Here is a 57121-nt window from a genome sequence, read left to right as displayed (position 1 = left end):
CCTCCAGGGCCGCCGCCCCGTGCACCCGCTTCCAGCCGGCCTCGTTCGGGGTCATCGGCAGCAGTGGCAGGAAGCGGACCGGATCGGCCGGCTCGTCCAGCTCCAGATCGGGCACCAGGCCGCCCGGTTCGGCGGTCAGCACCGAGGTGAACGGCGCACCCTCCCAGAGCGGGGAGCCGAGGTCCAGCGAGCCGCCCGGGGCCACCACCAGGCCCTCCACCTGCGGCGTCGCGGCGAAGGTGGCCAGTGCCCGGAGCACGCCGTCACGGCCCCCACGGACCGTCAGGACCAGTTCGGCGCGCGGGCCGCGGACCTGGTCGGCGACCGGTGAGGTCGGATCGGCCATCGGGGCCGCGGACATGCCGAGCGTCGCGTAACGGACCAGGCCCTCGGCGTCGGGGCCGAAGCGCAACACCTCGATCCGGTCCGTGCCGAGGAAGGTGACGGCGGCGCGGCCGCTCGGTTCGCCGAAGGCGGTCAGCAGCCGGGCCTCGACGGCGGCCAGCACCGCCTCCCGGGTGAGGCCGGAGGAATCGTGGCCGCCGGAGTGGCCGGACGTGCCCGAGGGATCGCCGAAGAGCGGGAAGTCGTGCGCCATGCCGGTGAGCGTAACCCGGGCCGCCCCCGGGGCGGCACGACCGCCGCCGGAACACCGCAGCGGCGATGGCCGGTCAGATGTTAGTGTGAGCGACTGGCCACCGGGGATCCTTCCACCGGGGCAGCGGCGCGAAGGAGGTGGTTGCGGTGGATACCAGCCGACCATGCAGTACCGGCAGCTCTACCCGGCCCGGACGCCCTCCCCGTACCCCCCGCCACGCAGGCTGAAACAGCACCCACGAGAGCTGTGATCGCCGCGCTCGCGGATCGCCGAGGCGGCGTCGGACCGGCCGGGAGAGCACCCCACCGGCGTCCGGCCGTTCCAGCGCGTGCCCCAGCAAGGCCGAGGACCGACCGCGGACGTCTTTCACACCGGTGTTCCTCCGCCGTCGCACCACGGCCTGCACCACCGCGCCGCCGTGCGGCGGCTCCTGCCCCAGGGAGCCTGCCATGTCGATGATCAACAGCCTGCGCGCCGCCGTCCGCACCAACCGCCGCCGTTCGGCGGCCGGCCTGTTCGACTCGATCCACCCCGGCGCGTCCACCTCCGCCGTGGTGGACTGCGCGGTGTACCAGCACGGCAAGCGCAGCGGCGACAGCTGCACCCCGCGCGAGGCCGTCCGCCGCGTCAAGGCCTCGCAGCAACTGTCGGACGATGCAGGATCGTTCAGCTGGATCGGGCTGCACGAGCCGACCGAGGCCGAGTTCGAGGGCATCGCCCAGCGCTTCGGCCTGCACCCGCTGGCGGTCGAGGACGCGGTGCACGCGCACCAGCGGCCCAAGGTCGAGCGGTACGACGACGTGCTGTTCGCCGTCTTCAAGACGATCCGCTACGTCGAGCACGACCAGCTGACCCCGACCAGCGAGGTGGTCGAGACCGGTGAGCTGATGGTCTTCGCCGGGCGGGACTTCGTGATCACCGTCCGGCACGGCGGGCACAGCTCGTTGCAGGAGCTGCGGCACCGGCTGGAGGCGGACGCCGACGGCACCGGGCTGCTGGCCAAGGGCCCGTCCGCGGTGCTGCACGCGATCGCCGACCAGGTGGTGGACAACTACCTGCTGGTCGCGGACCGGCTGCAGACCGACGTGGACGAGATCGAGTTCGACGTCTTCTCCAACCGCGGCGGCCGGGGCACCGACGTCGGCCGGGTGTACCAGCTCAAGCGCGAGGTGCTGGAGTTCAAGCGGGCGGTGGCGCCCCTGCTGCGGCCCATGCAGCAGCTCTCCGAGCCGCTGCAGCGGCTGGTCGACCCGGACATTCAGAAGTACTTCCGGGACGTCGCCGACCACCTCGCCCGGGTCACCGAGCAGGTGCACGGCTTCGACGAACTGCTGAACTCGCTGCTCCAGGCCAACCTGGCGCAGGTCTCGGTGGCGCAGAACGAGGACATGCGCAAGATCACCGCCTGGGCGGCGATCTTCGCCGTGCCCACCATGATCACCGGCGTCTACGGGATGAACTTCGACTACATGCCGGAGCTCCACCACAAGTACGGCTACCCGATGGTGCTCGGCAGCGTCGTCCTGATCTGCATCGGGATGTACCGCGGGTTCCGCCGCAACGGCTGGCTCTAGGCGCGTCCGAGGCCGCCTCGGCGCCCCCGCCGCTACCGGCGGCCGCCGCGGGCCACCAGGACCAGCCCCAGGAGGATCAGCAGCACGGCCGGGTAGGCCGCCACCGGCGGCCACTGGCCGAGCCAGAGCGCCGCGATCAGCGCGGCGCCCGGGGTCTCCAGCAGGATGGCGGTCGAGGTGACGGACGGGCCGAGGGTGCGCACCACCCGGTTGCTCAGCGAGTGGCCGAGCAGCTGGGCCGTGACCATGAGCAGCGCGATCTGCCACCAGACGCCGGCCGGCCAGCCGCCCATCGGCGTTCCGGCCACCAGGCAGATCGCCAGCAGCACCACCGCCGTGGTCGCGTAGCAGACCAGCGTGTACGCGGTGGTGCTGACCGTCTTGCGGACCTCGGCCCCGATCAGCATGTAGCCGGCCGCCGCGAGGCCGGCGCCGAGCGCCAGCGCGTCCCCCAGCAGCGCGCGCGGTGACAGCGACAGGTCGACCCCGGTGAGCACCAGCACGCCGGTGAACGCCACCGCCGTCCCGATCCAGACCGCCCGGGGCGCCCGGACGCCGAACAGCCGCATCAGCAGGATGGTCCAGAGCGGGGTGGTGGTGACCAGCGCGGTAGCCGAGGCCACCGAGGTCATCCGCAGGCTCGGCATCCAGAGCGCGAAGTGGACGGCCAGCAGCGCGCCGGCCGCCGCCGCCAGCAGCAACTGCCGACGGCCGATCCCGCGCAGCTCGGCGCGGTGGCGCAGCAGCGCGTACGGGCCCAGCACGCCGACCGACATGACGTTGCGCCAGAAGGCGATCGCCAGGGCGGGCGCTGCGGTGGCACTGATCAGCGGCGCCGACAGCGAGATGCCGGAGACCGAGACCGCGAGCAGCAGCAGGTCGATCCTGGGGAGCGGGCCCGCCGGGGCCGTGGGCTCGGCAGGGCGGGGTGCGGTGCTGGCGGACGCTGCGGTCGCGGGCCGGGCGGCGGGCACGGAGCTCCTCCGGTTCGTGGTGCTGCGGCCGGGCGGCCGGTGGTCGGCCTCCTAAGGTAAGGCCCGTGCGGCCGCCACGGAACTGTCGCCCGACGGGTGAGACATCCCGTGGACGCCGCAGGCCGTACGCTGTGCGCCATGGACCGCACGCCTGCCGCCGCCGCGAACGCCGACGACTTCCTCGACCGGGCCCTGCTGGAGGAGGCCGCGAAGAAGTCCGGCCTGCTCTGGGTCCGCGCGGACGGCGAGGAGCACAGCCGGGCGCTCTGGCACGCCTGGCACGACGGCGCGGTGGTCGTGGTCGGCGACGGTGGCGAGCAGCCGCTGCACGGGCTGACCGCCGGCTCCGGCGCGCTGGTGACCGTCCGCAGCAAGGACAAGGGCGGCCGGCTGACCGGCTGGCCGGCCCGGGTGCGCGTGCTGGAGCCGGGGAGCGAGGCCTGGCAGGGCGCCGTCGAGGAGCTCAAGGGCAAGCGGCTGAACGCGCCCGACACCGACACCGTCACCGACCGCTGGGCGAGGGAGTGCCGGGTGCTCCGCCTGGAGCCGGTCGCCGGGCTGACCGAGCGGCCGGGGGAGATGCCGGACGCCTCGCACGCAGCCGCACCGATGCCCACTCCGGCCACCACCCGGATGCCGATCCCGGCCGGCCTGCCCAAGCTGCTGTTCAAGCGCCGCCGGGGCTGAGCCTGCTGTTCGAGCGCCGCCGGGGCTGAGCCGCCCGCTTCTCGTCCGTCGGCCTCCGCCACCCGGCGGAGCGCGCGGGGCCGGTGGCTCGCCGGGCCGAGCCCGGGGAGCCCGGGTAGATTGGCCGCGGGGCGCTGCGTCGCGCCCCCGTGCGTCGAGCGAGTCGAGGGAGTCCATGGCAGGGCCAGGCAGCCGGGTCTTCATCTCGCACCTCTCCGGCATCGCCGTTTTCGACCCCAACGGCGACCAGGTCGGCCGGGTCCGCGACGTCGTCGTCACGCTCCGCCTGGGCGGGCGGCCGCCCCGGGTGCTCGGGCTGGTGGTCGAGGTGATCGGCCGGCGCCGGATCTTCCTGCCGATGACCAGGGTCACCAGCCTGGAGACCGGCCAGGTGCTCACCACCGGCGTCATCAACATGCGCCGGTTCGAGCAGCGACCCTCCGAGACCCTCGTCCTCGGCGAGCTGCTGGACCGCACCGTCACCTGGAGCAAGACCGGCCAGGAGGTCACCGTCCTGGACGTGGCCATGGTGCAGACCCGACTGCGCGAGTGGGAGATCGGCAAGGTCTTCGTGCAGGTCGGCCGGGTCGGCCGGCTGCGCAAGGGCCGGGGCGAGACGCTCACCCTGGACTGGCGGGACGTCACCGGTTTCGCCCTGCCGGAGGAGGGCCAGGGCGCCGCCAACCTGCTCGCCACCTTCGACCAGCTGCGCGCCGCCGACCTCGCCAACGTCATGCACCACCTCTCCGCCAAGCGCCGCGCGGAGGTCGCCGCCGCGCTGGACGACGAGCGGCTGGCCGACGTCCTGGAGGAGCTGCCCGAGGACGACCAGGTCGAGATCATCGGCAAGCTGAAGGACGAGCGGGCCGCCGACGTCCTGGAGGCGATGGACCCGGACGACGCCGCCGACCTGCTCTCCGAGCTGCCCGGCGACGAGGCCGAGCGGCTGCTCCAGCTGATGGAGCCGGACGAGGCCGAACCGGTCCGCCGGCTGCTCAAGTACGAGGAGAACACCGCCGGCGGTCTGATGACGACCGAGCCGATCGTGTTGGAGCCGGACGCCACGGTGGCCGAGGCGCTGGCCCGGGTGCGGATCTCCGACAACAAGCCGGCGCTGGCCGCGCAGGTCTTCGTCTGCCGCCCGCCGAACGAGACCCCGACCGGCAAGTACCTGGGCACCGTGCACTTCCAGCGGTTGCTGCGGGAGCCGCCGTACACCCTGGTCGGCTCGCTGGTCGACGACGACCTCGACCCGCTGCCGCCGAACACCCCGCTGCCGCTGATCACCAGCTACCTGGCGTCCTACAACATGGTCGCCGCCCCCGTCGTCGACGAGGCCGACCACCTGGTCGGCGCGGTCACCGTCGACGACGTGCTCGACCACCTGCTGCCCGACGACTGGCGCGAGGCCGCCCTGCACGGGCCCGCCGAGGAGAGTGAGACCGCCGGTGGACGCTGACCGCAAGGGCCGCCGCGACGACAGCCTCCGCCAGCGCCTGCACGGCGAACTCCGGGAGCTGCGGCAGCTGCGCGAGCTGCGCTCGCGCGAGGGCGTCCGCGAGCGGCGCTCCGAGGCGCCCTCGGCCGGCCCCGGGCGGTCCCGGCTCGACCAGCCGCGCACCACCCGGCCCGGCCTGATCACGCTGCCCACCTACGACCCGGAGGCCTTCGGCCAGCTCTCCGAGCGGATCGCGCGCTTCCTCGGCACCGGGCGGTTCATCGTCTGGATGACGGTGGTGGTCATCGTCTGGGTGGGGTGGAACACTCTGCTGCCGGACACCGTCCGCTTCGACGACTACCCGTTCATCTTCCTCACCCTGATGCTCTCGCTGCAGGCCTCGTACGCGGCGCCGCTGATCCTGCTCGCGCAGAACCGCCAGGACAACCGGGACCGCGTCAACATGGAGCAGGACCGCGCCCGCAGCGACCGGAACATCGCCGACACCGAGTACCTGACCCGCGAGGTGGCCGCACTGCGGCAGGGCCTCGGCGAGGTCGCCACCCGGGACTTCGTCCGCTCCGAACTCCAGTCGCTGCTCAAGGAGATCGACGACCGCCGGGAGTCCTCCGAGGTGCTGTGACCGGCAGCACGCTACCGACCGGTTAAGCGGTCGGTCCGGCGCCGTACCATCAAGGCATGGCCAACGAGACAGAGGTTGCGGCCGGCGTCACGGAGGAGTCCGTGCGCCAGGCGCTGGCGACCGTCAACGACCCGGAGATCAACCGCCCGATCACCGAGATCGGCATGGTGAAATCGGTCGAGATCGCCGGGGACGGCGCGGTGCGCGTCGCGGTCTACCTGACCGTCTCCGGCTGCCCGATGCGCGACACCATCGTCACCCGGGTCCGCGAGGCGGTCGGCCGGGTGCCGGGCGTGACCGGGGTCGAGGTGGAGCTCGACGTGATGAGCGACGAGCAGCGCAAGGAGCTCTCCCAGCTGCTGCGCGGCGGCGCCCCCGAGCGGGAGATCCCGTTCGCCAAGCCCGGCACGCTGACCCGCGTCTACGCGGTCGCCTCCGGCAAGGGCGGCGTCGGCAAGTCCTCGGTGACGGTGAACCTGGCGGCCGCGATGGCCGCGGACGGCCTGAAGGTGGCCGTGGTGGACGCCGACATCTACGGCCACAGCGTGCCGCGGATGCTGGGCGTCGAGGGCCGGCCCACCCAGGTCCAGGACATGATCATGCCGCCGCAGGCGAACGGCGTGAAGGTCATCTCGATCGGCATGTTCACCCCGGGCAACGCCCCGGTGGTCTGGCGCGGCCCGATGCTGCACCGCGCGCTGCAGCAGTTCCTGGCCGACGTCTGGTGGGGGGACCTGGACGTCCTGCTGCTGGACCTGCCGCCCGGCACCGGCGACATCGCGATCTCGGTGGCCCAGCTGGTCCCGAACGCGGAGATCCTGATCGTCACCACCCCGCAGATGGCCGCCGCCGAGGTCGCCGAGCGGGCCGGCACCATCGCGGTGCAGACCCACCAGAAGATCGTCGGCGTGATCGAGAACATGTCCGGCATGCCGTGCCCGCACTGCGACGAGATGATCGACGTGTTCGGCACCGGCGGCGGCCAGACCGTCGCGGACGCGCTCACCCGGACCGTCGGCGCCACCGTGCCGGTGCTCGGCTCGATCCCGATCGACGTCCGGCTGCGCGAGGGCGGCGACGACGGCCGCCCGGTCGTGCTCGCCGCCCCCGACTCCCCGGCCGGCGCCGCCCTGCGCGCCGTCGCCGGCAAGCTCGGCGGCCGCCAGCGCGGCCTCTCCGGCCTCTCCCTGGGGCTCACTCCGAAGAACAAGTTCTGAGGACGGCGGAAGGGGCCGGACGCGTTCGGCGTCCGGCCCCTTCCGGCTGTCCGGGGGCGGCCCGGCCGGTCCATGCGGCCGACGGGGACGGTCGGACACGCCCTACGGGCGGGTGTAGACGGTGAGGTCGGGGACGGTGGCGAAGCCGGTGCCGTAGGCGCTGACGCCGCGGCCGAAGGCGCCGAGCAGGACGCCCGGGGCCTCGCCGGCGAGCACCCAGCCGTACTCGGACTCGCGGTAGCGGAAGGGCTGCGGCAGCCCGTTCACCGGCAGGCTGAGGGTGGACCAGCCGGGGCCGGCCAGGTCGTCGGCGAGGTCCCAGGCGAGGGAGCTCTGCTGGTCCAGCCAGTCCTGGCGCAGCGCGCGGTCCAGCTGGCCCGGCCAGGTCGCGGCGAGCAGGCCGGAGCCGGCCAGCCAGGCCGCGGAGGAGGCGGAGGTCGCCTCGAGGGTGCCGGTGTTGTCGGCGCTGCGGCGGCTGTCCCGGCGGGCGACCGTGACGACCACGGCGAACTTCCGCGTGTCGCGCGGCTCGTACTGTCTGGCCGGCTCCTCGCCGTGGCCCAGCGTGCCGTAGTCGACGCTGCCGGGCGCCCCGGCCCGCGGGCCGCCGGCGCCGGCCTGCATCAGGTAGCGGCGGCCGGTCCAGCCGTCGTCGAGGCCGTACCAGGGGAAGTCCGCGGTCAGGTAGGGCACCAGCGGGTCCGCCGGACCGGCCTGGCCGCCGACCACCCGGCCACCGGCCGTCGCCGTCCCCACCGCATGACTCGTCGCGTCCATCCCCGGGCCTCCTCAACGCACGTATCCTGCCGCGGCGAGCTCCCATGGTGGCCTACCGCGGCGTTCCCGGCGGCGTCTTCGGTCCGGAACGGGCCGGAAGTGACTGACGGCACAGCGGGAACAATCAGCACAATAGCGGCGCACACGCCACCGCCCCGCTCAGCCGTGCGGCCGAGCGGGGCGGTGGTGTCGCCGCGGACTACGTCGCGTCGGGATCGAACGGGGGGCGCTCACCCGGGCCGAGCGGGGCACCGGCGCCGGCCGCCGCCGGGGCGGGGACGGTGGACTTGTCCATGCTGACCGTGCCGGCGCGGCCGTGGCCGTTCACCGCCGGGGCCGGCTTGTCGTCCAGCACCGAGCGGATGTCCAGGCCCTCGCGCATCTCCTTGAGGCCCAGCGGGTCCTCGTTGCCGCCCATGAGCTGCTTGCGGACGAAGGTCTTGGGGTGGAGGTCCTCGAACTCGAAGTCCTTGAACTCGGGGCCCAGCTCGCTGCGGATGTCCTCCTTCGCGTTGTCGGCGAAGGACCGGATCTTCCGGATGAAGCCCATGGTGTCCTGGATCAGCTTCGGCAGCTTGTCCGGACCGAAGATCACGATGGCCATGATGACCAGGGTCAGGATCTCCAGTGAGCCTACGTCGCTGAACAACTAAGCTCCCTAAGCTCGTCGGGCAACAGTTCCTACCAGCGTAATGGCCACCGACGGGTCCGCGGCCCACACTGTGATGAAGCCGTGGTGAAGACCCGCCGATGGCCGCCCCCTGGAAGGCCCGAGTGGCTACCGGTTCTCGTGGTGCAGCCCGGCGAGGCCGGAGCTGGGGGTGCGGTCCGGCAACGCGTACGGCGGGGTCGCCTCGCGGTTGGCCGACACCGGGCGGACCGAGAGGTCCACCGGGACCTTCGCGGTCATCGGGACCGGGCCGCCGCCGCTGCGGCCGGTGTCGCCGACCGGGCTCACCGAGGTGCCGTGCTGGTCCTCGCTCTGCGTGGTGAGGCCGCCCACCCCGCCGAGCGTCACCGCGGCCACCGAGAAGGCCCCGGCGGCGGCGAAGACGAGCCGGCGGCCGCGCGGCGGCGCCGGCCGCAGCACCGCCGGACCGGTGGAGGCCGCCGCGGCCTGGGGCCGCACCGACTGCTCCGGGCGGACCGGCTGCTCGGGGCGGGCGGCGCGCCGCCCCATCAGCGGACGCAGCACGGACCCGCCGCGCCCGAAGGCACGCGGGTCGACCCCCGGCACCGGCGCGTCGGCGCCGAGCGCACCGCCGCCGAAGGAGGCGCCGGCGCCGCGACCGAAGGAGCCGCCGTTCAGCCGGCTGCCGCCGAGCGTGCCGCCGCCGGCCTCCGGCCGGGGGGAGCCCCAGGCGGCCGGGAGGCCGCCCCCGGGCAGGTCGTCGTCGTCCCGGCGGGGCCGCTCGGCAGCCCCCGGCCGGTCGTCCTCCTCCAGGGCGCCGACGGCCATCAGCCGGGCCATCAGCGCCGAGGACGGGCCGGGCGTGTCGGTCCGGGTCAACAGGTGCTTGACGGCGCGGCCCTCGTCGGCCTCGGCGAGGCACTGCGGACAGGTGGCCAGGTGCGCCTGGACGCGGTCGCGCGAGTCGTGGCCGAGCTCGCCGTCGACGAAGGCGGAGAGCCGCTCACCCAGGTGGTGCTCCTCGGCCGGCTCGGCCGGGCGTACGGCGACCGCGCGCAGCGCGGGCGCGCCCGGCAGCGCGCCGGCGGGCGGCACGGGCGTCTCGGGGCCCTCCTGGTGGCGGCGGCCCAGCTGGGCCCAGCCGCTGCGGCGGGTGGCGGACCGGCCGCTCGACTCCGGCCCGCCCGGCCCCGATCGGCCGGTTCCGCTCACGATCGCCTCCGTCCGCGCCCGCCCGGGGAGCCCGGGGCCTCCCCGACCACGGCGCCGACCGGCACCGGCTCGGGCTCGGCGGAGCCGCCCCGGCGCTCGCGGCCGGGGGCCGCGCCGGGCGCGCGGTGCTTGAGCGCGGCGCGCAGGTGCGAACGGCCGCGGTGGATCCGGCTGCGGACGGTACCGAGCTTGACGCCGAGCGTGGCGGCGATCTCCTCGTAGGAGAGGCCCTCGATGTCGCAGAGCACCACGGCGGCCCGGAACTCGGGGGCGAGGGTGTCCAGCGCCTGCTGGACGTCGGCGTCGAAGTGGGTGTCGCTGAAGTGCTGGGCCGGGCTGGGCTCGCGGCTGGCCAGGCGCTCGGCCGCGTCCTCGCCGAGCGCGTCGAAGCGGATCCGCTGGCGCCGGCGGACCATGTCCAGGAAGAGGTTGGTGGTGATCCGGTGCAGCCAGCCCTCGAACGTGCCGGGGGTGTACGTCGACAGCGACCGGAACACCCGGACGAAGACCTCCTGGGTGAGGTCCTCGGCGTCGTGCTGGTTGCCCGTCAGGCGGTAGGCCAGGCGGTAGACACGGGCGCTGTGAGCCTCGACGATCTCCTCCCAGGTGGGCGGAGTCCAGGTCTGCGCGTCGGGGCCCTCGGCGAAGCTCGCGAGAGCGGCGGGGGCCTCGGCGGTACCGGCGGCCGGCGTCTCGGCGGCCGGCAGGTCCAGGGGGGAGTGCGCAGGCTGGTTCATCACGGGCTTCGGCGTACGGGCCGACGCGGTGCCGCGGAGATGCCGCCGCACGGGGACGTCGCCCTCGGCCACACCTCCTCGGTCGGCTCTTCTGCCCAGCAGGGCCACCACCATATCCACCTCACCCGTCAAGCCCGGATAAAAGTGCCCCGGTTGTCAAGCCCCGGGGGCCGGCCCGGGAGGCGTCGCCTTCACCGGGTCCCTTCTCCAGCAACGGCCCGCCGCCGTACGCGGTTCCCGGGCGGCCAGTAATCTGTGGCAGGAAATATCGACATCCGCATCGACCACGCTCCGCGCCGGGCCGCCACCCGGGGCTCCGAAAGAGGCAGCCATCAGCGAGTTCGGGCCCGCACGCGCGGCCCTCGCCGACACCTACGTCGGGGAGGACGCGGTGCTGACCTACGCCCGGGCGCAGTCCGCGCGGACCGGCATCAGGGCGATCGGTCCGAGCGGCGGCGCCTGCCTGCGGCTGCTCGCGGCGGCGCTGGACGCCAAGGCGGTCGCCGAGATCGGAACCGGTACGGGCGTCTCCGGCGTCTACCTGCTGCGCGGGATGCGGCCGGACGGCGTGCTCACCACCGTGGACTCCGAGCCGGTGCGCCAGCAGCTGGCGCGGGAGGCGTACCAGGCCGCCGGGTTCGCGGCCAACCGGTCCCGGTTCATACCGGGCCGGGCACTGGAGGTGCTGCCCCGGCTCGCGGACGGCCAGTACGACCTGGTGTTCTGCGACGGCGATCCGGCGGAGTCCCGGGAGTACCTGGCGGAGTCGCTGCGACTGCTGCGGCCGGGCGGGATGGTCTGCTTCGAAGGGGTCTTCCAGGAGGGCCGGCTGGCCGAGCCCGAACTCCAGGACCCGCAGACCCACGCGGTGCGCGACCTGGTCCGGGACGTCCGGGAGAGCGAGGCGCTGCTGCCGGCGCTGCTACCGGTCTCGGACGGGCTGCTCTGCGCGGTCAAGCGCTGACCGGTCCCCCACGCGCCGTACCGGGCCGCCGCCGGCGGGTGCCGGGCGGCCGGGAGGCGGGACGCCCGGGGGCCGGGGGCACGGGTCGGGGCCCGGGAACCACAGAGCCCGGGCCGACGAATCGTCGTACCCGGGCCCGGCAGCACATCTCCAGGAGACGGCGAGCACCCGCTGCGGTCAGCCGCAGGCCTTCTTCAGGGCCTCGCCGAGGGCGTCGGCCTCGTCAGGCGTGAGCTCCACCACGAGGCGTCCGCCGCCTTCGAGCGGAACGCGCATGATGATGCCCCGCCCCTCTTTGGTGACTTCGAGCGGGCCGTCACCCGTCCGCGGCTTCATGGCCGCCATGCTCGTTCCCCTTCCTGCAACCGCTCAGCTACGCACCGGCAGTCCGTCCACCGCCGGTATCGAACGCATTGATCGGAAGCCATTATCCCGCATGCCACGGCCTGATGACCAACATCACTCTCGGTGCAACCAGGGCCGGATCCACCCCAAGCGGGGTATTTCCCTGCATAAGCCCCGGCGCGGCGGCGGTCCGTACGCCACCGAAAGGTGCGATACCTCACACTCCCCACGCGGCCGCGCGCTCCGGCATCCTGACAGGCGACCGACCCGTCGACGATCACAAGGGAGTCCCTCGCCCATGTCCGATTCCGTGCTGTACGAGCTGGACGGCGGCCTGGCCGTCATCACCATCAACCGTCCGGAGGCGATGAACGCGCTGGACACCGCGACCAAGGTGGCGCTGCGGGACACCGTGGCCGCGGCGGCCGAGGACCGGGCGGTGCGGGCGGTGCTGCTGACCGGCGCCGGCGACCGGGCGTTCTGCGTCGGACAGGACCTCAAGGAGCACCTCGGCATGCTCAAGCGGGCCGAGGAGACCGGCGAGGGCGCGTTGAAGACCGTCGCCGAGCACTACAACCCGCTGCTGCGGGCGCTGGCCGGGATGCGCAAGCCGACGGTGGCCGCGGTCGGCGGCGTGGCGGCCGGTGCGGGCGCCTCGCTGGCCTTCGCCTGCGACTTCCGGATCATCGCCGACACGGCGGGCTTCAACACCGCGTTCGCCGGGATCGCGCTGACCGCCGACTCGGGCGCCTCCTGGACGCTGCCCCGGCTGGTCGGGCACGCCAAGGCGACCGAGCTGCTGATGCTGCCGCGCACGGTGAAGTCGACCGAGGCGATGGAGCTGGGGCTGGCCACCAAGGTGGTCCCGGCGGCCGAGCTCGCCGCCACCGCGCGGGTCTTCGCCAAGGAGCTGGCCGAGGGCCCGACGGTGGCGTACGGCGCGATCAAGGAGTCGCTGGCGTACGGCGCCGGGCACACGCTGGACGAGCTGCTCGACAAGGAGGACGAGCTGCAGACCCTGGCCGGCGCGAGCGAGGACCACCGGATCGCGGTCCGCGCCTTCATCGCCAAGGAGAAGCCGGAGTACCTGGGGCGCTAGACGCGACGCGGGCCGCGGGCGTGGCAGTCGGCGAGGTGGTCGTCGACCAGCCCGCAGGCCTGCATCAGCGCGTACGCGGTGGTGGGGCCGACGAAGCGGAAGCCCGCCTTCTTCAGCGCCTTGGCCAGCGCCGTCGACTCGGGCGTGACGGCCGGCACCTCGTCCGGACTGCGGGGGGCCGGCCGGTCCGGATCACCGGCGAACCGCCAGATCAGGGCGTCCAGGCCGCCGTCGAGGTCGCGCGCGATCCTGGCGTTGGCGATCGCGGCCTCGATCTTGGCCCGGTTGCGGATGATGCCGGTGTCGGCGAGCAACCGCTCCACGTCGTCCGGGCCGAACTCGGCGACCTTCGCGATCTCGAAGCCGGCGAACGCGGAGCGGAAGCCCTCACGGCGGCGCAGGATGGTGATCCAGGACAGCCCGGACTGGAAGGCCTCCAGGCAGACCCGCTCGAACAGCGCGTCGTCCCCGTGCACCGGGCGGCCCCACTCGGTGTCGTGGTAGACCCGGTAGTCGTCCGCCGAGTCGCCCCAGGCGCAGCGGCGCAGGCCGTCCGGGCCGACCACCGCCCCGCCCGCGCTCACCGGCCCTGGCCCGGCTCGGCGTCCTTGGGGCCGGCGGCCGGCTCGGCGTCCTTGGGGCCCGCGGCCGGCTCCCCGCCCTTGCCCAGGTGGACGGCGGGTTCGACCACCTTGGCGAACGCCTCCAGGCCGGGCAGCGGCTCGGCGCCGGCGTCCGGGCGGTCGGTGGCCTCGACGGCGCCGCGCACCGCGGCGAGGGCCTCCAGCTCGGCGATCCGGGCGTCCCGGTACGCCAGTTCCGCGCCCAGCCGGTCCAGCACGTCGTCCACCTCTTCCATCCGGTAGCCGCGCAGGGCCATCGGCAGCCGGATGTCGGCGACGTCGTCGTGGCTCAGCGGACGGTCCTGCGGCAGCCGCACGGCGATCCGGTCCTGCTCCGCCTCCGGCAGCGAACCGCCCCCGCCGAGCGCCACCAGTGCGGCGCCGCCGACCACCACGGCCATCGCCATCACGATCACCCAGAACACGTGCGGTCCTCCCGAACTCCCGGCCGGCCCCCGTCCCGGTGGGATCATGGTTCCCGAGAGGCCGGGGGCCATCATCGCACCCGCAGCAGCTGTGGAGGAGATATCGGTGGCACTGCGCCTGGGACCACGGGAATTCGGGGACGACGAGCTGGTGATCATGGCGATCGTCAACCGCACCCCGGACTCGTTCTTCGACAAGGGCGCCACGTTCGCGGACGAGGCCGCGTTCGCCGCCGCCGACCGTGCGATGGCCGAGGGCGCCGCGATCCTGGACATCGGCGGGGTGAAGGCCGGGCCGGGCGACGAGGTCACGGTCGAGGAGGAGCTGCGGCGCACGGTGCCGTTCGTGGCGGAGCTGCGCAAGCGCCACCCCGAGGCCGTGATCAGCGTGGACACCTGGCGGCACGAGGTCGGCGAGGCGGTCTGCGACGTGGGCGCGGACCTGCTGAACGACGCCTGGGGCGGGGTGGACCCGAAGCTCGCCGAGGTCGCCGCCCGGTACGGCGCCGGCCTGGTCTGCACGCACGCGGGCGGCGCCGAGCCGCGCACCCGCCCGCACCGGGTCGGCTACGAGGACGTGATGGCGGACATCCTGCGGGTGACCGTCGGGCTGGCCGAGCGCGCGGTGGAGCTGGGCGTGCGGCGGGACTCGGTGATCATCGACCCGGGGCACGACTTCGGCAAGAACACCCGGCACTCGCTGGAGGCGACCCGGCGGCTGCCGGAGATGACCGCGACCGGGTTCCCGGTGCTGGTCTCGCTCTCCAACAAGGACTTCGTCGGCGAGACGCTGGACAAGCCGGTCGACGAGCGGCTGCTGGGCACGCTGGCGACGACGGCGGTCTCGGCCTGGCTGGGCGCGCAGGTCTACCGGGTGCACCAGGTGGCGCAGACCCGGGAGGTGCTGGACATGGTCGCCTCGATCCGGGGCACCCGTCCCCCGGCGGTGGCCCGCCGGGGGCTGGCGTGAGACCCGGGTCCCGGGCCTCGTCCGGAACCTAGATCTCGTCCACCGGGCGGCGGGCGTCGGCGAGGATCTTCAGGACCTCGTCGATCTCGTCGGTGATGTGGAAGAGCTCCAGGTCGTGCGGGGCGGCCTTGCCCTGTGCGACGAGCGTGTTCTTCAGCCAGTCGAAGAGCCCGCCCCAGTACTCGCTGCCGAAGAGGATCACCGGGAAGCGGGTGACCTTCTTCGTCTGCACCAGGGTGAGCGCCTCGAACAGCTCGTCCAGCGTCCCGAGGCCGCCGGGCAGCACCACGAAGCCCTGCGCGTACTTCACGAACATCGTCTTGCGGACGAAGAAGTAACGGAAGTTCAGCCCGAGGTCGACGAACTCGTTGAGCCCCTGTTCGAAGGGCAGCTCGATGCCGAGGCCGACGCTGAGCCCGCCGGCGTCCGAGGCGCCGCGGTTGGCGGCCTCCATCGCGCCGGGGCCGCCCCCGGTGATCACCGCGTAGCCGGCCTCGGCCAGCGCGCGGCCGATGGCCACGCCGGCCGCGTACTCGGGCGAGTCGACCGGTGTCCGGGCGGAGCCGAAGACGCTGATCGCGGGCGGGAGTTCGGCCAGCGCGCCGAACCCCTCGACGAACTCGGAGGTGATCCGCAGCACCCGCCAGGGATCGGTGTGCAGCCAGTCGGTCGGGCCGGTGGTGTCCAGCAGGCGCTGGTCCGTCGTGCTCTCGCCGACCTGGTCCCGGCGCACCAGCACCGGGCCCTTCTGCTTCTCGGGCCACGCCTTCTTCGGGCGCGGCTCACCCACCCGCTCGGGACCGTGACCGTACTGCTTCTCGTCTCCAGTGCCTGTCATGACGAAACCCTACGCCCGTTGATCCCCGTTTTCAGGCAACGGGGGGAGGACGGTCGGGCGACCGGAAGGTGGCGTCCGGCCGCCGCCCCTCCGGTCGCCGCCGGCCGGGTCAGGCGGTGAGCCAGGCCCGCAGCCGCTCCTCGGTCTCCGCGATCGCGGAGAGCGAGCAGTGCTCCTCCCGCTTGTGCGCGAGGTTCGGATCGCCCGGTCCGTAGTTGACCGCCGGGACGCCGAGCGCGCTGAACCGGGCCACGTCGGTCCAGCCGAACTTGGCCCGGGCGACGCCGCCGGTGGCGGCCAGAAAGGCCCGCGCGGCGGGCTGGCCGAGGCCGGGCAGCGCTCCGGGGGCGGAGTCGGTCACCGTCACCTCGAAGCCGTCGAAGACCTCGCGCAGGTGCTTCTCCGCGTCCGCCTCGCTGCGGTCGGGCGCGTAGCGGAAGTTGACCGTCACCACGCACTCGTCGGGGATGACGTTGCCGGCCACGCCGCCGTCGATCCGGACCGCGTTCAGGCCCTCGCGGTACTCCAGGCCGTCGATCTCCACCCGGCGCGGCCGGTAGTCGGCGAGCCGGGTCAGCACCTCGGCGGCGCGGTGGATGGCGTTGTCGCCGAGCCAGCTGCGGGCCGCGTGGGCGCGCACGCCGGTCAGCCGGACCTGCACCCGCATGGTGCCCTGGCAGCCGCCCTCGACGGCGGCGCCGCTGGGCTCCATCAGCACGGCGAAGTCGGCGGCCAGCCAGTCCGGGTGCGCGGCGGCGAGGTGGCCGAGGCCGTTGCGGTGGGCCTCCACCTCCTCGCAGTCGTAGAAGACGAAGGTGAGGTCCCGGTTGGGCTCGGTCAGGGTGGCGGCCAGCCGCAGCTGGACGGCGACGCCGGACTTCATGTCGGAGGTGCCGCAGCCGTAGAGCAGGTCGCCCTCGACGTAGGAGGGCAGGTTGTCGGCGATCGGCACGGTGTCCAGGTGCCCGGCGAGCAGGACGCGCTCGCCGCGGCCGAGGGCGGTCCGGGCGACCACGTTGTTGCCGTACCGGTCCACGGTGAGGTGCGGGTAACCGCGCAGGGCGGCCTCCACGGCGTCGGCCAGCGCCTGCTCGTCGCCGCTGACCGACGGGAAGTCGACCAGGGCGGCGGTCAGCGCGCCGCCGTCGAGGGTGAGGTCCAGGGGCGTCTTCGGGCTGCTCATGGTCGCCAGCGTAGTCCCGGCGCCCCGGCGCGCCACGCCCCCGCTGTGGCAGCGCTGTGACACCGGGACGGCAACCTACGGCCCCGCACATCCGTCCGAGTGGGTACGGTGTCGGTTCAGGTGATCGGTGGAGAGGGGCGGCGGTGGCCAGGAGGAAGAGCGGCAGGCGGAACGGCGACGCGGCGCCCCGACGGCGCCGTCGGCCGCTGCGCGTGGTGCTGATCGGCCTGCTGGTGCTCGCGGCGGTCGCGGTCGGCCTGTTCTGGCTGCGCGACCAGAAGCTGACGCCGGAGGGCTGCTCGGTGAAGACCCCGGCCGGCGAGGGGACGCTGGAGGTCCCGCAGGCGGCCAACGCCGCGACGATCGCCGCCGTCGCGCACGCCCGCGGCCTGCCCGACCGGGCGGTGACGATCTCGCTGGCGACGGCGATGCAGGAGTCCAAGATCCGCAACCTGGCGGGCGGCGACCGCGACTCGGTCGGGCTCTTCCAGCAGCGGCCCTCGCAGGGCTGGGGCACGGCGGAGCAGATCTCGGACCCGGTCTACGCGACCAACAAGTTCCTGGACGGCCTGGTCAAGGTGCCCGGTTACACCCGGCTGCCGCTGACCGACGCGGCCCAGCAGGTGCAGAAGAGCGGCTACCCGCAGGCGTACGCCAAGCACGAGACCAAGGCGACGCTGCTCGCCTCCGCGCTCACCGGCCGGGAGGCCGCCTCGCTCAACTGCGTGGTGCACGACTTCGCCGCCCCCGAGCCGGACGGGGACACCGCCTCGCCGAGCGCCTCCGGGGCGCCCTCCACCTCCCCCGCCGCCCGGCCGGACCGCACGCAGGTGCTGACCGACCGGGTGCGCCGCGAGTTCGGCCGGACGGTCAACCCGGCCGCCGGCTACAGCTCCACCATCAAGGGCGCCGAGAACGCCGTCTCGCTCACCCCCGACCCGGCCGCCAGCACCGACGCCGGCCCGGAGGCGGAGCGCCAGAACGGCTGGGAGGTGGCCCACTGGGCGGTGACGCAGGCCCAGAAGCTCGGCATCGAGACGGTCGCCTACGACGGGAGGATCTGGCGGAAGGGCAAGTCCGAGGACGGCTGGAAGCCGCAGCCGACCGGGACCTCGACCAAGCTGGTGCTGGTCACCCTGGCCGCCCCCGGCAAGAGCTGACGCACTGGTGTCCGGGTTGCCGCTGAACGGGTGAAACCGGTCAACCCCGGTGGACGCCCGGCCACCCGCCGCCGGCCGGGTGCAGAACCGTCACTGCCCTTGGCCCACCCGGCGTCCGGCCGGTCAGGCGGGGTACCTCCGGGCCGATGACATCGGCCATACGATCCGATCGTCGGTCAGGTCCATTTCTTGCACCGGCCGAAACCTTCTGGCTTCTCAAGCGGTAATGACGTCGTCCGCCCGGCGGACGGGACGGACCCAAGACCCTTCGAGGAGCCCCATGTCTCACCCCCTCACGCGCCGGATCGCCCAGGCCGCGCTGCTCGTGGCGGCCGGCGCGACCCCGCTGGTCGCGGCCGGCTCCGCGTCCGCCGCCGACGCCCTGCTGCCCAAGTCCGACCTGGCGGCCCCGCTGGGCCAGCTGACCAACACCGACGCGGGTTCCACCCTCCAGCACACCACCCACGAGCTGGGCCGGGCCGCCGGCGACACCGGCGCCGCCACCGTGGCCGCGGGCGTGCCGGCCACCGCCGACGCCACCGGCAACATCGTCGCCCACCAGCTCCCCGAGGCGAACGAGAAGGCCGGCTCGCTGACCGCACCGGTCGACAAGACCGCCGCCACCACCGGCCAGCTCTCCGGGCTCACCCCGAAGGTCGCCGCCGCGCTGGCCGGCAAGGTCGGCGAGGCGGTCACCGGGACCCAGGCCCCGGCCGGCCGCAGCGCGGGCGCCGGTGCCAACCCGATCGGCGGGCTCTCCCAGACCGCCGGACTGACCCAGGGCCTGCCCGGCACCGGCTCGCTCACCGGCGCCGTCCCCGGCGCCGGCGCCCTGACCGACGCGCTGCCGCTCGGCGCGCTGCAGCGTGTGCTGCCCGCCGAGGCCACCTCCGCGGTGCCCGGCGCCGACGTGCTGGGCCTCGCCGAGCACGGCTCGGCCAACCGCCTCGGCGGCGCGGACCTCGGCCCGAACTCCCCGCTCTCCGGCCTCAGCCCGATCACCGGCCTGCTCGGTGCCATCGGTGGCGGCGGCCTGGGCGGCCTGCCGATCGGCTGATCCCACGATCCGCACCGATCCGCACCGATCCGCACTGATCCGCACTGATCCGCACTGATCCGCACTGATCCCGGCGGCGCCCGGTGACGACGGGAGGGGCCGGTGTCCTGCTGGACACCGGCCCCTCCCGTTCGTGCGGGCTCAGCCGCGCAGCCGCTCCACGGCCGCCGCGACCCGCTCGTCGGTCGCCGTGAACGCGACCCGGACGAAGCGGCCGCCGGCCGGACCGTAGAAGTCACCGGGCGCCACCAGGATGCCCAGCTCCGCCAGTTCGGCGACCGTCTCCCAGCACGGCCGGTCCTGGGTCGCCCACAGGTAGAGGCTCGCCTCCGAGTGCTCGATCCGGAAGCCGTACGCCTCCAGCGCCGCCCGCAGCGCCGAGCGCCGGGCCGCGTAGCGGGCACGCTGCTCGGCCACGTGCGCGTCGTCCCCGAGCGCCGCGACCGTCGCCGCCTGGACGGGCGCCGGGACGATCATGCCGCTGTGCTTGCGCACCTCCAGCAGCTCCCGGACCACCACCGGATCGCCCGCCACGAAGGAGGCCCGGTAGCCGGCCAGGTTGGAGCGCTTGGAGAGCGAGTGGACGGCCAGCAGGCCCTCGTGCGACCCGCCGTCGGCGGCGTGCCCGCAGACGTCCGGGTGCAGCACGGAGACCGGGTCGGCCTCCCAGCCCAGCTCCAGGTAGCACTCGTCGCTGACCAGCAGCACCCGGTGCTCCCGCGCCCACTCCACCGCGCGGCGCAGCTCGTCCTTGCCGAGCACCCGGCCGGTGGGGTTGGACGGCGAGTTGACCCAGAGCAGGCGGACCCGGGAGCCGTCCAGCTCGTCCACCGAGTCGTACTCGACCGGCTCGGCGCCGCAGAGCCGGGCACCGACCTCGTAGGTCGGGTAGGCGAGGCGCGGGTAGGCCACCTGGTCCCCGGGGCCGAGGCCGAGCTGGGTCGGCAACCAGGCCACCAGCTCCTTGGAGCCGACGGTCGGCAGGACGGCCTGCGGGCCGATCTCGGCGCCGACCCGGCGGTGCAGCCAGCCGGCGACGGCCTCGCGCAGCTCCACCGGGCCCCAGACCGTCGGGTAGCCGGGCGTGTCGGTGGCGGCGGACAGCGCCTTCTGGATCACCTCCGGCACCGGGTCGACCGGCGTGCCCACGGAGAAGTCGCAGAGCCCGCCCGGGTGGGCGAGGGCGGTGCGCTTGTACGGCTCCAGCTTGTCCCAGGGGAAGACCGGCAGGAGGTCGGAAACGCGGCGCGCCGCTCCCGGATGGCCCGGGAACGGCGCGTGCGTGCTGTTCTTGGTGCTCACAGCTCAGTTGCCACCGATCGGGTCAGTGGCCGGCGTTCTGCGGCGGCAGAGCGGCGATGAACGGGTGGTCGCGCTCGATCAGGCCGAGCTTCGAGGCACCACCGGGCGAACCGAGGTCGTCGAAGAACTCGACGTTCGCCTTGTAGTAGTCCTTCCACTCCTCGGGAGTGTCGTCCTCGTAGAAGATCGCCTCGACCGGGCAGACCGGCTCGCAAGCGCCACAGTCGACACACTCATCCGGGTGGATGTAGAGCGATCGCTCGCCCTCGTAGATGCAGTCAACCGGGCACTCTTCGATGCACGCCTTGTCCTTGACGTCGACACAAGGCTGCGCGATGACGTAGGTCACGCTGTCGTTCCTCCTCGGAAGGGCTCGGCGGCCCATTCTGTTTGCTCGCGTGCGCGGGTGAGCGCGGCGTCGTCGATGCCCGCCCCTAGTATCGCGGGTCGGAGACCGCAAATGCACAGGAGGTGGCCAGATGGTCGTCGACGGACCGCTCCAGGAGCGTCCTGAGGTCCGGATAGACCGCTCTGACGTGGGACGACGCGTGTCCGTCCGGCGTGTCGCGGAGTTCGCGGACGGCCGCCCCGTGTTCCGCGATGCGATCGGCGTACTCACATCGTGGGACGACCACGGGCTGACCGTCGAGCCGCGCAGCGGGGCTCCGGTCTCCTTCGACGAGAGGCTGCTGGTCGCGGGCAAGGTCGTGCCGCTCTTCCCGGCCCGACGTGCCCCGCTGCCCGGCGTGTCGCCGGTGGAGCTGCAGCGGATCGCCGCGCGGGGCTGGCCCGCCGTCGAACAGGAGCCCCTCGGCGAGTGGACGCTGCGGGCCTCGGCCGGCTTCACCCGGCGGGCCAACTCGGTGCAGGCCCTGGGCGACCCCGGGATGCCGCTTCCCGAGGCACTGGCCGCCGTACGCCGCTGGTACGCGGCGCGCGGTCTGCCGGCCTGGTTCGAGGTGATCACGCCCGGCGCGCCCGAGGACCTGCGGGCCGAGCTGGACCGGTCGGGCGCCGCGTACGCGCCGACCCTGGTCCGGGTGGCCGAACTGGCTCCGCTGAGCAGGCTCGGGGCCGGGACCGCCCGGGACCGGGTGCGGCTGGCGCGGACCGCCGGGCCCGACTGGACGTCACTGTACCGGCGGGTCACCGGCGAGCCGGCGGTCGAGGAGGCCGCCCGCAGGGTGCTCCACGGCGGCCCCTCGGTCTGGTTCGCGACCGTCCACGACACCTGGGGGTCCGACACCGAGGGCGACGGCACCGCGCCGGTCCTCGCCATCGGACGCTGCGTCATCGACGGCCCCTGGGCCTGCTTCGGCGCCGTCGAGGTGGCACCCCGGGCCCGCCGCCGGGGCCTGGCCACGGCGGTGATGGCGGTGCTCGCCGCCCGGGCCGCCGAGGAGGGCGCGACCGGCGCCTACCTGCAGGTCGAGGCCGAGAACGAGGGTGCGATCGCGCTCTATGACGGAATGGGCTTCGAGACCAGTCACACTTACCACTACGCCCGCCTCCCCGAGGCGTAGCGCGCACCCGCCCCGCAGCCCCTCCGTCCGCCCGTACGAAAGCCGTCGCAGCCACCGTGACCGAGCAGAGCAGAGCACGCTTCCGGACCGAGGCCCGGGCCGAGCACCCCGATCCGGTGCTGCTCTGCCTGCTCGCCGCCGCCGAGCACCCGACCCTCCCGGACCCGGACGACCTCGACGAGGCGCCCACCCTGGAGGCCCTGCTGGCCGCCTGCGAGGCCGCCCTGGAGCGGCACGCCGCCGCCGTCCGGCGGGCCGTCGCCGAGCGCGCGCCGGCCGGGCCGGAGGAGACCGCCGCGCTGCTGGCCGCCGTCCTGGGCGGGCGGGAGCGGTTCCACGGACGGCAGTCCGACTACCGGCGGCTGGAGTCCTCGCTGCTGCCGGAGGTGCTGCGGCGGCGCCGCGGACTGCCGATCATGCTCTCGCTGGTCTGGATGGCCGTCGGCCGGCGGGCCGGGCTCACCGTGCACGGCATCGCCCTGCCCGGCCACTTCATCGTCGCGATCGGCGGCCCGGGCGGCGGCGACGAGTACGTCCTGGCCGACCCGTTCCACGGCGGGCGGCTGCTCGACCCCGAGGACGCGGCCCGCCTGGTCCACTCGGCCGGGCAGGAGTTCTCGCCCGAGCTGCTCACCCCCGCCCAGCCGCTGGACGTCGTGCTGCGGGTGCTCGGCAACATCCGCGCCTGGGCCGCCGACCGCCCCGAGCACGCCCGCACCCAGCTCTGGGCCACCGAGCTCGCCCTGCTGCTCCCCCGCCACCCCGCCCAGCTACGCCTGGAGCGGGCCGAACTGCTGGTGCGCACCGGGGACTTCCTGGGCGGCTCGGCCGAGATGGACGCCTACGCGGAGATCCTGGACGCCTTCGACCCGGAGGCCGCGGCCAAGGTCCGGCTGGACGCCCGGGCGGCCCGGCACCGGCTCAACTGACCGGCGGCCGCCGCCTCACAACCAGCCCTTCTCCCGGGCGATCCGGACCGCCTCGGTGCGGTTGCGGGCCTCGGTCTTCTGGATCGCCATCGAGAGGTAGTTGCGCACCGTCCCCTCGGAGAGGTGCAGCCGGCGGGCGATGTCCGCGTTCACCGCGCCGTCCGCGGCGGCCGCCAGCACGTCCCGCTCCCGGGCGGTCAGCGGGTTGGCGCCCTCGGCGAGCGCCGCGGCGGCCAGCGCCGGGTCGATCACCCGCTCGCCGCGCAGCACCCGGCGGATCGCCTCGGCCAGCTCGGCCGCCGGGGCGTCCTTCACCAGGAACGCGTCCGCACCGGACTCCATCGCCCGCCGCAGGTAGCCGGGGCGGCCGAAGGTGGTCGCGATCACCACCTTGGTCTGCGGCCGCTCCTTGCGCAGCAGCGCCGCCGCCTCGATGCCGGTCATCCCGGGCATCTCGATGTCGAGCACGGCGACCTGCACGTCGTGGGCGACCGCCGCGGCGACCACCTCGTCGCCCCGGCCGACCTGCGCGACGACGTCGATGTCCCCCTCCAGCCCGAGCAGCGCGGCCAGCGCCTCCCGGACCATCCCCTGGTCCTCCGCGAGCAGCACGCGCACGGAGGCCGGGGCATCGTCGTTCCGAATCTCACTCATGGGGTCAGACCCTATGGCCTGGAGGCCTGGTGGGGCCCGGCCCCGCCCGGGGCGGAGCGCCCCGGGCGACCTCAGCCGGCCGGGGCCGCCGGAGCCGGGACGGCCCGCAGCGGGACCAGCGCCCGGAGCCGGAAGCCCTTCCCGCGCTCGCCGGGCCCGGTCTCCAGCCGGCCCCCGACCAGCGCCAGCCGCTCGTCCAGGCCGGAGAGCCCGTTCCCCGGGCCGGACTTGCCCGGCCCCTTGCCGTTGTCGGTGACCTCCAGGACGGCGAACCGCTCGCCGTCGCCCTCCCAGGTCTCGTCCGCGCGCACCGTGCAGAGGGTGGCGCCCTCGCCGTGCCGGACGATGTTGGTGACGGCCTCGCGCAACGCCCACGCCAGCGCGCCCGCCTCCTCGGTGGCCAGCCCGGGCCAGGCGTCGACCAGCTCCGGCGCCGCCTCCAGGGCGACCTGTGCGGCCGCCAGCGCCGTCCGGGCGGCGGCCAGTTCGACCGGCAGGGTGGGCCGGCGGAACCCGGTCACGGCCTCCCGCACGTCGATCAGCGACTGCCGGGCCACGCTCTCGATGTCGGCCACCTGCGCCCGTGCCGCCTCGTCCTTGCCGGCGTCCATGAACCGCCCGGCCAGCTCGCTCTTCAGCGTGATCAGCGAGAGCGAGTGCCCGAGCAGGTCGTGCAGGTCCCGGGCGAGCCGCAACCGCTCCTCGGAGGCGGCGAGGTGGGCGACGGCGGCCCGGGCCTCGCGCAGCTCCCGCATGGTGGCGACCAGCCGCTGCAGCCCGGTCATCGCGACGCCGGACAGGAAGGCGGTGAGCGCGATGGTGGGGATGTCGCCCCGGTCGGCGTGGCTGAGCAGCCCCACCACGACGGTGAGGCCGGCCATGCCGCCCACCCCGGCGAGCGCGTAGCGCACCGGCGAGATGATCGCGACGGCCACCGAGGCGTACGTGAACAGCGTGAGCCAGGCCGTGCCCAGGGTGAAGGCGGCGACCACCGCGGTCAGCACCAGCGCCGCGACCACCGCCCGGCCCGCCATCGGCGCCGCCCCGGCCTGGGAGCGGATCACCACCAGGCTGACGTAGCCGGCCACGAACCCGGTCAGCGCGATCCAGCCGACCACGGTGGCGGCGGTGCCGTGGCCGCCGTGCAGCAGGTCGCCCACCGGGTAGAGCAGGTAGACCATCCAGAGCAGCATCCAGCTGACCTTGACCAGCAGTTGCCGTCTGGTCTCCACCGGGGATCCCGGGACGGTCATGAACGACGTACGCGCCACGCCCACCTCCGGATGCTCGTCGGGCGGGTGGGCGTGGGGCGTTTCAGGCATGGTGGCCATCATGCCCGCCGGGTGTCCCGGCGGTACAGCACGGCGGCGGCCGCGACGAAGACCACCAGGAAGCCCGCCAGGCCCGCGACGGCGCCGAGGTCGAGCGCGTGGCCGGGCCGGGTGAAGGTGGCCAGCTCGTTGTAGAGGTACACCGGGTTGAACCGGGCGAAGGTCTCCAGGGTGCCGCTCACCGGGAACCACGTCCCGCCGAACAGCGCCAGCGCCATGTAGGTGATCATCACGATGGTCTGCACCGAGTCCGGCGCCGCCGCGTAGCCGAGCGCCACCCCGAGCGCCGCGAAGACGAAGCTGCCCAGCCAGAGCGCCGCCACCAGACCGGCCCACCGGCCCACCTCCAGCTCCACCCCCTGGGAGGCGCCGACCGCGAAGACCACCAGGATCGCGGGCAGCGTGGTCACCGCGCTGGCGGCGATCTTCGCCACGGTGTACGCCCGGCCGGGCAGCGCGGTCAGCCGCAGCTGGCGGGTCCACCCGCTGCTGCGCTCCAGCGCGATCCGCTGCGCGCTGCCGCTCAGCACCGAGCCGACGGCGCCGAAGGTGGCCATCGAGACCATGAAGTAGGTCTTCACCGGGAGGCCGCCGGCCAGCTCGCCGGTGCCGTAGGCATTGATGAAGAAGACGTACATCAGCGCGGGGTAGAGGACGGTGAAGAGCAGGTACTTCTTGTTGCGCAGGGTGCGCAGGATCTCCAGGCGGATCAGGGTGGTCATCGCGCGGCCTCCGTCACGAACTCGCTGCTGTCGGCGGCGTCCTGCTCGCCGGTGATGGTCAGGAAGGCCTGCTCCAGGCCGAGGCCGGTGACCTCCAGACCGCGCGGGTACAGGCCCGCGCGGTAGAGCCCGGCGACGCCGGCGTCGGCGTCCGCGGTCCGGATCCGGACCGTCCGCACCCCGGGCACCCGGGCGCTGACGTCCAGCGCCAGCACACCGGGCAGGGACCGCAGCGCCGACTCGTCGAACGCGCCGTCGGCGTCGTGCAGTTCGAAGGTGATCCGGCGCGCCCCGGCCTTCGCCTTGATCTCGGCCGACGAGCCGTCGGCGATGAGCCGGCCCCGGTGCAGCACGAGCACCCGGTCGGCGATCGAGTCCGCCTCCTCCAGGTAGTGGGTGGCGAACAGCACCGTGCGCCCGGCGTCGGCCTGGGCCCGCATGCTCGCCCAGAAGGCCTTGCGGACCGAGACGTCCATGCCCGTGGTGGGCTCGTCCAGGACGATCAGGTCGTTGGCGCCGGCGATCGCCAGGGCGAACCGCACCCGCTGCTCCTGGCCGCCGGAGAGCCGGTCGACCCGGCGCTCGGCCAGCTCGGTGATCCCGGCGTCGGCGAGCACCTCCCCGACCGTCCGGCCGCGCGGGTGCACGTCGCAGGCCAGCCGGACCAGTTCGCGGACCTTGACGTCGGCCATCAGCCCGCCGCTCTGCAGCATCGCGCCGACCCGGCCGGCCGCGATCGCGGCCCGCGGGCCGGCGCCGAACAGCTCGACGGTGCCGTGGTCGGGCTCGCGCAGCCCGAGCAGCAGGTCCAGGCTGCTGGACTTGCCGGCGCCGTTCGGGCCCAGCAGGGCCACCGTCTCGCCCGGCCGCAGGACGAGGTCGAGGCCGTCGACCGCGCGCACCCGCCCGTAGCTCTTGCTGACGTTCCGGAAGGCGGCTACCTCGGTGCCCATCGTCCCGGTCCTCTCCCCTGGTGGTGTCCTTCGCACCACCTCAGAGTCCCGTGCGCGGGGGCCGCGGCGTCAGTGCCCGGCGTCGTGCCTTCCGCATGACGGATGTCATAACGGCGGCCGGGGCCCGGACGCCGGGCACCGGCCGCCGGAGCCGCAGGGCGGCGGCGGCCGGTGCGGACCGGGTCCTCACCCCGGGCGCGGCCCGGGTCCGGGTCTGATCCGGGTCCGGGCCGCAACGGGGGCGGGCCGCACCCGGGCTCAGATCCCGAGCGACTTCTTCACGAAGTCGACCTGCAGCAGCAGCAGGTTCTCTGCGACCTCCTCCTGCGGGGTCATGTGGGTGACGCCGGAGAGCGGCAGCACGGTGTGCGGCCGCCCGGCCGCGAGCAGCGCCGAGGAGAGCCGCAGGGTGTGCGCGGCCACCACGTTGTCGTCCGCCAGACCGTGAATGATCATCAGCGGCCGCTCCAGGCCGGACGCGTACCCGCCGAGCGAGTTCGCCGCGTACACCTCGGGCCGCTCGGCCGGGTGGCCCAGGTAGCGCTCGGTGTAGTGGGTGTCGTACAGCTCCCAGTCGGTCACCGGGGCGCCGGCCACGCCCACGTGGAAGACGTCCGGGCGGCGCAGCACGGCGAGGGCGGCGAGGTAGCCGCCGTAGGACCAGCCGCGGATCGCCACCCGGCCGAGGTCGAGCGGGAACTCCCCGGCGAGCGCCTGCAGCGCGTCCACCTGGTCGTCCAGGGTGGCGCCGGCGAAGTCGAAGGCGATCGACTTCTCCCACGCGGGCCCGCGCCCGGGGGTGCCGCGCCCGTCGGCGACGACCACCGCGAAGCCCTGGTCGGCGAACCACTGCGAGTTCAGGTGCGGGTTGTGCGCCTGGACGACGCGCTGGCCGTGCGGGCCGCCGTAGGGGTCCATCAGGACCGGCAGCAGGCCGTCCCGCTCACGGTCGTAGCCGGTGGGCAGGAAAACCGCCGCGGGGATGCGGCGCTCGCCGGCGAAGCGGAAGACCGGCCGGGCGGTGATCACCGGGGTCTCGGCGTAGGACTCGATGACGGCGACGTCGTCCACCACCACGCCCTCCGGGAGGTCACGGGCGACCTGCACCAGCGTGCCGGGCAGGTCGGGCTCGGCGGTGGCCCGGACGGTGATCCCGGCCGCGTGCACCGCGGTGCTGACGGAAGTGAACGGCCGGCCGTTGGCGGCCTCCCAGGAGAGCTGCTTGCCGTCGTGGCTGATCCGGCCGACGGCGATCCAGCCGGGCTCGGGGTCGGCCTCCGTGGCGCCGCCCGAGGCGGTGAAGAAGACCTCCTCAGCGGTCACCGCGAGCACCGAGCGCAGGTGCAGGTCGGCCCCGGTGACGGCGTGGTCGCCGACCACCAGCGCCCGCACCCCGTCCTCCCCCGCGGTGTCCGAGATCCGCACCAGCTTGCCGTCCGGCGTCCAGGCCGGGACGCCGGCGAACAGCTCCAGCCAGACCTCGTCGCGCTCCTCGTGCAGGACCTCGGTGGCACCGGTCTCCACGTCCACGCCCAGGATCTGCTGGCTGCGCTGGTCACGGGCCTGGACCAGGAGCAGCGGCACGCCGCCGGTGGACCAGTGCACCCGGCCCAGGTACGGGAAGGCCTCGCGGTCCCAGACGACCTCGGTCCGGCTGCCGTCCAGGCCGAGGAGCCAGAGGCCGGTCTCGGCGTTGGCGGTGCCGGCGGCGGGGTAGGCGACCTCGGCCGGCTCGCTGCCCGGGTTGGCCGGGTCGGCGATCCACCAGCGGCCGACCGGGCTGTCGTCGGCCCGCTCTACCAGCAGCCGGTCGCTCTGCGGGGACCACCAGAAGCCGCGGTCCCGGCTCATCTCCTCCTGGGCGATGAACTCGGCCTGGCCCCAGGTCACGTTCGGGCCGTCGGGCTGGGCGAAGGCCCAGTCGGCGGTGCCGTCGGTGCGGGTGAGCCGCAGCTCGCCGGCGGTGTTGGCGTAGGCGACGAAGGCGCCGTCCGGGGAGGGGCGCGGGTCCAGCAGCGGGCCCTCGGCGGGCAGCTCCGTGCTGCCGCCGGCCACCAGGTCGGCGAGGAAGAGCCGGCCGGAGAGGGCGAAGGCGGCGACCTTGCCGGCGCCGTCCAGGGCGTAGCCGACGATGCCGGCCGAACCCTCGCGGCTGCGCTCGCGGCGGGCCTTCTCGGCCGGCGAGAGGTCCTCCTCGCCGCCGCCGAGCAGGACCACCGGGTCGGCGGCGACCCGCTCCTCGCCGGTGGCGGTGTCGAGGGTCCAGAGCAGGTTCGCCCGGTCGCTGCCGGACCGGGAGCGCAGGAAGACGACCCGGGAGCCGTCGGATGCGACGGCGAAGGACCGGGGCGCGCCGACGGTGTAGCGCAGGGTGCGCGCGTACTGCCTCGGGAAGGTGTCCGCAGGGGTGTGGGAGGTCATGGCTCCGACCTTATGACGTCAGGGCGCCCCCGCCCGGTGGATTGTGATCACTCGTTCGGAGCATCGGCCGCGGCTGTCCGCCGAACGGGGCCACACCCCTCCCGACCGGCCCGTGCGCCCCATTTGTGCCACGATGCCCCGGCGTGTGCAGACTCACGTTACGTAACGCTCCCCTCACCCATCGGGTATGACTGGTCCCAGGAGTGATCGTCGGGCCCCGTCCCGGGCCCGGGTCACCCGACCGCAAGTCCCGCACGGTCCCGACCGTCGCCCCCGCCCGGGGGCGGCGCACCCGAGAAGGGGTGTGAGCCGACATGGCCTTGTCCATCTCCGCAGCCATGCTGATGCTGGTCATCGTGGTGGTGCTGATCCGCCGCTCCGGACTGAAGCTCGCGCACGCGATCATCTGCGCACTGCTCGGCTTCTACCTGGCGTCCAGCTCCATCGCCCCCTCGATCAGCGAGGTCACCAGCAACCTCGCCGGGATGATCAACGGCCTGAAGCTCTGACCCGTCGCGGCCGCTGGTTAGGCTTCCTCCCATGACCCCGACTAGCGGCCGCAGCCTGCTCCTGGTGCACGCCCACCCCGACGACGAGTCGATCGGCAACGGCGCCACCATGGCCCGGTACGCCGCCGAGGGCGCCCGCGTCACCCTGGTGACGTGCACCCTCGGCGAGGGCGGCGAGGTGATCCCACCGGAGCTGGCCCACCTGACGGCGGATCGGGACGACACCCTCGGCGCCCACCGGATCGGCGAGCTCACCGCCGCGATGCGCGAGGTCGGCGTCACCGACGTCCGCTTCCTCGGCGGCCCGGGCCGCTACCGCGACTCCGGGATGATGGGCGTGCCCGACAACGACGCACCCGGCTGCTTCTGGCAGGCGGACGTGGACGAGGCGGCCGGCCACCTGGTCGCGGTGGTCCGCGAGGTCCGGCCGCAGGTGCTGGTCACCTACGACGAGAACGGCGGCTACGGGCACCCCGACCACATCCAGGCGCACCGGGTGGCGATGCGCGCGTACGAGCTGGCCGCCGATCCGGCCCACCGCCCCGAGCTGGGGCCGGCCTGGCGGATCGCCAAGGTGTACTGGAACCGGATGCCCCGCTCGGTGATCGAGCGGGGCCTGGCCGAGACCGCCGCCGCGGCGCCGTTCCCCGGCACCGCCGGGCCGGCGGACGTCCCGGGCGTGGTGGACGACGCCGTGGTCACCACCGTCCTGGACGGGACCGCGTACGCCGGCCGCAAGGCGGCCGCGATGGCCGCGCACGCCACGCAGATCACGGTGGCCGGCGCCTTCTTCGCGCTCTCCAACGACCTCGGCCAGCCGCTGATCCCCACCGAGTGCTACCAGCTGGTGCGCGGCCAGGCCGGGCCGCGACTGCCGGAGGACGACCTCTTCGCCGGCCTGGACGCCGCCGACCTCGGCACCGCCGCCGACCGCACCGACCCCGCCACCGACCGCACCGTCGAGGAGAGCGCCCGATGACCGAGCCCGCCGACGCCCGGCCGCCGCGCCGCTCGATCCCGGCGGCCGTCCTGGGCACCCGGGACGAGCGCCTGAAGGAGTCCCAGCCCCCACTGGCCGGGCGGATCGCGGCTTATGTCCTGTTCTTCCTGCTGGGCTTCGCGGTCTCCGTCTGCGGAGCATTTGTGCAGGCCTTGTGGCCGCCCGTGGGAGTCCTGCTGGCACTCGCGGCGACCGGCGCCACCTTCTACGCCGGCCTGCGGATCACCGGGACCAGGCTCGGTGCGGCGATCCCCGCGGCCGGCTGGTTCGTGGCCCTGCTGCTGCTGATGGTCCCTCGGCCCGAGGGTGACAATGTCCTCTGGACCAATGCCACGTCGCTCTCCTGGCTGTTCGTCGGATCGATCCTGGGCGTGATCTGCGCCACCCTGCCGACCCGCACCAGCTGGTTCCCCGGAGTCCCCGGCCCGCCGCGCTGACCGCCCCGAGCGGCGTCGTACCGCGGCCCGCACGACGCGCAGTCAGGGCCGCGCGGTCGTACTCTCATACCGGAGGAACCGGACGTATCAGGTTCTATCCGAACCAGTTCACCGCTCAGTTCTTCCCAGTATGGTGGTGCCGCAGAACGCCGTACCCGACGCCGCCCGCCAGGCCCGGCGCCCACGAACCGCGGTCGCGCCGCACGGCCCGGCCCGCGAACCCGGAGCAGAGCAGCATTGAGCAGCCGCGAATCTGAGAACGCCCACCCGACGCCTCGGCGCACGGGGCCGGACGCCTACCCGTCGGGCACCCCGCCCTACGGCACACCGGGGTTCCCCGGCGGCGACCGTGCGGGTGCCGGTGCCGCCCAGGGCTCGGGGCCGGGCGAGGACGAGGGCCCCAAGACCGAGACGACGCTGACCACGCGGGTCCGGATCAACATCCCCGGCTCGCGTCCGATCCCGCCGGTGGTGGTCCGTACCAGCGTCAAGAACGACGAGGCCGCCGGCGAGGAGGACGCGTCGGCCGACGCCGGCCCCCGGCACCGTTCCGCCGCCGCCTCCTCCCCCGTGCTCGGGGTGATGGAGGGCGGCCCCCGGACGGCCACCCCGCCGAACCTGCCGCCCGAGTGGGAGATCCCGCCGGCCACCTCCGAGTCCGAGTCCACCGGAGCCTGGTTCCGGCCGCGCCAGAAGAAGGGTCCGGGCGCCGAGCCCGCCCCCGCTGCGGTCCCGGCCGGCGGCCCGGGCGCGGCACCGGCCGCCGGCGCCGCCCCGTCGGCCGCCGAGGCGCGCCCGAACGGCGCCCAGCAGAAGAGCGCCCAGCCGAAGAGCGCCCAGCCGAACGGCGCGCAGCCGAAGGGCTCCCGCCCGAACGGCGCCCAGCCCAACGGGGCCGGCCGCCCGCAGCAGGGCCCCGGCGCGGCACGCCCGAACGGCCGCCCGGTCCCGCCCCAGGCCGCCGCCCCCGCGCCGCGCCCCGGCGGTGGCCCCGCCTCGCCGTTCGCCCCCGTCCCGGGCACCCCGGCCGACGAGGCCGGCGTGTACGAGGACGCCCCCGCCGACCCGTTCGGCCCCGGGCCCGCCGCGCCGCACCGCGCCCCGCAGGGCGCCGGCCGGCCGCAGGGCCCGGCCCGCCCCGCCGGCGGTGCGCCCGACCGGGCCGACCCGGAGGACACCTCGGTGGACGGCTTCGAGCCGATCCGCGAGGACGCGCCGCCGCCGGCCGCCATATCCGGCCTGCCGCAGAACGGCGCCGCCCGCAACGGCCACCCGCAGCCCGGCCTGTTCGCCTCGGCCCCGGCCGGCGCCGACCCGTTCGCCCCCCAGCGCCCGACGGCCGGCGCCGAGCCGTACGGCGCCGGCGCCCCGGGCGGCCTCTTCCCCGGCGCCCCCGGCCGCCCGGGCGAGCCCGGCGCACCGACCGACCCCTTCGGCACCGGTCCCGGCCGGCCGCAGCCCGGCCCGGACGACGTGGCCGCCCCGGCTCCCGCTCCCGCCCCGGCACCGGCACCGGCGCCCGCCAAGGCCGAACCGGCCATGGCCAAGGGCGGCGGCACCGGCAAGAAGCTCGTCAAGCTCGGCACCTACGCCGTCGGCGGCGTCCTCTTCCTGGGCGCGGCCGCGTACGGCACCGGCCTGATGCTCAACCAGTCCGACATCCCCAAGGGCACCGTGGTGCTCGGCACGGACATCGGCGGCAGCAACCGCGACCAGGCGATCCACCAGCTCGACGAGAGCGTCGGCAAGGCCGGCCAGCTGCCGGTCAAGCTGAAGGTCGGCGACAAGACGGTCGACCTCGACCCGGTCGTCGCCGGGCTCGGCTTCGACACCACGGCCACCGTGGACAAGCTGACCCAGCACTCGTACAACCCGGTCGACGTGATCACCTCGCTCAAGGGCGCCGAGAAGGCCGTGCCGCCGGAGGTCAAGGTGGACCGGGCCAAGCTCAAGGCCGCCCTGGACGCGCTCGGCACCGGCTCCGGCCAGAACCTCACCGAGGGCTACGTGAAGTTCGCCGAGACCGGCGAGCCGGTCGTCGTGCCCGGCAAGGCCGGCCAGGCGGTGGACTCCGCCGCCGCGGTCGACCTGGTCGAGCAGGCCTACCGCGACCGCGCCGCCGGCAAGCCGGAGCAGCCCGTCGCGGTCACCATGAACGCCGCCCAGCCCAAGATCTCCCCGCAGGCCCTGCAGGCCGCCGCGGACAGCCTGGGCAAGTCCGCGGCCAACGGGCCCATCCACGTCTGGGCCGGCACCAAGAAGTGGGACTTCGGCCCGAAGACCGCCGCCAAGGCGCTCACCCTGGTGCCCGACGCCTCCGGCAAGCTCGTGCCCAAGTGGGACCTGGACGCCCTCAGCGGCCAGCTGGGCGGCGTCTTCGACAAGGTCAAGGTGAAGAAGGGCGGCCAGACCGCCCTGATCACCCCGCAGGACGTCGCCGACGCCCTGACCCCGCTGCTGGAGAAGACCGGCGACAAGGACCGCACCTTCAAGTTCACCGTCGCCTGAGCCACCGCCCGCCCCGTCGGCCGAGCCGCCGGCGGGGCGGCGCCGTCGAGGGGCGGGCCCGGATCCCGGGCCCGCCCCTCGACAACTCACCTCCCTGGTCAGCAAGATGTGACGCCGTACCATCACCCGTACCGTCCACCGCACCCGCACCAGGAGTACCGCCATGGGCCGCCGCCCCCTGCCCCGCCGCACGGCCCTGCTCGCCTGCCTCACCGCGGTCCCGCTCTCGCTGGTGCTCTGCTCCTGCGGCTCCGGCGAGGGGGACGGTGCCCAGGCCGTGCCGAGCGGTCTCGAGACGCCCAAGCTCACCGCCGTCGACATCAACGCGCACGACCGCGCCGACCTGCGCCAGGGCGGCACCCTGAACGTCGCGATCGCCCAGTTCCCCGACCAGTGGTCGCCGATCCACGCCGACGGCAACGAGTCCTCCACGATGACCGTCACCAAGCCGCTGCTGCCGACCTTCTTCCGCTCCGACGCGGCCGGCACCCAGACCCCCAACCCGGCCTACCTGCAGGACGTCCACGCCGAGGTCGCGAACGGCCGCCAGGTCGTCACCTGGACGCTCAACCCGAAGGCGAAGTGGTCCGACGGCACCCCGATCACCTGGCGCGACATCGAGGCCAACTGGCGTGCGCTCAAGGGCGACGACCCGGCCTGGAAGGCGGGGAGCAGCACCGGGTTCGAGCTGGTCACGGCGGTCGAGCGGGGCAAGGACGACTTCCAGGCCGTCATGACCTTCGAGCGGCCGTTCTCCGAGTGGCAGTCGATGTTCAACGGCGCCGCGAACGCCCCGCTGCTGCCCGCCGGCCGGATCGCCACCCCGGAGCTGTTCAACACCTCCTACCTGGACGCGATCCCGGTCACTGCCGGCCCGTTCAAGGTCGAGAAGCTGGACCGGGCGGCCCAGACCGTCACCCTGGTCGCCGACCCGGCCTGGTGGGGCGAGAAGCCGATGCTCGACCGGATCGTCTTCCGTGCCGTGCTGCCGAACGGGATGGCGGCGGCCTTCGCCAAGGGCGACGTCGACTTCTTCGACAACGGCCCGGACGTGGCCGGCTACCAGCTGGTCAAGAGCATCAAGGGCGCCGTCGTCCGCCGTGCCGGCGGGCCGGACTTCCGCCAGTTCACGCTGAACAGCAGGAGCCCGCTGCTGACCGACCCGACCGTCCGCCAGGCGGTGTTCCAGGCGATCAACCGGGACGCCATCACCCGCACCGACCTCAGCGGCCTGGACTGGCCCACCGTCACCCTCAACAACCACCTGCTGGTGTCCAATCAGAACGCCTACCGGGACAACTCGCTCGGCCTCAGCCGCTACGACCCGGCCGAGGCGGCCCGCAAGCTGGACACGGCCGGCTGGAAGCTCGACGGCGACGTCCGCCGCAAGGACGGCAAGGAGCTGAACCTGCGGATGGTCGTCCCGGCCGGCGTCACCCAGGGCCAGAACGAGGCCGTCGCGACCACCAGGATGCTCAAGGACGTCGGGATCAAGGTCACCACCGTCACCGTCGCCGCCAACGAGTTCTTCGACAAGTACGTCAACCGGCACGACTTCGACATCGCCGCCTACTCGCTGATCGGCACGCCGTTCCCGGCCAGCGGCAGCCGGGCCAACTTCGTCCAGAACGGCGGCACCAACACCTCCCAGGCCGGCAGCCCGTCCGCCGACGCCGCCCTCGACCGGGCCGCCGCCGCGACCGACGCGGCCACCGTCTTCGAAGCCATCAACCAGGCGGACGGCGAGCTGTGGAAGGTGGCCGGCGTGCTGCCGCTCTACCAGCGCCCGCAGCTCTTCGGTGCCCGCGCCAACCTCGCCAACCTCGGGGCGCACGGCCTCTCCGACATCGTCTGGGAGAACGTCGGCTTCACCAAGTAGCAGCCGGAGCCGGAACGGTCCGGACCCCGGGGCCGGCGTGGCCCCGGGGCCCGGACGCCGCGTGCCCGGACGCCGCGTGCTCAGGCCGCGTGCCCGGACGCCGCGTGCTCAGGCCGTACCGATCACGTCCCGGACCTCGGCGAAGTGGCACGCCGACTCGTGCGCCGCCGGACCGCTCAGCCCGGACGGCACCGCGAGCAGCGGGACCTCGGTGCTGCAGCGCTCCTCCGCCTTCCAGCAGCGGGTGCGGAACCGGCAGCCGGACGGCGGGTTGGCCGGCGAGGGCAGGTCGCCGCTGAGCAGGATGCGCTCGCGCTGCTCCCGGCCGGTCGGGTCCGGCACGGGCACCGCGGAGAGCAGCGCCTGGGTGTACGGGTGGGTCGGGTGGGAGTAGATCTCGTCCTCCGTCCCGATCTCGACCATCTTGCCGAGGTACATCACGCCGACGCGGTCGGAGATGTGCCGGACGATCGAGAGGTCGTGCGCGATGAACATGTAGGAGAGCTCGAACTCGCTCTGCAGCTGCTCCAGCAGGTTGATCACCTGCGCCTGAACGGAGACGTCGAGCGCGGAGACCGGCTCGTCGCAGATGATCACCTCCGGCTTGAGCGCCAACCCCCGGGCGATGCCGATGCGCTGGCGCTGGCCGCCGGAGAACTGGTGCGGGTACCGGTTGATGTACTCCGGGTTCAGACCGACGACGTCCAGCAGGTCCTGGACCGCCTTGCGACGGTCGCCCTTCGGCGCCACCTCGGGGTGGATCTCGAACGGCTCCCCGATGATGTCGCCGACCGTCATGCGCGGGTTCAGCGAGGTGTACGGGTCCTGGAACACCATCTGGATGTTCCGGCGGACGGCCTTCAACCCTGCGCCGGAGAGCCGGGTGATCTCCTCGCCCTTGAACAGCACCCGGCCCGAGGTGGCCCGCTCCAGGTTCATCAGCACCTTGGCCAGCGTGGACTTGCCACAGCCGGACTCGCCGACGATGCCGAGCGTCTCCCCCTTGCGCAGTTCGAAGGAGACGCCGTCCACCGCCTTGACCGCGCCGATCTGCCGCTTGAAGACGATGCCCTGCGTCAGCGGGTAGTGCTTGACCAGGTCGCTGACCTCCAGGATGGGCTCAGCCATGGAGGGTCTCCTTCCAGAAGTGGCAGGCGCTGCGGCGGCCCGGCAGATCGGCGCCCTCGGCGTCCAGCACCGGAATCAGCCGCGGGAGTTCGGTGCGGCAGCGGTCCGCCGCCCGGTCGCAGCGCGGGTTGAAGGCGCAGCCCTCGGGGATCCGCAGCAGGCTCGGCGGCAGGCCCTGGATGGCGTAGAGGCTCTGCCCCTTCTGGTCCAGCCGGGGGATCGAGTTGAGCAGGCCCTTGGTGTACGGGTGGGCCGGCCGGGCGTAGAGCTCGTGCACCGGGGCGGTCTCGACGATCCGGCCCGCGTACATCACCGCGATCTTGTCCGCGACGTCGGCGACCACGCCGAGGTCGTGGGTGATCAGGATCAGACCCATGTTGAACTCGGCCTGCAGCTCCGCCAGCAGGTCCATCACCTGCGCCTGGACGGTCACGTCCAGGGCGGTGGTGGGCTCGTCGGCGATGATCAGGTCGGGCTCCATGGAGAGCGCCATCGCGATCATGATGCGCTGGCGCATGCCGCCGGAGAACTGGTGCGGGTAGTCACCCACGCGCTGTCGCGCGGCCGGGATGCGCACCCGCTCCATCAGCTCGATCGCCTTGGCCTGGGCCTCCCGGCGCGAGGCGCCCTGGTGCACCCGGAACATCTCGCCGAGCTGGTAGCCCACCGTGAGCACCGGGTTGAGCGAGGAGAGCGCGTCCTGGAAGATCATCGCGATCTTCCGGCCGCGGACCGCCCGCCGCGCCTTGGGGGCCATGGTGAGCAGGTCCCGGCCACGGAAGCGGATGGCGCCCGCGGTGATCTTCCCGGGCGGCATGTCGAGGATGCCCATGATCGCCTGCGCGGTCACCGACTTGCCCGAGCCGGACTCGCCGAGCACCGCCAGGGTCTCACCGGCCGCCACCGAGTAGCTCACACCGTTGACGGCCTTGGCCACGCCGTCGCGGGTGTGGAACTCGATGTGCAGGTCGTCGACCTCCAGCAGCGGGGTGCCGGGCTCCAGGCCCTCCCGGCCGCCGCCGAGCAGCTCCACCGCGTCCGGGCGCGGCGCGCCGTCCCGGGACGGCTTCGCCGGCTTCGTCGTGTCACTCATCGTCCGCGGCCCTCCTATCGCAGCTTCGGATCGAGGGCGTCGCGGACCGCGTCGCCGAGCATGATGAACGCCAGCACGGTGATGCTCAGCACGACGGCCGGGAAGAGCAGCACGTGGGGGGCGGTCAGGAAGCGGGACTGCGCGTCACTGATCATCAGACCCCAGGAGATGGCCGGGGACTGGATGCCGATGCCGAGGTACGAGAGCGCGGCCTCGGCACCGATGTAGACGCCCAGGTTGATGGTCGACACCACGATCACCGGGGCGACCGCGTTCGGCAGGATGTGCCGGGTGACGATCCGCCCGGTGCCGGCGCCGAGCGCCCGCGCCGCCACCACGTAGTCGTTGTGCTTGTTGGAGAGCACCGCCGAGCGCATCAGCCGGTAGATCTGCGGCCAGCCGAGCACGGCCATCACCGCGGAGACCGTCCAGGCGTTGCCCTTGCCCCAGGTCGACATGATCAGCATGCCGCCGAGCAGCAGCGGGATGGCGAAGAAGATCTCGGTGACCCGCGAGAGCGTGCTGTCCCAGAGCCGGCCCACCCAGCCGGCCCAGAGCCCGAGGGTGCCCCCGATGGCGACCACCAGCGAGGTCGTCAGGATGCCGACGATGATGGAGTTGCGGGCGCCCCAGACCGTGCGGGTGTAGATGTCGCAGCCCTGGACGTCGAAGCCGAACCAGTGGTCCGCGCTGGGGCGCTTCAGCGAGTCGGCGAGGTTGCAGAAGCCGCCCTCGGTCGGGTCCCGGTCGGTGAACAGCTGCGGGGCGACGGACAGCGCCACCATGAGCACCACCAGGAAGGCGCCGATCAGGAACAGCGGGTTGCGGCGCAGGTCGTACCAGGCGTCGGTCCAGAGGCTGGCCACCCGCTCGGTGCCCGTAGCGCCGCTCTTGGCGGTGGCGGCGTCCGCGACCGCGCCCGCGGCCCGGGCGGCCGGCCCGGTCCCGGCCGAGCCGTCCCCGGACGGTCCGGAGCCGGCCTGGCCCGGGATCGCCGCCTTCGTGTTCTCGCTCTTCGTCGGCTCACTCATAGCGGATCCTCGGGTCAAGGACGGCGTACAGCAGGTCGACCACCAGGTTGGCGAACAGGTAGACCAGCACCAGGGCGCTGACGATGCCCACCACGATGGTGCGTTCCCGCAGGTAGACGGACTGGAAGAGCTGGTGTCCGACCCCGGGGATGTTGAAGATGCCCTCGGTGATCACCGCTCCGCCCATCAGCCCGCCGAGGTCCATGCCGATGAAGGTCACGATCGGGATCAGCGCGTTGCGCAGGCCGTGCCGGATCACCACCCGGAACGGGCTGAGGCCCTTGGCGACCGCCGTTCGAACGTAGTCCGCCCGCATCACCTCGATCAGGCTGGTCCGGGTCAGCCGGGCGACGTACGCCAGTGAGGTCGCGGCCAGCACGTACGCCGGCAGCAGGTAGGAGCGGAAGCCCGCCTCCTCGTTGAAGGAGACCGTGAAGAAGTCGATGCCCCAGTCGTTCTTCAGCTTCACGCCCAGGAGCAGCTGGAGCACGAAGCCGATCACGAAGGTCGGGATGGAGATGACCATCAGGGTGGAGATCAGCACCAGGTTGTCGAGGAACCGTCCGCGCCGGAGGGCGGCCAGCACGCCGGCGGCGACGCCGACCGCCATCTCCAGCGCCACCGCGGCCACCGCGAGGTTGATGGTGTACGGGAACGCGCGGGTCATCACGTCGACGACCTCGTTGCCGCGGTAGTCCTCGCCGAAGTCGCCCTTGAACAGTCCGACCAGGTAGTCCCAGTACTGGACGAAGAACGGGTCGTCCAGGTGGTAGCGGTCCCTCAGGACCGCGACCACGGCGGGGTCCTGCCGCTTCTCACCGGCCAGTGCCGTGATGGGGTCGCCAGGCAGCAGGAAGACCAGTGCGTAGATCAGGAACGTCGCGCCGAGGATCACAGGTATGGCCTGGATCATCCGGCGGACCACATAGCGGCCCATGCGGCCTCCTCGTGGTTCGGGGCACGCCGGAGCCGGGCGGCGCGGGGGTCCCCCGCGCCGCCCGTCGGGGCGTGCCGGTCAACGGGTTCGAGGTCAGGCCAGCTCGACGTTGGCGAGGTCGATCCGGTTCTGGGCGTCGATGACCACGTTCTTCACGGCCTTGGTGTAGGCGCCGGAGGTCATGTACGTGTACACCGGGATGTACGGCAGTTCCTTGATCAGGATGTCGTCGGCCTGCTGGTAGAGCTTGATGCCCTCGGTGTCCGAGGTGGCCGAGTCGGCCTTGGCGAGCAGGGCCTCGAAGTCCTCGTTGACGTAGCCGCCGTAGTTGGACCCGTTCTCGATGGCGATCTTGGAGAAGATCGGCCGCAGGTAGTTCTCGATCGACGGGTAGTCCATCTGCCAGGCCATCCGGAACGCGCCGGAGTACTTGTGCTCACCGAGCGCGGTGAGGATCGCGCCGAACTTCTCGAACGGCTTGAAGGTGACCTCGATGCCGAGGTTGCTCTTCAGCTGGTTGCCGACGGCCTCGATCCACTCCTTGTGGCCGCCGTCCGCGTTGTACCCGATCTCCAGGGTGTTTCCGGGCAGGCCGCCGGCCTGGGTGAAGAGCTCCTTCGCCTTCGCCGGGTTGTACTTGGCGGCGTCGCCGAGCGCGCCCTGGCGGTAGCCCGGGATGATCGGGCTGATGAAGTCGTCGGCCGGCTTGCGGGTCCCGGAGAAGATCGTCTTGGTGATCGACTCCCGGTCGATCGCCATCGAGATCGCCTTGCGGATCTCCGGCTTTCCGAACGCCGGATTCGTCGAGATCGGGAATCCGAGGAAGCCGACCCCGGATTCCGGCTTGTAGATGTAGCGCTCACCGAACTCCTGCGCGACGGTCGACATCGCCGAGATCGGCAGCTTGTTGGTGATCTGGATGTTGTCCGCACGCAGGTCGTTGTACGCGGTGTCCAGCTTGTCGTAAATCTTGAAGGTGACGGAATCCAGCTTCGCCTTTCCGTCCGCCGCGGGGAAGTTCTCGTACCGCTTCACCTTGATCTGCTTGTTGTGCTCCCACTTGCCGTCCATCTGGAACGGCCCGTTGCCGATCGGCGCCTCCTCGAAGGCCTTCGGGTCGGTGAAGAAGGCCTTCGGCAGCGGGTAGAACGCGGTGTAGCCGAGCATGGTCTTGAACTGCGAGAACGGCGCCTTGAGGGTCACCGTGAAGGTCTTGTCGTCCACCACCTTGAGGCCCTTGAGCTCCTTGGCGGCCGGCTTCTTGTCCTTGCCCGGCGCCAGCTCGTCGGCGCCGAGGATCTTGTCGTAGAAGGGCAGGCCCTCCTGCGCGTTGTCCTGGTTGGCCCCGTAGTTCCAGGCGTCGACGAAGTTCTGCGCGACGACCTTCTCGCCGTTGTGGAAGGTGTAGCCGTCCTTGAGCTTGATCGTCCAGGTGGTGGCGTCGGTGGTCTCGATCGACTGGGCGACCCGCAGGGTCGGGGCGTTGGTCTTGCGGTCGTACTCCACCAGGCCGGCGAAGAGCTGGGCCAGGACCTGCGCGCCCTCGGACTCGGCGGTGTTCTGCGGCACCAGGCCGTGCTGCGGCTCACCCGACTCGATGCTGATCGAGCCGCCCTTCTTGCCGGATCCGGCACTCCCCTGGTCCGACGACTTCTTGTCGCCACCGGTGCTGCAGGCGGAGATCGCCAGCGCGGTGCACGCCGCCAGCGCGGTCCAACGCATCGTCTTGGTGAGCCTCATTCAACTGCTCCTCGATTTAGGGGCTTACGAACGAACGGCAGGTCCCGCCACTCGGTGTGCCGGACATGGCGGAGGACGACATCGCAGGGCCGATCCACGCAGTTGGCGAGGTGACCGCTGATATGCGCAGAGCAACTATCGATCACCCGACCCCTTCCGCGGAATCGCCGTCACATCTCTTTTCAATTACATGCTCAGACCAAGTCGTGACAATGCGCTCCAATTCCTGCATATCGCGCCCGGAGGGCTCCGCTCCGGATTCCGGATAACGGACGACAAGCGCCGGTATCCGATGCTTTACGGAGCGTAATGATCAATTCCGGCCGGGAATTCCGGAGTTTCCGCAGGACAACAGCAGGGCGCGCCCTCCGGGGGGAGGGCGCGCCCTGGTTCGCCGGGTGGACCGGCGACGTCAAACGGTTTCTGGCGGGCCGGCCGCACCCCCGGACTCCGCCCCGCGCTCGGCCGCGAAGTGGCAGGCCGAGTCGTGCCGCGCGAGCCCGTCCAGCCAGGAGGGCGCCGCCAACAACGGGACCTCCAGGGCGCACTTCTCCTGCGCCTTCCAGCAGCGGGTGCGGAAGCGGCAGCCGGACGGCGGGTTGGCCGGCGAGGGCACGTCCCCGGTCAGCACGATCCGGTCGCGGGTCTCGCGCGCCTGCGGGTCCGGCACGGGAACCGCTGAGAGCAGCGCCTGGGTGTACGGATGGGTCGCGTGGTCGTAGATCTCCGCGTCGGTGCCGATCTCGACCACCTTGCCGAGGTACATCACGCCGACGCGGTCGGAGATGTGCCGGACGATGGAGAGGTCGTGCGCGATGAACATGTACGAGAGGTTGAACTCGCTCTGCAGCTGCTCCAGCAGGTTGATCACCTGCGCCTGAACGGAGACGTCGAGCGCGGAGACCGGCTCGTCACAGATGATCACCTCCGGCTTGAGCGCCAACCCCCGGGCGATGCCGATGCGCTGGCGCTGGCCGCCGGAGAACTGGTGCGGGTACCGGTTGATGTACTCCGGGTTCAGACCGACGACGTCCAGCAGGTCCTGGACCGCCTTGCGGCGGCCGCCCTTCGGCGCCACCTCGGGGTGGATCTCGAACGGCTCCCCGATGATGTCGCCGACCGTCATGCGCGGGTTCAGCGAGGTGTACGGGTCCTGGAACACCATCTGGATGTTCCGGCGGACCGCCTTCAACCCGGCGCCGGAGAGCCGGGAGATCTCCTCGCCCTTGTAGCGGACCGACCCGCTGCTGGCCGGCTCCAGGCTCATCAGCACCTTGGCCAGCGTGGACTTCCCGCAGCCCGACTCCCCCACGATGCCGAGCGTCTCCCCCTGCATCAGGTCGAACGAGACCCCGTCGACCGCCTTCACCGCGCCGACCTGCTTCTTGAAGACGACGCCCTGGGTCAGCGGGAAGTGCTTGACCAGCTCCCGCACCTCCAGGATCGGCTCGCCGCGCCGCACCTCGTGCGTGAAGGCCACCTCCTGCGGCACCGACGCCCCCATCGCGGTGGCCCCGTCAGCGGTCATGGAGGGTCTCCTTCCAGAAGAAGCAGGCGCTGCCCCGCCCGGCCAGCTCGGTACCGTCGTCCTCGGTCACCGGGAAGAGGTCCGGTACCTCGCTCCGGCAGATCGCCTGGGCCCGGGGGCAGCGCGGGTTGAAGGCGCAGCCCGGCGGGATCCGCAGCAGATTGGGCGGCAGGCCCTTGATCGCGTACAGCTCCTGGCCCTTCTGGTCCAGGCGCGGGATGGAGTCCAGCAGGCCCTTGGTGTAGGGGTGGGCCGGCCGGGCGTAGAGCTCGTGCACCGGGGCGGTCTCGACGATCCGGCCCGCGTACATCACCGCGATCTTGTCCGCGACGTCGGCGACCACGCCGAGGTCGTGGGTGATCAGGATCAGGCCCATGTGGTACTCGGCCTGCAGTTCGGCCAGCAGGTCCATCACCTGGGCCTGGACGGTCACGTCCAGGGCGGTGGTGGGCTCGTCCGCGATGATCAGGTCCGGCTCCAGTGCCAGGGCCATCGCGATCATGATGCGCTGGCGCATGCCGCCGGAGAACTGGTGCGGGTAGTCGCCGACGCGCTGCTTGGCCGCGGGGATGCGCACCCGGTCCATCAGTTCGACGGCCTTCTCCCTGGCCTCCTTGCGCGAGGTTCCGCGGTGCGCGCGGAACATCTCGCCGAGCTGGAAGCCCACGGTGAGCACCGGGTTGAGCGAGGAGAGCGCGTCCTGGAAGATCATCGCGATCTTCTGGCCACGGATCTTCCGCCGCTCCTCCTTGCCCATCGTCAGCATGTCCCGGCCCCGGAAGCGGATCTCGCCCCGGGGGATGCGGGCCGGCGGCATGTCGAGGATGCCCATGATCGCCTGCGCGGTCACCGACTTGCCCGAGCCGGACTCACCGAGCACCGCGAGCGTCTCCCCGGCCCGCACGCTGTAGTTGACGCCGTTGACCGCCCGGGCCACCCCGTCCCGGGTGACGAACTCGACGTGCAGGTCCCGGACGTCGAGCAGCGGCCCCTCGAAGGGCGCCTCCCGCTCCGGCTTCCCGGTGTCGACCTCTGTGGTCACAATCGCTCCCCTTCGCTCAGCGCAGCTTCGGGTCGAGGGCGTCGCGGACCGCGTCGCCCATCATGATGAAGGCCAGCACGGTGACGGAGAGCGCCGCGGCCGGGAAGAACATGACGTACGGCGCCGTCCGGATCACCTTCTGGGCCGAGGCGATGTCGATGCCCCAGGAGATGGTCGGGTCCTGCAGGCCGATGCCGAGGAAGCTCAGCGTGGCCTCGGTGGCGATGTAGCCGCCGAGCGCGATGGTCGCCACCACGATCACCGGCGCCACCGCGTTCGGCAGGATGTGGCGGACCATCAGCCGCCCGGTACCGGCGCCGAGTGCCCGTCCGGCCATCACGTAGTCGGCCTGTTTGACGGTCAGGACGGCACCGCGCATGACCCTGGCGATCTGGGTCCAGCCGAGGACGACGAGCGCGAGGACCACCGCCCAGACCGTGCGGCTGGAGAAGCCGTTCAGCAGCACCAGGGCGCCGAGCAGCAGCGGGACGCCGAAGAAGATGTCGATGATCCGGGAGAGCACCGCGTCCACCGCGCCGCCGAAGTAGCCGGCCACCATGCCGGTCAGGCCGCCGAGCAGGGTGACCCCCGCCGTGACGAAGATGCCGACGGTGATCGAGGCCCGGGCGCCGTACACCACCCGGGCGTAGATGGAGCGGCCCTGGGCGTCGTAGCCGAACCAGCCGGCGCCGAAGAAGTCCGTCCAGTCCGGCCGTTTGAGGTAGTCGTGGACCAGGTCGGCCTTGCGCGGATTGGCGTCGGTGAAGGCCCAGGGGAAGATCGACATGATGATCAGCAGCAGGATCAGCAGCGCGGAGATCAGGAAGATCGGCCGCCGCCGGAGGTCCCGCCAGGCGTCGCCCCAGAGGCTGCGCGCCTCCTCCCGCTTGGTGACGTTCTCCTCGACCAGGGTCTCCAGCTCGACCGCCATGCCCTGCTCCCCCGCGAAGTCCAGGTGGTCGACGCCCGGCTTCGGGTGCGGCTCGAAGTCGCCCTCGTCGTGCAGGTCAGGCATAGCGGATCCTCGGGTCCAGGACCGCGTAGAGCAGGTCGACGATCAGGGAGGCGACCAGGTAGACGATCACCAGGACGGTCACGATGCCGACCACGGTGGGGCCCTCCTTCTGGTTGATCGCCCGGTACAGGACGTTGCCGATGCCCTGCACGTTGAAGATCCCCTCGGTGACGATGGCGCCGCCCATCAGCGCGCCGAGGTCGGTGCCGAGGAAGGTGACCACCGGGATCAGCGAGTTGCGCAGCAGGTGCCGGCTCACGATGGTCCGGCGGGGCAGGCCCTTGGCGACCGCCGTGCGCATGTAGTCGGCCCGCAGGTTCTCGCCGATGGACGTGCGGGTGAGGCGGGCCACGAACGCGAGCGAGAGCGAGCCGAGCACGATGGCGGGCAGGATCAGCTGGGAGATGTCGGTGGAGTCCTGCACCGTCGGCGTGACCCAGCCCAGGTTGGTCGCGAAGATCGTCTGGGCGATGTACGCGAGCACGAAGACCGGGATCGAGATCACCACCAGGGTGAGGAAGAGGACCGCGGTGTCCTCGATGCTGCCGCGTCGCAGACCGGAGACCAGGCCGAGCGCCAGACCGAAGATCAGCTCGAAACCGAAGGCGAGCAGCGCGAGCCTGATCGTCACCGGGAAGGCGTCCGCCATGATGTCGGTGACCGAGCGGCCGGTGAAGCTGGTGCCGAAGTCGCCCTGGAAGAGGTTGCCCATGTAGTGGAGGTACTGCTTCCAGACCGGCTGGTCGAGGTAGTACTTGTGCTTGAGGTTGGCCACCACCGCGGGGTCGGCGGCCTTCTGCCCGAACAGCGCCGAGACCGGATCGCCCGGCAGCGCGTAGACCAACAGGAAGATCAGCAGCGTGGCGCCGAAGAACACGGGGATCATCTGCAGCACCCGCCGCAGCACGTAACTGCCCATCCGAGCCCTCCTTCCTAGGTGACCGACCGGCCGGCTGGCCGATGGGGCCGAGTGCCCGGGCCCCGCCCCCTGTGCGGGGAGGGCGGGGCCGGCCGGGTTTGGGCCCCTCCTGCCCGATGCCGGGCGAGGGGTGGGCCCCTCCTGCCCGATGGCGGGCGAGGAGGGAATCAGCCCTTGACCTCGACCTGGGTCCAGGCCGGGTTTCCGAAGGAGTCGAAGCTGACGTTCTGGACGTTGTTGGAGTAGCCCGAGTTGGTGCGGTAGTACCAGAGCGGGATGGCCGGCATGCCGCTGCCCAGCACCGCCTCCGCCTGCTGGTAGCCGGTCACCGAGCCCTGGACGCTGTCCGCCTGGTCCGCCTGGGTGGCCAGCTGGTCGAACTGCGGGTTGCTGTAGCCGAAGTCGTTGGACGCGGCGCCGGTCCGGTACACGTCGGCGAGGAAGTTGGCGTTCAGCGGGTAGTCCTGCACCCAGCCGGTGCGGAACATGCCGTCGATCTGGTGCCCGGTGATCGCCGCGCGGGCGGTCTTGAAGTCGGGCTTCGGGTCGCCGACGCACTCCACCCCGGTGCTCTGCCGGATCGAGTTGCAGACCGCGTCGACCCACTCCTTGTGGCCGCCGTCGGCGTTGTAGGTGATCGTCAGCTTGTTGTTCGGGACGCCACCGCCCTGGGTGATCAGCTGCTTCGCCTTGTCCGGGTTGAACGTGCAGAAGTCCCCGCACTGGCCCGACTTGTAACCCTCGACGCCGTCCGCGACCCAGGCGCTGGCGGGCGCGCGCGAGCCCTGGAGCACCGTCTTGGTGATGGTGTCGCGGTCGATGGCCATCGAGATGCCCTGGCGGACGAGGGCCTTCTCCGGCGCGGCCCAGTCCGACTGGTACAGCGTGAAGCCGAGGTTCTGGATGGCGCCCTGCGGGGAGTCGATCGCGCGGTCGCCCAGGTCGTTCTTGTAGGTGGCCAGGGCGGAGGGCGGCACCTGGTCCATCACGTCCAGGTTGTTGGACTGCAGGTCCGCGTAGGCGGCCTCGGCGGTGCTGTACATCTTGAAGACGACGCCGCCGTTCTTCGGCTTGTCCACGCCCTGGTAGTTCGGGTAGGTCTTGGTGACCACCTGCTGGTTGTGGTCCCAGCTGACGAACTGGTAGGGGCCGTTGCCCACCGGCTTCTGCCCGTACCCGGCCGGGTCGTTGAAGAAGCCGGCCGGCAGCGGGGAGAAGGCGATGTAGCCGAGCTTGTACTCGAAGTACGAGACCTTGCCGCTCAGCTTGATCGTGAAGTGCGTGTCGTCGACGACGGTCAGCCCGGACATCTTGGTGGCGGTCGGCTGGCCGCTCTCCGGGTGGACGTCCTTGTAACCCTCGATGTCCGAGAACCAGGAGCTGTTGATCTGGTTGTTGGTGGACGTCGCGCCCCAGTTCCAGGCGTCGACGAAGCTGCTGCTCTTGACCGGGGAGCCGTCGTGGAAGGTCCAGCCGGACTTCAGGGTGACGTTGAAGGTCTGCGAGTCACTGGTGTCGATGCTCTCGGCGACCTGCATGCGCAGCTTGGCGTTGCTCGGGTCGTAGTCGACGAGGCCCTTGAAGAGGTTCTGGATGATGCGACCGCCACCGGTCTCGTTCGCGTTGGCCGGCTGCAGCGGGTTCTGCGGCTCGCTGCTCTGGTAGCTGAAGGTCTTGTTGCTGTCCGACGAGCTGCTGCCGCCTCCGCCGCTGCTGCACCCGCTGGCCACCAGGGCCACGGATGTCGCACCGGCGAGGACCCATCGAGCGCGGGTGGCTGCGGGCATGGAGGTCCCTCCTCAAGGTGTGTGTCGCATCACACCCCATGAGAAGCGCGGCCTCGCGGCGGCGCGAGCCGGGTACCCCCGGACGGGTGCAGGCGCCTGCCCTCCCGGGTTGACGGAACGCCGGAAGGGCCCGCGGCTCGAAAGCCGCGGGCCCTTCCGGGTGACGCCTCGGGGATCAGACGGCGGCGGCCGTCTCCCGGACCTCGGCGAAGTGGCACGCCGACTGGTGCTTGGCCGCACCGGTCAGCACCTCGGGCACCGCGAGCAGCGGGACCTCGGTGCTGCAGCGCTCCTCCGCCTTCCAGCAGCGGGTGCGGAAGCGGCAGCCGGACGGCGGGTTGGCCGGCGAGGGGATGTCGCCGGTCAGGATGATCCGGTCGCGGCTCTCGCGCGCACCCGGGTCCGGCACCGGCACCGCGGAGAGCAGCGCCTGGGTGTACGGGTGGGTGGCGTTGTCGTAGATCTCCTCGTCGGTGCCGATCTCGACCATCTTGCCGAGGTACATCACGCCGACGCGGTCGGAGATGTGCCGGACGATGGAGAGGTCGTGCGCGATGAACATGTAGGAGAGCTCGAAGTCGCTCTGCAGCTGCTCCAGCAGGTTGATGACCTGCGCCTGGACGGACACGTCCAGGGCGGAGACCGGCTCGTCACAGATGATGATCTCGGGCTTGAGCGCGAGACCGCGGGCGATGCCGATGCGCTGGCGCTGGCCGCCGGAGAACTGGTGCGGGTACCGGTTGATGTACTCCGGGTTCAGACCGACGACGTCCAGCAGGTCCTGGACCGCCTTGCGACGGTCGCCCTTCGGCGCCACCTCGGGGTGGATCTCGAACGGCTCCCCGATGATGTCGCCGACCGTCATGCGCGGGTTCAGCGAGGTGTACGGGTCCTGGAACACCATCTGGATGTTCCGGCGGACGGCCTTGAGGGCCGCGCCGGACAGCTTGGAGATGTCCTCGCCCTTGAACAGGACCTGGCCGGAGGTGGCCCGCTCCAGGTTCATCAGCACCTTGGCCAGCGTGGACTTGCCACAGCCGGACTCGCCGACGATGCCGAGCGTCTCGCCCTTCATCAGGTCGAACGAGACGCCGTCGACCGCCTTGACCGCGCCGACCTGCTTCTTGAAGAGGATGCCCTGGGTCAGCGGGTAGTGCTTGACCAGGTCCTTGACCTCCAGGATGGGCTCAGCCATGGAGGGTCTCCTTCCAGAGGTGGCACGCGCTGCGGCGGCCGGTGAGCTCCTTGCCGTCCTTGTCGGTCACCTGGTGCAGCTTCGGGATCTCCGAGCGGCACAGGTCGGTGGCGACGTCACAGCGGGGGTTGAACGCGCAGCCGGCCGGGACCTTCAGCAGGTTCGGGGGGAGGCCCTTGATCGCGTAGAGCTCCTGGCCCTTCTGGTCCAGGCGCGGGATGGAGCGGAGCAGGCCCTTGGTGTAGGGGTGCGCGGGGTTGGAGTACAGCTCGTGCACCGGGGCGGTCTCGACGATCCGGCCCGCGTACATGACGGCGATCTTGTCCGCGACGTCGGCGACCACGCCGAGGTCGTGGGTGATCAGGATCAGGCCCATGTTGTACTCGGCCTGCAGCTCCGCCAGCAGGTCCATCACCTGCGCCTGGACGGTCACGTCCAGGGCGGTGGTGGGCTCGTCGGCGATGATCAGGTCGGGCTCCATGGAGAGCGCCATCGCGATCATGATGCGCTGGCGCATACCGCCGGAGAACTGGTGCGGGTAGTCACCCACGCGCTGCTTGGCCGCGGGGATGCGCACCCGCTCCATCAGCTCGATGGCCTTGTCCCGCGCCTCCTTCCGGGAAGCGCCGCGGTGCACCCGGAACATCTCGCCGAGCTGGGCACCGACGGTCATCACCGGGTTCAGCGAGGAGAGCGCGTCCTGGAAGATCATCGCGATCTTCTGGCCACGGATCTGCCGGCGCTGCTCCTCCTTCATGGCGAGCATGTCCTCGCCGCGGAAGAGGATCTGGCCCTGGCTGATCTTGCCGGGCGGCATGTCGAGGATGCCCATGATGGTCTGGGCGGTCACCGACTTGCCGGAGCCGGACTCGCCGAGCACCGCCAGGGTCTCACCGGCGGCCACGGAGTAGTTGACGCCGTTCACGGCCTTCGCGACGCCGTCCCGAGTGTGGAACTCCACGTGGAGGTCGCGGACCTCCAGCAGCGGGGTGCCAACCTCAAGGCGGCCGCTCTTCTGGTTCTTCTCGATCACGGTGGTCATCGGGTCGTCACCTCTTCTCTCAGCGGAGCTTCGGGTCGAGGGCGTCGCGGACCGCGTCGCCGAGCATGATGAAGGCCAGCACGGTGATGCTCAGCGCGGCCGACGGGAAGAGCAGCACGTGCGGCGCGTTCAGGAAGCGGACCGACGCGTCGCTGATCATCAGACCCCAGGAGATCTGCGGCGGCTGCACGCCGATGCCGAGGTACGACAGGGCGGCCTCGGCGCCGATGTAGACGCCCAGGGAGATCGCGGCCACGACGATGACCGGCGCGATGGCGTTCGGCAGGATGTGCCGGAAGGTGATCCGGCCGCTGCCGGCGCCCAGCGCACGGGCCGCCATCACGTAGTCGTTGTTCTTGTTGGAGAGCACGGAGGCGCGCATGATGCGGAAGATCTGCGGCCAGCCGAGGACGGCCATGACGACCGACACGGAGACGGCGTTGCCCTCGCCCCACATCGACATGATCAGCATGCCGCCGAGCAGGAGCGGGATCGAGAAGAAGATCTCCGTGAAGCGGGACAGGATCGAGTCGATGATCCCGCCCTTCCAGCCGGCCAGCAGGCCGAGCAGGGAGCCGGCCACGGTGACCATCACGGTGGTCAGGATGCCGACGATGATCGAGTTGCGGGCGCCCCACACCGTGCGGGTGTAGATGTCGCAACCCTGGACGTCGTAGCCGAACCAGTGCTCGGCGTCCGGCCGCTTCAGGGAGTTGGCCAGGTCGCAGGCGCCACCGTCGAACGGGCTGCCGTCGGTGAACCACTGCGGCACGATCGACAGGACCACCAGGAAGGTGACCAGCACGGCACCGATGACGAAGATCGGGTTGCGGCGCAGGTCGTACAGGGCGTCCGACCAGAGGCTCGCGACGCGCTCGGGCTTCTGCTTCTTCTCCGGGGCGGTCTTCGAGGTGTTGTCCTCGGGCTGGGCCTCGGGGCCCTTGGTGATGGTGTCACTCATAGCGGATCCTCGGGTCGAGCACGGCGTACAGCAGGTCCACGAGCAGGGTGGTGACCAGGTAGATCATCACGAGCAGCGTGACGACGCCGACGATGACCGTGCCCTGCTTCTGGTACACGGACTGGGCGAGCAGACCGCCGATGCCGTGCATGTTGAAGATCCTCTCGGTGATCACCGCGCCACCCATCAGGCCACCGAGGTCGGCGCCGAGGAAGGTGACGATCGGGATCAGCGCGTTGCGCAGGGCGTGACGCCCGATCACCCGACGGCGCTTCAGACCCTTGGCGACCGCGGTGCGGACGTAGTCCGCGCGCATGGTCTCCATCAGGCTGGTGCGGGTCAGGCGGGCGACGTAGGCCAGCGACATCGAGGCCAGCACGAAGGCCGGCAGCAGGTACGCGCGGATGCCGTCGTCCTCGTTGAACGAGACCGAGAAGAAGTCGAAACCGTAGTCGTTCTTCAGCTTGACGCCGAGCAGCAGCTGGAGCATGAAGCCGGTGACGAAGACCGGGATCGAGATCACCAGCAGCGTGCTGATGAGGACCAGCTGGTCCAGGAACTTGCCCTTGCGCAGGGCCGCCATGACACCGGCCGCCACACCGATGACCGCCTCGATGACGAAGGCCACCAGGGCGAGGTTCACGGTGTACGGGAAGGCGTCGCCGATCATTTCGCTCACCGAGCGACCGGTCAGGCTCTCACCCAGGTCGCCCTGGAAGACGCCGGAGATGTAGTTCCAGTACTGAACGATGAACGGGTCGTTCAGGTGGTACTTCTGGCGGATCATCTCCGCCACGATCGGGTCGGCTCGCTTCTCGCCGGCCAGCGCCTGAACCGGGTCCCCCGGCAGGTAGTGGACCAGGGCGTAGATCAACAACGTCGCACCGATGAGGACAGGGATCGCCTGTATCAGTCGGCGGATCACATAGCGGCCCATCAGACCTCCATACTTTCGGACAAGGAAGGGAGGCGGGAGGACTCGGACTGTAGTCCGGTCCGCCCGCCCCCGTTCGTCTGACTACCAGATCAGCCGGCGAGCTCGACCTGAGCCAGGTTCATGCGACCCTGGGCATCGGTGTCGAAGTTCTTGATCTTCTTGCTGTAGGCCGCGGAGGACATGTAGGTGTACACCGGGATGTACGGCAGGTCCTGGATCAGGACGTCGTCGGCCTGCTGGTACAGCTTCAGGGCCTCGTCGTCGGTCTTGGCCTGGTCGGCCTGGTCGAGCAGGGTCTCGAACTTCTCGTTGACGTAGCCGCCGTAGTTGGAGCCGTTGTCGATGGCGACCTTGGAGAAGATCGGACGCAGGTAGTCCTCGATCGACGGGTAGTCCATCGACCACGCCATGCGGAAGGCGCCCGAGTACTGCTTGTCGCCCAGCGCGTCCAGGATCTTGCCGAACTTCTCGAACGGCTTGAAGGTGACCTCGACGCCGAGGTTCTTCTTCAGCTGGTTGCCGACGGCCTCGATCCACTCCTTGTGGCCACCGTCGGCGTTGTAGCCCAGCTCGATGGTGTTGTTCGGAACACCGCCGGCCTGGGTGAAGAGCTCCTTGGCCTTGGCCGGGTCGTACTTGGCCGCGTCGCCCATGGCGCCCTTGCGGTAGCCCGGGATCAGCGGGTTGACGAAGTCGTCGGCCGGGACGCGGGTGCCCGAGAAGATGGTCTTGGTGATCGCCTCGCGGTCGATCGCCATCGAGATCGCCTTGCGGATCTCCGGCTTGCCGTAGGCGGCCGGGTTGGTGGCGATCGGGAAGCCGATGTAGCCGACGCCCGACTCCGGCTTGTAGATGTAGCGGTCGCCGAACTCGGCCTTGACGCCGGCCATCGCCGAGATCGGGAGCTTGTCGGTGGCCTGGATGTTGTCGGCGCGCAGGTCGTTGTACGCGGTGTCCAGGTTGTCGTAGATCTTGAAGGTGACGCCCTGGAGCTTCGCCTTGCCGTCCGAGGCCGGGAAGTTCTCGTAGCGCTTGACCTTGATCTGCTTGTTGTGCTCCCAGGAGCCGTCCATCTCGAACGGGCCGTTGCCGATCGGCTTCTCGCCGAAGGCCTTCGGGTCGGCGAAGAACGCCTGCGGCAGCGGGTAGAACGGGTTGTACCCGAGCATGGTCTTGAACTGCGAGAACGGCGCGGCGAGGGTGACGGTGAAGGTCTTGTCGTCGACGACCTTCAGGCCCTTGAGCTCCTTGGCGGTGGGCTTCTTGTCCTTGCCCGGGGCCAGCTCCTCGGAACCCTCGATCTTCGCGTAGAAGGGCAGGCCCTCGGCGGCGTTGTCCTGGTTGGCGCCCCAGTTCCAGGCGTCCACGAAGGACTTGGCGGTGACCTTCTCACCGTTGTGGAAGGTGTAGCCGTCCTTGATCTTGATCGTCCAGACCTTGCTGTCCGTGGTCTCGATCGACTCGGCCACGCGCAGCTTGGGGGCGTTGGTCTTGAAGTCGTAGTCGACCAGGCCGGCGAAGAGGGCGTTCTCGACCTCGGTGCCCTCGGACTCCGCGGTGTTCTGCGGAACCAGACCGTGCTGCGGCTCGCCGAGCTGGACGGCGATGCTGCCGCCGCCGGAGGAAGCCTTGTCGTTGCTCTTCGAGCTGGTGCTGCAAGCGGTCGCCGCGAGGGCGATCGCGGTCGCCGCGACGAGCCACTTGGTCTGGGTTGCACCGCGCATGGGGGATGCCTCCTGAAATCGACTTTTCAACGAGGAGAGCACTTCGGGCGACTGACGCCGCTTCCGCTGTGCCGTCCGCGCTCGTGGTTTCGGCGCGCACCCCTGCGCGTTAACCCTTGACCCGAGCCTGACTGCACCCACTATCCGTCACGCACGGACACGAAAGTGAACACTGCCGATCTCAATTAGGTCACATGAACGGTCGGTAAGTTTCGAAAATCGGACATATGAGACATACTCAGACAGGTACCAAACGGACAGTCGTCATGGATGACGGACTGCCGTGTTCGCTCAGCGGACACCCGACCGCGGTTAGCGCTATTCCGTTTATACGCGCGTCGACAACTTGGAGTAGTTGAAAAAGATCGCCCCCCTTCCCATTGGAAAGGGGGGCGATCGTTTCAGGCCAAAGGACCCGGGAAGGCGGAGATCACGCCTTCTTCGCGCGCGAGGCGGTGCGGCCGCGGTCCTTCTGGTCGAGGACGACCTTACGGATGCGAACAGTCTCCGGGGTCACCTCGATGCACTCGTCCTCGCGGCAGAACTCCAGCGACTGCTCCAGCGAGAGCTTGCGCGGGGGGACGATCGACTCGGCCACGTCGGCGGTCGAGGACCGCATGTTGGTGAGCTTCTTCTCCTTGGTGATGTTCACGTCCATGTCGTCGGAGCGCGAGTTCTCGCCGACGATCATGCCCTCGTACACCTCGGTGCCCGGCTCGCAGAAGAGCACGCCGCGCTCCTGCAGGTTGGTCATCGCGAAGGCGGTGACGACGCCGGCCCGGTCGGCGACCAGCGAACCGTTGTTGCGGGTGGTCAGGGTGCCGAACCACGGCTCGTGGCCCTCGTGGATCGAGTGCGCGATGCCGGTGCCGCGGGTGCTGGTGAGGAACTCGGTGCGGAAGCCGATCAGGCCGCGGGACGGGACGACGAACTCCATCCGGACCCAGCCCGAGCCGTGGTTGGACATGTTGTCCATCCGGCCCTTGCGGACACCCATCAGCTGGGTGACGGCGCCCATGTGCTCCTCGGGGACGTCCACGGTCAGACGCTCCACGGGCTCGTGGATCTTGCCGTTGACCTCCTTGGTGACCACCTGCGGCTTGCCGACGGTCAGCTCGAAGCCCTCGCGGCGCATGGTCTCGATGAGGATCGCCAGCGCCAGCTCACCGCGGCCCTGGACCTCCCAGGCGTCCGGACGCTCGGTGTCCAGGACGCGCAGCGAGACGTTACCGATCAGCTCGCGGTCCAGGCGGTCCTTCACCTGACGGGCGGTGACCTTCCGGTCGACCTTGACGCCGGACTTGGCGTCCGCGCCCTTGCCGCTGCCGCCCCGGCCAACCAGCGGCGAGGTGTTGGTGCCGATGGTCATCGAGATGGCCGGCTCGTCCACCGTGATCAGCGGCAGCGCGATCGGGTTCTCCGGGTCGGCCAGGGTCTCGCCGATCATGATCTCCGAGATGCCGGCGACGGCGCAGATGTCACCGGGGCCCGCCACCTCGGCCGGCTTGCGGGTGAGCGCCTCGGTCATCAGCAGCTCGGAGATGCGGACGTTGGAGATGGTGCCGTCACGCTTGATCCAGGCCACGGTCTGGCCCTTGCGCAGCTCGCCCTGCTCGACGCGGAGCAGCGCGATGCGGCCGAGGAAGTTGTCGGCGTCGAGGTTGGTGACGTGGGCCTGGAGCGGCGCGTCCTCCTCGAACGTCGGGGCCGGGACGTGTTCCAGGATGGTGGAGAAGAACGGCTCCAGGTTGGTGCTGTCGGCCGGGACGGTGCCGTTCTCCGGCTTGGTCAGCGAGGCGACGCCGTCACGGGCGCAGGCGTAGACGATCGGGAACTCGATCTGGTCCTCGTCCGCGTCCAGGTCCAGGAAGAGGTCGTAGGTCTCGTTGATGACCTCGTCGATCCGGGCGTCCGGGCGGTCCGTCTTGTTGATGCAGAGGATGACGGGCAGACGGGCGGTGAGCGCCTTGCGCAGCACGAAGCGGGTCTGCGGCAGCGGGCCCTCGGAGGCGTCGACCAGCAGGACGACCGCGTCCACCATCGACAGACCGCGCTCGACCTCGCCACCGAAGTCGGCGTGGCCCGGGGTGTCGATGATGTTGATGGTGATCGGCGCGCCGCCGTCCTTGGGGTGGTACTTGACCGCGGTGTTCTTCGCGAGAATGGTGATGCCCTTCTCGCGCTCCAGGTCGTTCGAGTCCATCATGCGGTCGTCGAGCTGCTGGTGGGCGGCGAAGGCGCCGGCCTGCTTCAGCATGGCGTCGACCAGGGTGGTCTTGCCGTGGTCGACGTGGGCGACGATGGCGACGTTACGGATGTCGTTGCGCGTGGGCATGCCTAGCGGATTCTCCCGGAATCGTGGGTTGCGGCGCCCGGCCCGCGAGACGCCGACCGGCGATCCCTGTTGATCGCCGCCGCCCGTTCCGCCTGCTACTACCGGTCCACCCGCCGGGCAGGACATGCCACGGCTTCCTCCTATCGTACGGGGAACCACCCAGGTGGGCCGAAACGGCGACCCCGGGCGGGACCAAGATCACAGCTGGATCACACACCTTTCACCCGCAAGCCTCCTTCCGTCACCCTGTCCGGCTGTGAAGAACTTCCTCTGGCTGCTGCTCGCCGCCGTGTCGGTGACCGGGCTGTTCCTGACCGGGAGAGCCGACCTCGGCCTCGTCCCGACGCTCTACCTCGCGGGGTACGGGCTCTCGGCCGTCCTGGCGCAACTCTGGGTGCTGCTGACCGCCCGGCTGCAGAGCAAGGTGGTCTTCCTCGTCAGCCTCGGCTACGGCCGGATCGTGGCCGAGGCCGTGATCGGCCGATCGCTCGTCCAGCTCAGGGCGGTCCCCGGCCCGCTGCACGTCAACTGGTGCATATCCCGGGCGCCGATGGCCCGCCTGCGGGTCTGGCTCGGCACCGCCCTCTCCGTCGGTCTCCAGAGCGCATTGGCTCTCTGGCTGGCAACGGGCGGCACGGCGTACTGGCCGGTGGGCGCGGGCATCCTCAGCGCGACTGCCGCTCGGGTCCTGCGATCGCTGCGCGGGACGACCGGAACCGGCCGCATCCTCCTGCTGATGCCCTTCCGGCCGTCCTCGCTGGCCCTCGGCTCCGAGGCCAACATCCGGGCCGGGGTCGCCCTCTGGCAGGGGCGGATCGCCGAGCTGCGGGCCGTGGCTCCGGAGCTGGCCCCCGAGGACAACCCGGACTTCGACCTGGCGGTTCTGGCGCTCGCTGAGGGCCGCTACGCCGACGCCGAGGAACGGGGCCGCCGCTGTCTGGCGCAGGCGGGTTCGCAGGCCGACGCCGTCGACGCCGCTCTGATCATCGGCAGCGCGATCGTGGGGGCGGCGGACGCCGGCGAGCTCCCGCCCGACCGGTACCTGCCCCGGCTGATGACCATCATGGGTGAGTTCAACGGTCCGCCGAAGGCCGTGCTCCGCAACGTCCCCGCCGCGATCGACTTCGCCCGTCTGGAGAACCGGCTAGACGACGCTGTTGCCGCCGGCCATGGGCAGCGCGGAATGTACTTCGCCCGGTTCTGGCGAGCCGAGGCCGACTGCTCGCTGGCCGCCGCGCTCGGCGCCACCGGGCGCTTCGACGAGGCGCGGGTCGCCCTGCAACGGGCCCGGAAGAACTGCCCCGGACTGGCCCGGATCGCCCTGGTCGAGCGGCAGCTGGAGCAGTGGGCCGCTGCTGCGCCGGTGGAGGTCCGCCCCGTCAGGGGG

Annotated in this window: 52 protein-coding genes (1 of these 52 cut by a window edge); 18 read left to right on the top strand and 34 right to left on the bottom strand. The window is 71.9% G+C overall.

Annotated features, from left to right (window positions below; genetic code table 11):
• On the bottom strand, positions 1–598 hold the 5' portion of the coding sequence (locus MCM47_RS33390) for a suppressor of fused domain protein (protein ID WP_238950038.1). It extends 65 nt beyond the left edge of the window; the window shows 598 of its 663 coding nt (coding positions 1–598); the start codon lies at positions 596–598; its stop codon lies beyond the left edge, outside the window.
• Between the two features lie 449 nt (positions 599–1047).
• Between MCM47_RS33390 and corA the strand changes: the two genes are divergently transcribed.
• Positions 1048–2172, top strand: coding sequence for a magnesium/cobalt transporter CorA (gene corA / locus MCM47_RS33385; protein ID WP_238950036.1), 1125 nt, complete (start codon positions 1048–1050; stop codon positions 2170–2172).
• 32 nt (positions 2173–2204) lie between these two features.
• Here corA and MCM47_RS33380 read toward each other — a convergent pair whose 3' ends face one another.
• Positions 2205–3146 (bottom strand): DMT family transporter, encoded by a 942-nt coding sequence (locus MCM47_RS33380; protein ID WP_374209250.1) that lies wholly within the window; start codon positions 3144–3146, stop codon positions 2205–2207.
• Between the two features lie 138 nt (positions 3147–3284).
• Between MCM47_RS33380 and MCM47_RS33375 the strand changes: the two genes are divergently transcribed.
• From MCM47_RS33375 to MCM47_RS33360, 4 genes are all read left to right on the top strand, one after another.
• A complete protein-coding gene (locus tag MCM47_RS33375) occupies positions 3285–3833 on the top strand; it encodes a hypothetical protein (RefSeq protein ID WP_238950033.1) in 549 nt (182 codons plus the stop codon).
• A 175-nt stretch (positions 3834–4008) separates the two neighbouring features.
• Positions 4009–5292 (top strand): magnesium transporter MgtE N-terminal domain-containing protein, encoded by a 1284-nt coding sequence (locus MCM47_RS33370; RefSeq protein WP_238950031.1) that lies wholly within the window; start codon positions 4009–4011, stop codon positions 5290–5292.
• Between the two features lie 37 nt (positions 5293–5329).
• Entirely contained in the window at positions 5330–5914 is a 585-nt protein-coding gene (locus tag MCM47_RS33365) for a DUF1003 domain-containing protein (protein WP_374209256.1), read from the top strand.
• A 56-nt stretch (positions 5915–5970) separates the two neighbouring features.
• Positions 5971–7131 (top strand): Mrp/NBP35 family ATP-binding protein, encoded by a 1161-nt coding sequence (locus tag MCM47_RS33360; RefSeq protein ID WP_238950021.1) that lies wholly within the window; start codon positions 5971–5973, stop codon positions 7129–7131.
• Positions 7132–7233: 102 nt separating this feature from the next.
• Here the strand turns inward: MCM47_RS33360 and MCM47_RS33355 are convergent, their stop codons facing one another.
• From MCM47_RS33355 to sigE, 4 genes are all read right to left on the bottom strand, one after another.
• Positions 7234–7908, bottom strand: coding sequence for a hypothetical protein (locus tag MCM47_RS33355; protein WP_238950019.1), 675 nt, complete (start codon positions 7906–7908; stop codon positions 7234–7236).
• Positions 7909–8107: 199 nt separating this feature from the next.
• A complete protein-coding gene (locus MCM47_RS33350) occupies positions 8108–8557 on the bottom strand; it encodes a sec-independent translocase (RefSeq protein ID WP_238950017.1) in 450 nt (149 codons plus the stop codon).
• A 129-nt stretch (positions 8558–8686) separates the two neighbouring features.
• Positions 8687–9751, bottom strand: a complete 1065-nt coding sequence (locus MCM47_RS33345; RefSeq protein ID WP_238950015.1) for an anti-sigma factor — start codon at positions 9749–9751, stop codon at positions 8687–8689.
• Positions 9748–10488 carry an RNA polymerase sigma factor SigE gene (gene sigE, locus MCM47_RS33340; RefSeq protein ID WP_374209255.1) on the bottom strand — a complete coding sequence of 247 codons (741 nt, stop codon included), beginning with the start codon at positions 10486–10488 and terminating at the stop codon, positions 9748–9750. The genes MCM47_RS33345 and sigE overlap by 4 nt, the downstream gene beginning before the upstream one ends.
• A 331-nt stretch (positions 10489–10819) precedes the next feature.
• Between sigE and MCM47_RS33335 the strand changes: the two genes are divergently transcribed.
• A complete protein-coding gene (locus MCM47_RS33335) occupies positions 10820–11452 on the top strand; it encodes an O-methyltransferase (RefSeq protein WP_238950323.1) in 633 nt (210 codons plus the stop codon).
• A 177-nt stretch (positions 11453–11629) separates the two neighbouring features.
• On the opposite strand, the gene MCM47_RS33330 is transcribed toward MCM47_RS33335, so the two are convergent.
• A complete protein-coding gene (locus MCM47_RS33330; RefSeq protein WP_014137929.1) occupies positions 11630–11797 on the bottom strand; it encodes a DUF3117 domain-containing protein in 168 nt (55 codons plus the stop codon).
• A 298-nt stretch (positions 11798–12095) separates the two neighbouring features.
• On the opposite strand from MCM47_RS33330, the gene MCM47_RS33325 reads away from it, so the two are divergent.
• Entirely contained in the window at positions 12096–12896 is an 801-nt protein-coding gene (locus MCM47_RS33325; protein WP_238950013.1) for an enoyl-CoA hydratase-related protein, read from the top strand.
• On the opposite strand, the gene MCM47_RS33320 is transcribed toward MCM47_RS33325, so the two are convergent.
• Together MCM47_RS33320 and MCM47_RS33315 are read right to left on the bottom strand one after the other, a co-directional pair.
• The gene (locus MCM47_RS33320; RefSeq protein ID WP_308222553.1) at positions 12893–13480 is read right to left on the bottom strand and encodes a DNA-3-methyladenine glycosylase I; all 588 of its coding nucleotides are present in this window, start codon (positions 13478–13480) and stop codon (positions 12893–12895) included. The two genes, MCM47_RS33325 and MCM47_RS33320, sit on opposite strands and share 4 nt — an antisense overlap.
• Positions 13477–13944, bottom strand: coding sequence for a DivIVA domain-containing protein (locus MCM47_RS33315; protein ID WP_238950011.1), 468 nt, complete (start codon positions 13942–13944; stop codon positions 13477–13479). The genes MCM47_RS33320 and MCM47_RS33315 overlap by 4 nt, the downstream gene beginning before the upstream one ends.
• A gap of 157 nt (positions 13945–14101) precedes the next feature.
• Here MCM47_RS33315 and folP point away from each other — a divergent pair, with 157 nt between their 5' ends.
• Positions 14102–14914, top strand: coding sequence for a dihydropteroate synthase (gene folP, locus MCM47_RS33310; RefSeq protein WP_238950301.1), 813 nt, complete (start codon positions 14102–14104; stop codon positions 14912–14914).
• A 28-nt stretch (positions 14915–14942) separates the two neighbouring features.
• On the opposite strand, the gene MCM47_RS33305 is transcribed toward folP, so the two are convergent.
• Positions 14943–15752 carry a TIGR00730 family Rossman fold protein gene (locus MCM47_RS33305; protein ID WP_238950009.1) on the bottom strand — a complete coding sequence of 270 codons (810 nt, stop codon included), beginning with the start codon at positions 15750–15752 and terminating at the stop codon, positions 14943–14945.
• Positions 15753–15861: 109 nt separating this feature from the next.
• Positions 15862–16935 (bottom strand): succinyl-diaminopimelate desuccinylase, encoded by a 1074-nt coding sequence (gene dapE / locus MCM47_RS33300; protein ID WP_238950007.1) that lies wholly within the window; start codon positions 16933–16935, stop codon positions 15862–15864.
• A 143-nt stretch (positions 16936–17078) separates the two neighbouring features.
• On the opposite strand from dapE, the gene MCM47_RS33295 reads away from it, so the two are divergent.
• Positions 17079–18095, top strand: coding sequence for a hypothetical protein (locus MCM47_RS33295; RefSeq protein ID WP_238950005.1), 1017 nt, complete (start codon positions 17079–17081; stop codon positions 18093–18095).
• Between the two features lie 280 nt (positions 18096–18375).
• Positions 18376–19152, top strand: coding sequence for a hypothetical protein (locus MCM47_RS44190; RefSeq protein ID WP_238950003.1), 777 nt, complete (start codon positions 18376–18378; stop codon positions 19150–19152).
• A 141-nt stretch (positions 19153–19293) separates the two neighbouring features.
• Here the strand turns inward: MCM47_RS44190 and dapC are convergent, their stop codons facing one another.
• Both dapC and fdxA read right to left on the bottom strand, forming a co-directional pair.
• Positions 19294–20454, bottom strand: a complete 1161-nt coding sequence (gene dapC / locus MCM47_RS33285; RefSeq protein ID WP_308222551.1) for a succinyldiaminopimelate transaminase — start codon at positions 20452–20454, stop codon at positions 19294–19296.
• Between the two features lie 22 nt (positions 20455–20476).
• Positions 20477–20803, bottom strand: a complete 327-nt coding sequence (gene fdxA, locus MCM47_RS33280) for a ferredoxin (RefSeq protein WP_238950001.1) — start codon at positions 20801–20803, stop codon at positions 20477–20479.
• A 199-nt stretch (positions 20804–21002) separates the two neighbouring features.
• Here fdxA and MCM47_RS33275 point away from each other — a divergent pair, with 199 nt between their 5' ends.
• Both MCM47_RS33275 and MCM47_RS33270 read left to right on the top strand, forming a co-directional pair.
• Positions 21003–21977 carry a GNAT family N-acetyltransferase gene (locus tag MCM47_RS33275; RefSeq protein WP_308222550.1) on the top strand — a complete coding sequence of 325 codons (975 nt, stop codon included), beginning with the start codon at positions 21003–21005 and terminating at the stop codon, positions 21975–21977.
• A gap of 56 nt (positions 21978–22033) precedes the next feature.
• Entirely contained in the window at positions 22034–22906 is an 873-nt protein-coding gene (locus MCM47_RS33270) for a transglutaminase-like domain-containing protein (protein WP_238949988.1), read from the top strand.
• Positions 22907–22921: 15 nt separating this feature from the next.
• On the opposite strand, the gene MCM47_RS33265 is transcribed toward MCM47_RS33270, so the two are convergent.
• The 5 genes from MCM47_RS33265 to MCM47_RS33245 all read right to left on the bottom strand — a co-directional run bounded on the left by MCM47_RS33265 (position 22922) and on the right by MCM47_RS33245 (position 28987).
• Positions 22922–23560: a response regulator transcription factor gene (locus MCM47_RS33265; protein ID WP_238949985.1), complete on the bottom strand. Its 639-nt coding sequence runs from the start codon at positions 23558–23560 to the stop codon at positions 22922–22924.
• Positions 23561–23631: 71 nt separating this feature from the next.
• Complete coding sequence (locus MCM47_RS33260; protein WP_238949983.1) at positions 23632–24882, bottom strand: sensor histidine kinase; 1251 nt, start codon at positions 24880–24882, stop codon at positions 23632–23634.
• A gap of 8 nt (positions 24883–24890) precedes the next feature.
• On the bottom strand, positions 24891–25613 hold the full coding sequence (locus MCM47_RS33255) for an ABC transporter permease (protein ID WP_238949980.1): 723 nt from the start codon (positions 25611–25613) through the stop codon (positions 24891–24893).
• Entirely contained in the window at positions 25610–26566 is a 957-nt protein-coding gene (locus MCM47_RS33250) for an ABC transporter ATP-binding protein (RefSeq protein WP_238949978.1), read from the bottom strand. Before MCM47_RS33250 ends, MCM47_RS33255 begins: the two co-directional genes overlap by 4 nt.
• A gap of 258 nt (positions 26567–26824) precedes the next feature.
• Positions 26825–28987: a S9 family peptidase gene (locus MCM47_RS33245; RefSeq protein WP_238949976.1), complete on the bottom strand. Its 2163-nt coding sequence runs from the start codon at positions 28985–28987 to the stop codon at positions 26825–26827.
• 314 nt (positions 28988–29301) lie between these two features.
• On the opposite strand from MCM47_RS33245, the gene MCM47_RS33240 reads away from it, so the two are divergent.
• The 5 genes from MCM47_RS33240 to MCM47_RS33220 all read left to right on the top strand — a co-directional run bounded on the left by MCM47_RS33240 (position 29302) and on the right by MCM47_RS33220 (position 35320).
• The gene (locus tag MCM47_RS33240; protein ID WP_238949974.1) at positions 29302–29496 is read left to right on the top strand and encodes a DUF2304 family protein; all 195 of its coding nucleotides are present in this window, start codon (positions 29302–29304) and stop codon (positions 29494–29496) included.
• Between the two features lie 31 nt (positions 29497–29527).
• Complete coding sequence (gene mshB, locus MCM47_RS33235; RefSeq protein ID WP_238949972.1) at positions 29528–30475, top strand: N-acetyl-1-D-myo-inositol-2-amino-2-deoxy-alpha-D-glucopyranoside deacetylase; 948 nt, start codon at positions 29528–29530, stop codon at positions 30473–30475.
• Complete coding sequence (locus MCM47_RS33230) at positions 30472–30933, top strand: DUF6113 family protein (protein ID WP_238949958.1); 462 nt, start codon at positions 30472–30474, stop codon at positions 30931–30933. The genes mshB and MCM47_RS33230 overlap by 4 nt, the downstream gene beginning before the upstream one ends.
• Positions 30934–31170: 237 nt before the next feature.
• The gene (locus MCM47_RS33225) at positions 31171–33441 is read left to right on the top strand and encodes a peptidoglycan binding domain-containing protein (protein ID WP_238949956.1); all 2271 of its coding nucleotides are present in this window, start codon (positions 31171–31173) and stop codon (positions 33439–33441) included.
• Positions 33442–33604: 163 nt separating this feature from the next.
• A complete protein-coding gene (locus MCM47_RS33220) occupies positions 33605–35320 on the top strand; it encodes an ABC transporter family substrate-binding protein (protein ID WP_238949944.1) in 1716 nt (571 codons plus the stop codon).
• Positions 35321–35428: 108 nt separating this feature from the next.
• Here the strand turns inward: MCM47_RS33220 and MCM47_RS33215 are convergent, their stop codons facing one another.
• From MCM47_RS33215 to typA, 16 genes are all read right to left on the bottom strand, one after another.
• The gene (locus tag MCM47_RS33215) at positions 35429–36448 is read right to left on the bottom strand and encodes an ABC transporter ATP-binding protein (protein WP_238949942.1); all 1020 of its coding nucleotides are present in this window, start codon (positions 36446–36448) and stop codon (positions 35429–35431) included.
• Positions 36441–37541 carry an ABC transporter ATP-binding protein gene (locus MCM47_RS33210; RefSeq protein ID WP_238949941.1) on the bottom strand — a complete coding sequence of 367 codons (1101 nt, stop codon included), beginning with the start codon at positions 37539–37541 and terminating at the stop codon, positions 36441–36443. The genes MCM47_RS33215 and MCM47_RS33210 overlap by 8 nt, the downstream gene beginning before the upstream one ends.
• A 14-nt stretch (positions 37542–37555) precedes the next feature.
• Positions 37556–38572 (bottom strand): ABC transporter permease, encoded by a 1017-nt coding sequence (locus MCM47_RS33205; protein WP_238949930.1) that lies wholly within the window; start codon positions 38570–38572, stop codon positions 37556–37558.
• Positions 38565–39509, bottom strand: coding sequence for an ABC transporter permease (locus MCM47_RS33200; RefSeq protein ID WP_238949928.1), 945 nt, complete (start codon positions 39507–39509; stop codon positions 38565–38567). Before MCM47_RS33200 ends, MCM47_RS33205 begins: the two co-directional genes overlap by 8 nt.
• 93 nt (positions 39510–39602) lie before the next feature.
• Positions 39603–41249 (bottom strand): ABC transporter substrate-binding protein, encoded by a 1647-nt coding sequence (locus MCM47_RS33195; protein WP_238949924.1) that lies wholly within the window; start codon positions 41247–41249, stop codon positions 39603–39605.
• Positions 41250–41661: 412 nt separating this feature from the next.
• A complete protein-coding gene (locus MCM47_RS33190) occupies positions 41662–42753 on the bottom strand; it encodes an ABC transporter ATP-binding protein (RefSeq protein ID WP_238950289.1) in 1092 nt (363 codons plus the stop codon).
• Positions 42754–42766: 13 nt separating this feature from the next.
• The gene (locus MCM47_RS33185; protein WP_238949922.1) at positions 42767–43819 is read right to left on the bottom strand and encodes an ABC transporter ATP-binding protein; all 1053 of its coding nucleotides are present in this window, start codon (positions 43817–43819) and stop codon (positions 42767–42769) included.
• 16 nt (positions 43820–43835) lie between these two features.
• Entirely contained in the window at positions 43836–44750 is a 915-nt protein-coding gene (locus tag MCM47_RS33180) for an ABC transporter permease (protein ID WP_238950287.1), read from the bottom strand.
• A 76-nt stretch (positions 44751–44826) separates the two neighbouring features.
• The gene (locus MCM47_RS33175) at positions 44827–45753 is read right to left on the bottom strand and encodes an ABC transporter permease (protein WP_238949920.1); all 927 of its coding nucleotides are present in this window, start codon (positions 45751–45753) and stop codon (positions 44827–44829) included.
• A gap of 167 nt (positions 45754–45920) precedes the next feature.
• Positions 45921–47540: an ABC transporter substrate-binding protein gene (locus MCM47_RS33170; RefSeq protein WP_238949919.1), complete on the bottom strand. Its 1620-nt coding sequence runs from the start codon at positions 47538–47540 to the stop codon at positions 45921–45923.
• Between the two features lie 175 nt (positions 47541–47715).
• Positions 47716–48735, bottom strand: a complete 1020-nt coding sequence (locus MCM47_RS33165; protein WP_238949916.1) for an ABC transporter ATP-binding protein — start codon at positions 48733–48735, stop codon at positions 47716–47718.
• Positions 48728–49777 carry an ABC transporter ATP-binding protein gene (locus MCM47_RS33160; RefSeq protein ID WP_238949914.1) on the bottom strand — a complete coding sequence of 350 codons (1050 nt, stop codon included), beginning with the start codon at positions 49775–49777 and terminating at the stop codon, positions 48728–48730. Before MCM47_RS33160 ends, MCM47_RS33165 begins: the two co-directional genes overlap by 8 nt.
• A 19-nt stretch (positions 49778–49796) precedes the next feature.
• Positions 49797–50738, bottom strand: coding sequence for an ABC transporter permease (locus MCM47_RS33155; RefSeq protein ID WP_238949912.1), 942 nt, complete (start codon positions 50736–50738; stop codon positions 49797–49799).
• Positions 50731–51675, bottom strand: coding sequence for an ABC transporter permease (locus MCM47_RS33150; RefSeq protein ID WP_238949910.1), 945 nt, complete (start codon positions 51673–51675; stop codon positions 50731–50733). Before MCM47_RS33150 ends, MCM47_RS33155 begins: the two co-directional genes overlap by 8 nt.
• An 89-nt stretch (positions 51676–51764) precedes the next feature.
• Entirely contained in the window at positions 51765–53399 is a 1635-nt protein-coding gene (locus tag MCM47_RS33145; RefSeq protein WP_238949899.1) for an ABC transporter substrate-binding protein, read from the bottom strand.
• Positions 53400–53829: 430 nt separating this feature from the next.
• The gene (gene typA / locus MCM47_RS33140) at positions 53830–55734 is read right to left on the bottom strand and encodes a translational GTPase TypA (protein ID WP_238949897.1); all 1905 of its coding nucleotides are present in this window, start codon (positions 55732–55734) and stop codon (positions 53830–53832) included.
• A gap of 256 nt (positions 55735–55990) precedes the next feature.
• Here typA and MCM47_RS33135 point away from each other — a divergent pair.
• The coding region (locus tag MCM47_RS33135) for a hypothetical protein (RefSeq protein WP_238949856.1) at positions 55991–57121 on the top strand (1131 nt) is incomplete at its 3' end.

Source organism: Kitasatospora sp. A2-31 (assembly GCF_022288725.1).
Classification (GTDB): Bacteria; Actinomycetota; Actinomycetes; order Streptomycetales; family Streptomycetaceae; genus Kitasatospora.
The sequence above is the reverse complement of the archived record's forward strand: the minus strand, read 5'-3'. Positions and strand labels throughout refer to the sequence as shown.

Excerpts from the sequence above, each read along its gene's own strand:
- corA (WP_238950036.1), top strand. The coding sequence starts at position 1,048 with ATGTCGATGATCAACAGCCTGCGCGCCGCCGTCCGCACCAACCGCCGC.
- MCM47_RS33375 (WP_238950033.1), top strand. The coding sequence starts at position 3,285 with ATGGACCGCACGCCTGCCGCCGCCGCGAACGCCGACGACTTCCTCGAC.
- MCM47_RS33370 (WP_238950031.1), top strand. The coding sequence starts at position 4,009 with ATGGCAGGGCCAGGCAGCCGGGTCTTCATCTCGCACCTCTCCGGCATC.
- MCM47_RS33360 (WP_238950021.1), top strand. The coding sequence starts at position 5,971 with ATGGCCAACGAGACAGAGGTTGCGGCCGGCGTCACGGAGGAGTCCGTG.
- MCM47_RS33355 (WP_238950019.1), bottom strand. The coding sequence starts at position 7,908 with ATGGACGCGACGAGTCATGCGGTGGGGACGGCGACGGCCGGTGGCCGG.
- sigE (WP_374209255.1), bottom strand. The coding sequence starts at position 10,488 with ATGAACCAGCCTGCGCACTCCCCCCTGGACCTGCCGGCCGCCGAGACG.
- MCM47_RS33330 (WP_014137929.1), bottom strand. The coding sequence starts at position 11,797 with ATGGCGGCCATGAAGCCGCGGACGGGTGACGGCCCGCTCGAAGTCACC.
- MCM47_RS33325 (WP_238950013.1), top strand. The coding sequence starts at position 12,096 with ATGTCCGATTCCGTGCTGTACGAGCTGGACGGCGGCCTGGCCGTCATC.
- folP (WP_238950301.1), top strand. The coding sequence starts at position 14,102 with ATGGCGATCGTCAACCGCACCCCGGACTCGTTCTTCGACAAGGGCGCC.
- MCM47_RS33305 (WP_238950009.1), bottom strand. The coding sequence starts at position 15,752 with ATGACAGGCACTGGAGACGAGAAGCAGTACGGTCACGGTCCCGAGCGG.
- dapE (WP_238950007.1), bottom strand. The coding sequence starts at position 16,935 with ATGAGCAGCCCGAAGACGCCCCTGGACCTCACCCTCGACGGCGGCGCG.
- MCM47_RS44190 (WP_238950003.1), top strand. The coding sequence starts at position 18,376 with ATGTCTCACCCCCTCACGCGCCGGATCGCCCAGGCCGCGCTGCTCGTG.
- MCM47_RS33265 (WP_238949985.1), bottom strand. The coding sequence starts at position 23,560 with ATGAGTGAGATTCGGAACGACGATGCCCCGGCCTCCGTGCGCGTGCTG.
- MCM47_RS33260 (WP_238949983.1), bottom strand. The coding sequence starts at position 24,882 with ATGCCTGAAACGCCCCACGCCCACCCGCCCGACGAGCATCCGGAGGTG.
- MCM47_RS33255 (WP_238949980.1), bottom strand. The coding sequence starts at position 25,613 with ATGACCACCCTGATCCGCCTGGAGATCCTGCGCACCCTGCGCAACAAG.
- MCM47_RS33250 (WP_238949978.1), bottom strand. The coding sequence starts at position 26,566 with ATGGGCACCGAGGTAGCCGCCTTCCGGAACGTCAGCAAGAGCTACGGG.
- MCM47_RS33245 (WP_238949976.1), bottom strand. The coding sequence starts at position 28,987 with ATGACCTCCCACACCCCTGCGGACACCTTCCCGAGGCAGTACGCGCGC.
- MCM47_RS33240 (WP_238949974.1), top strand. The coding sequence starts at position 29,302 with ATGGCCTTGTCCATCTCCGCAGCCATGCTGATGCTGGTCATCGTGGTG.
- mshB (WP_238949972.1), top strand. The coding sequence starts at position 29,528 with ATGACCCCGACTAGCGGCCGCAGCCTGCTCCTGGTGCACGCCCACCCC.
- MCM47_RS33230 (WP_238949958.1), top strand. The coding sequence starts at position 30,472 with ATGACCGAGCCCGCCGACGCCCGGCCGCCGCGCCGCTCGATCCCGGCG.
- MCM47_RS33220 (WP_238949944.1), top strand. The coding sequence starts at position 33,605 with ATGGGCCGCCGCCCCCTGCCCCGCCGCACGGCCCTGCTCGCCTGCCTC.
- MCM47_RS33215 (WP_238949942.1), bottom strand. The coding sequence starts at position 36,448 with ATGGCTGAGCCCATCCTGGAGGTCAGCGACCTGGTCAAGCACTACCCG.
- MCM47_RS33210 (WP_238949941.1), bottom strand. The coding sequence starts at position 37,541 with ATGAGTGACACGACGAAGCCGGCGAAGCCGTCCCGGGACGGCGCGCCG.
- MCM47_RS33205 (WP_238949930.1), bottom strand. The coding sequence starts at position 38,572 with ATGAGTGAGCCGACGAAGAGCGAGAACACGAAGGCGGCGATCCCGGGC.
- MCM47_RS33200 (WP_238949928.1), bottom strand. The coding sequence starts at position 39,509 with ATGGGCCGCTATGTGGTCCGCCGGATGATCCAGGCCATACCTGTGATC.
- MCM47_RS33195 (WP_238949924.1), bottom strand. The coding sequence starts at position 41,249 with ATGAGGCTCACCAAGACGATGCGTTGGACCGCGCTGGCGGCGTGCACC.
- MCM47_RS33190 (WP_238950289.1), bottom strand. The coding sequence starts at position 42,753 with ATGGGGGCGTCGGTGCCGCAGGAGGTGGCCTTCACGCACGAGGTGCGG.
- MCM47_RS33180 (WP_238950287.1), bottom strand. The coding sequence starts at position 44,750 with ATGGCGGTCGAGCTGGAGACCCTGGTCGAGGAGAACGTCACCAAGCGG.
- MCM47_RS33175 (WP_238949920.1), bottom strand. The coding sequence starts at position 45,753 with ATGGGCAGTTACGTGCTGCGGCGGGTGCTGCAGATGATCCCCGTGTTC.
- MCM47_RS33170 (WP_238949919.1), bottom strand. The coding sequence starts at position 47,540 with ATGCCCGCAGCCACCCGCGCTCGATGGGTCCTCGCCGGTGCGACATCC.
- MCM47_RS33165 (WP_238949916.1), bottom strand. The coding sequence starts at position 48,735 with ATGGCTGAGCCCATCCTGGAGGTCAAGGACCTGGTCAAGCACTACCCG.
- MCM47_RS33160 (WP_238949914.1), bottom strand. The coding sequence starts at position 49,777 with ATGACCACCGTGATCGAGAAGAACCAGAAGAGCGGCCGCCTTGAGGTT.
- MCM47_RS33155 (WP_238949912.1), bottom strand. The coding sequence starts at position 50,738 with ATGAGTGACACCATCACCAAGGGCCCCGAGGCCCAGCCCGAGGACAAC.
- MCM47_RS33150 (WP_238949910.1), bottom strand. The coding sequence starts at position 51,675 with ATGGGCCGCTATGTGATCCGCCGACTGATACAGGCGATCCCTGTCCTC.
- MCM47_RS33145 (WP_238949899.1), bottom strand. The coding sequence starts at position 53,399 with ATGCGCGGTGCAACCCAGACCAAGTGGCTCGTCGCGGCGACCGCGATC.
- typA (WP_238949897.1), bottom strand. The coding sequence starts at position 55,734 with ATGCCCACGCGCAACGACATCCGTAACGTCGCCATCGTCGCCCACGTC.